This window comes from Gordonia sp. 852002-10350_SCH5691597 (genome assembly GCF_001665715.1).
Lineage (GTDB): Bacteria > Actinomycetota > Actinomycetes > Mycobacteriales > Mycobacteriaceae > Gordonia > Gordonia sputi.
Genome location: NZ_LZMO01000177.1, coordinates 1 through 57,671, shown reverse-complemented (window position 1 = coordinate 57,671; position 57,671 = coordinate 1). Strand labels below are relative to the sequence as shown.

Below are 57,671 nucleotides of genomic sequence, written 5' to 3'. Positions count from 1 at the left end.
AGCGCCTCGGCGAAGACGCGGATCTGCTCGTCGTCGAATGCGCTCGGCAAATACTTCAGGGTGATCGACAGTCCGCCGTCGCTCATGGGCGACGTGACCATGTTCAGCGGGAAGTGAGTGGAGTCACTGACCACCACCTCGGCGATATCGAGCCCTGTGCTCGACGGGTCGGTCGTCGAAATCGACTCGGTGTCAACGGGATAGGACTCGTGGACGGTCAGCGTGTCGAACAGGGCACCGTCGACACCGGCGAGCGCGATCAGCTCCGGCAGCCCGAGGTGTTGGTGATCGAGCACCGCGACCTTGGACTCCTGCAGTGCTGCCACCACCTCGGCGATCGGCTTCGACGGGTCGACGTCGACGACCGCGGGCAACGTGTTGATGAAGAGGCCGACCATCGACGCGGCGTCGTCGAGGTCGGCGGGTCGTCCGGACACCGTCTCGCCGAAGGTGACGACGCGTTCCCCCGTCACCCGGGACAACAACACCGCCCATGCGAACTGCAGAACTGTCGCCAGCGTCGAACCCTGCGCCCGCGCCACGGATTCGAGCCCCGCGACGAGTTGTGCGTCGACGATCGTCGCATAGTTGCGCGGCAGCGCGTCGGCGGTCGCCACCGCGCCGGGCGCGACGAGTGTCGGCCCGTCGACCGGTGCGAGCACCTCACCCCAGGCCGCCAGCCCCGCAGCGTGATCTGCGCCGGCGACGCGACGCGCGAAGTCGCCGAAATCGCTTGCCCCGGTGAGCTGTCCACCGGTGTAGGTCGTCCCGGTGGCGTAGAGCGACAACAGGTCGGCCAAGACGAGCGGGCCCGACCAACCGTCGAACAGGATGTGATGGTTGGTGATCACAACCGTGACGCCACCGGAGTCACGGATCGCCACGACCCGTAACAGCGGGGGCGTTGCGAGGTCGAATGGTGTGACACGCTCGGCGGCGACGACCTCGTCGACCGCCGCGTGCCGCTGCGTGTCGTCGACGTCGCCCAGATCGAGTGTGCGCCACGGAACGTCGACCGACGGATGCACGACGGACACCACCGCGCCGCCCGCAGTCTGCAGATAGCTCGACCGCAGGGCGGGGTGATGGGAGAACAGCCCTTCGACCGCGCGGCGGAGTCGGATGTCGTCGACGGGCGCCGCCAGGCGCAGAACGGCTTGTCCCACATACACATCCACGGCATCCTCGCCGCCTGCGTCGGCGAGCGCCGACTGCAGGAAGAAGCCGTGCTGCAGCGGAGTCAGCGGCCATATCGCAGCACCGGGATATGCCCTGGCCACGGTATCGATGTCGGCCTGCGTGATGCCGGTGCCGGGCAGATCCGACGGTGAAAGACCCGGATCGCCGAGTGCCGCAACCTCGGCCGCGATCCCCTCGAGTTCGCGGAGCCATGCAGCCGCGAGGGCTGAGACGTCGTGCGTGGTCAACACATCCTGCGCGTACAGGAAGTCCGCGGACAGAACACGTCCGTGCTCGCCCGGACGAGACGCGATGTTGACCGTGAGCACGTTCGTCGCAGGCATCAGGCCGGACACCGTCGACGCCAGCGCTGGCGCGTGGGTGTCGACCGCGAACGGAATCCCGGTGTCGGCCTCGGTGACGCCCTGGCCTACTGCACCGAGATAGTTGACGCCGATGGCCGGAAGATCGCAGCGCCACAACGGACTTCGCTGATCGGCACGCAGTAATCCGAAACCGATGCCGTTGGTGGGGCGGGTCAGCCGCTCCTCTTTCGCTGCCTTGACGGCGTGAATCCCGTCAGAACCCGGATCGACGACGAAGGGCGCGATGGTCGTGAACCAGCCCACCGTGCGTGACAAATCGGCCCTACGGGGTTCCGCGGCGTCGAGGAGAACCTCCTCGTAGCGTCCGTGCCCCTCAGTCACCATCGCAACCGGGCCATCCGCTGCCAGCCAGCGATCGTTCTGCCACGAGCGCACCGCCCGCGCGAGCGCCGCGATCAACACGTCGGCGGTGGTCGCGCCGAACGCCTTCGGCAGGTCTGCGAGTACGGCCTCGGTCAGTTCCGGATCGAGTTCGACGGTCACGGGTGCGGGCGCAGTCTGCCCGACCGGCGCGTCGACGTCGAACCCGGGCGTGCGAAGTCCGGTGCGTGGCATCCAGTAGTCGAGTTCGTCGTCGACCCGCACCGTTGCTGCCAGTGCGTCGTGCCAGGCTCGGGCAGAGGTCACCTCTGGCCGCAATGCCATCTGGGCGCCGGAGCTCAGCGCACCCCAAGCGGTGATGACGTCCTCGATGATGACTGGCCACGAGACCGCGTCGACGGACAGGTGGTGGATGGCGAGAATGACACGGGCGCCGTCGTTTCCGGACACGAGCACCGCAGCGATCACACGCCCCGCAACGGGGTCGAGACGGCCGAGGGCTGCAGCGTGCTCGGCACGGATCAGCGTCTCGAACTCTGCTGAACGAGTGCTGGTGTCGGCATGGACGGCGCGCACCTCTGCGCGCGCATCGGGTGCGCCTGCGAGCAGACCCCACCCGTCGTCGGTATGTCGGAGGCGCAGCGCAAGCATCGGGTGGGCAGCCACGACGGCGTCGAGAACGGCCGCGAGCATGGCAGGACTCAGATCTGCGGGGGCGATCGTCACCACGGACTGCGAGAAGTCGCTGAACCGCGCGGGTTCGCCGGCGGTCTCGAGCAGCCATGCGACAACCGGGCTCAGCGGCACCTCGCCGGCACCACCGCCGTCCGGCTCGGACAGGAGGGGCACGCTCGCGCGGCCATCACTGCCTGCGCGGACCATCGCTCGAATCGTCTTGTGTTCGAAGATGTCTCGCGGCGACAGGGCAAGGCCCGCGTCGCGTGCGGCCGACGCGAGTCGGATCGACATGATCGAGTCGCCGCCGAGCGCGAAGAACGAGTCGGTGACGCTGACCCGTTCGATCCCCAGGATGCCCGCGACCACTGCGGCCAACTGGCGTTCGGCGGTCGATGCGGGCGCGACATAGTCGTCGCCGTCGGGGACCTCCGGGGTCGGGAGTGCACGTTTGTCGAGTTTGCCGACGGGCGTCAGCGGAAGTTCGTCGAGGACGGTGATGGTGGCGGGCACCATGTGCGCGGGCAAACGTTGTTCGAGGTGTTCTCGCACCGCCGACACATCGAGCCCGGCATCTGCAACCACATAGCCTGCGAGCGCTGTGGCCACGGAACCACCCACGCCGATCACGACGGACGCGGAGACGTCCGGATGTGACGACAAGGCGGCTTCGACCTCGCCCAGCTCGATACGCAGACCGCGCAACTTCACCTGGTCATCGCTACGTCCTGAGTACTCGAGCTCCAGCTCGCCGCCCTCGGTGCGGCGCCATCGCACCACATCTCCGGTGCGGTAGAGGCGGTCGCCGCCGGCGCCGAAGGGGTCGGCGACATAGCGTGCGGCGGTCAGGTCGGCTCGGTCGAGGTAACCGCGGGCCAGTGCGACACCACGGACGTAGAGCTCGCCGGGAACATTCACCGGAACCGGCTGCAGGGCGTCGTCGAGCACGAGCAGGCCCACACCACCGATGGGTCCGCCGATACGCACCGGGACGCCGACGCTGCGTCGGCTGTTCGCGACGGCGACCGACGTCTCGGTCGGGCCGTAGGCGTTGAAGAAGGCGACCTCGTCGGCCCACCGATCGACGAGTCGCTGCGGCAGCGCCTCACCCCCGGATGCCAGGAGTTGCAATCCCGGGACGGCTGCGGGATCGATTGTCGCGGCGACGGTCGGCGTCATGAACGCATGCGTGACCGCAGCCTCGCGCATGAACTCTTCGAGCAGTTCTCCACCGATCGCACCCTCGGGCCGGTAGGCGAGCGTCGCTCCCCCGGTTGACGCGATCAGCCACTCGAGGATCGACGCGTCGAAGCTCGGAGATGCATATCCCATCACGACCGACCCGGCGCCCGCCCCGTACCGGCTCAGGTCTGCCGCGTAGTTGTCGATACCTCGGTAGGTGACAGCGACGCCCTTGGGCCGACCGGTCGACCCGGACGTGTAGATCACGTAGGCGAGAGCGTCGAGGTGACGCGGGCGCACCAGTTCGTCCGACCGTAGCGGCTCAGACGCGTGCCCAGTGGAATCCTGATCGGTGATGACGTCGGAGACCACCGACCACTGCACCGAGGAGGGCAACTGTTCGCGCAACGCCGACGTCGTGAGACCGAGGGACACACCCGAATCGGACAGCATGTAGGCAATGCGCTCGGCCGGATAGTCGGGATCGATCGGGACATACCCGGCACCGACCTTCGTCACCGCCCACACCGCGGTGAGCAGGTCAACGGAGCGTCGAATCGCCAGTGCCACCAGCGATTCGGTGCCGACACCCTGTGAGATCAGCCAGCGGGCGCAGGCATCCGACCGTGCGTCGAGTTCGGCGTAGGTCGCCGCGGCGCCAGACGCGTCGGTGACCGCGACGACGTCGGCATGCTGTGCCGCCACATCGCTGAGAACGTCCGCCAGCAGGCGCGGTGTTGCCGCCGCACCGCCGCAGACCGACGACAATTCGTCGTACTCGCTGTCGTCGAGTAGACGTGAGCGGCCCACCGGCAGCGCCGGCTGTTCGGTCAGTTCGGTGAGCTGGCGAACGAATCGGTGGGCAATCGACTCGGCGGTGTCGGCATCGAAAATGTCTGTGGCGTAGACGAGTTCGCCAGACCAGCCGTCACCGGTCTCCCTCAGACCGAAGGTCAGGTCGACCTTGGCCGGAATCTCGTCGACGTCGACGGGCTCCACGGTGAGGCCGGGCAACTGAGCGGCGGCGATACCGCGTGCGGCGAGCTCGGGCATCGCGGATTGATCGAACGTGAGCATGACCTGGCTCAGCGGCGCAAAGGATTCCGACCGTGGCGGGTCGAGCGCCTCGACGACGGACTCGAACGGAAGGTCGGCATGCGCGAAGCCTTCGAGGTCGACGCCGCGCACGCGGTCGAGGAGTTGGGTGAAGGTCAGTGTGGGGTCGACGCCCACGCGCAGGACGAGAGTGTTGACGAACATTCCGACCAGTGGGTCGAGGACGCGCTGCCCACGGCCCGCGATCGGGGTCGAGACCGCGATGTCATCGGTCCCCGACAGTCGGGCGAGCAATGCGCTCAACGCCGCGTGCACGACCATGAACGGGGTCACTCCGGACACACGTGCCAACTCGGCCACGCTCTCGGCCACCGATGCCGGGATGTCGAATGACGCACGCGCACCACGCATCGACGCCACGGTCGGCCGCGGCCGGTCCGTGGGCAGGTCCAGCACGTCCGGCAGTCCACGCAACTGTCGTGACCAGTAGCCGAGCTGGCGACCGATGATGGAATCCGTGTCGTCCGCGGAACCGAGAACGTCGTGCTGCCAGATGGCGTAATCGGCGAACTGGATTTCCAGCGGCGCGAATTCCGGTGCGGCACCGGCAGTTCTGGCCATGTAGGCGGTGACGAGATCTGTGACGAGCGGTCGCAACGACTCGCCGTCGGAGGCGATGTGGTGCATCACCAACGCGAACACCCACTGCCCCGGCGCCTGCTCCCACAGGGCGGCACGGACCGGCCAGCCCGTGGTCACGTCGAAACCCGTCATCGCGACGGTCTGCAGTTGCGACCAGGAGTCGACGTCACGCCAGTCGAGTCGCTGCTCGATCTCGTCGACACCGCCGATCACCTGAACCGGATCGTCGTCGACGGCGGGGAAGGTGGTCCGCAGCACCTCGTGGCGCTCGATCACGTCGCTCAGAGCCGCGCGCAGGGCCTGCACATCGAGGTCGCCGACCAACCGCAGCAGCGCCGGAATGTTGTAGGTCGGCAACGAGGTGTCGAACTGATTGATGAACCACATGCGACTCTGCGCAAACGACAACGGGATTCGCTCCGGGCGTGGCAGTGCCACCACCGCGGGTAGACCGGCGGCACGCTGAGCCGACAGTTCGGCGAGACCGCGAACCGTCGGGGCGTCGAACACGTCGCGCACCGAGAGGTCGACCCCGAGTGCGTCGGGCGCGCGTCCGACGATGCGTGCGGCGGCCAGCGAGTTGCCGCCGAGATCGAACAACGAGTCGGCGACGCTGACCCGTTCGAGATCGAGCACGTCCGCGACTATCTCGGCGAGCATCTTCTCGGTCTCCGTGCCCGGCGCCACGTACTCGGACTCGACCACGATCTCAGGGTCGGGAAGCGCGCGACGATCCAACTTGCCGTTCACCGTGAGCGGCAGATCGTCGAGCAGCATGACCACGTCGGGAACCATGTAGTCAGGAAGTAGCGCAGCAGCATTCGACCTGATCACCGTCGGAGACACCTCGGCGCCCTCGCCGAGGACGGCATAACCGACGAGTTGTTCGATTCCGTTCTCCCGCGTCATGACCGCAACCGCGACAGCATCCACCCCTGGCGTGGACAGCAGTGCCGCTTCGACCTCACCGAGCTCGATCCGGAAGCCGCGCAACTTGATCTGGGCGTCAGATCGGCCGAGATACTCGAGGGTGTCACCGTGGCGGATCGCGACGTCGCCACTGCGGTACATCCGTTGTCCGTCACCGGCGAACGGGTCGGCGACGAAGCGCACACCCGTCAGTTCGGGTCGGCCAAGATACCCCCGCGTCACCTGCTTTCCACTGACATAGATCTCGCCCGGAGTTCCGTCCGGCACCGGCCTCAAACGCTCGTCGAGCACGTGGATCTCAAGCCCCGGCAGCCCGTCGCCGACATCCGATCCCTTTGCCGTCGTGACGAATTCGGGATCGAGCGCACGGAACGTCGAGTGCACCGTCGTCTCGGTGATGCCGTACATATTCACCAGCACGGGCCCAGGACGTCCGGCTCCCGCCATGCGATCGGCGTACCACCGTGTCACCTGGGCGAAGTCGAGCGCCTCACCGGCGAAGACCATATAGCGCACCGATGGCGACAACTCGTCGGAAACAGACGCCTCGCCACGCGGGCGCACGGCGGCGGCAAGCTGATAGAACGCCGACGGCGTCTGCGACACCACGGTCACCGACTGTTCCGCGAGCAGTGCCGCGAACTCCGCGGGGCTGCGCGTCGTCAGGTAATCCACGACGAGCAGACGGCCGCCGAACAGCAGCGGTCCCCACATCTCGAACACCGAGACGTCGAACGCGTAGGAGTGGAACATCGTCCACACGTCGTATTCGGTGAAGCCGTAATGCTGTTGTGCTGCGGCCAACAGCGCAACCACCGACCGATGTTCGACGACGACACCCTTCGGCCTGCCGGTGGAGCCGGAGGTGAAGATGGCGTAGGCGGCCAGTCGCGGGTCGAGTGCGGCAGGCAATTCCCCCGACGCGTGACGTGCACGGTCGGCGAGTTCGGCCGTCGTGGTCAGGGCGACACCGAGGAGGTCGAGTGTGGCGTGGCCGCCCTCGCCCGAGATCACCACGACGGGGGCCGCGTCGTCGACGACCATCTGCAGGCGATCCGCGGGGTGAGAGGTGTCGAGTGGGAGGTAGGTCGCGCCGACCTTCAGGATGCCGAGGATCGCCACCATGACGTCGATGCTGCGGGCAGTCGCGAGTCCGACGACCGAGCCCTGTTCCACGCCTGATGCGACGAGCCCCACACCGACGGCGTCGGAGAGCTCGTCGAGCTCCCGATAGGTGAGCTCGGCCCCGGAGGTGTCGGTGACCGCGAGCCGACCGCCGAAGCGCCGCACCGCGAGTCGAAAGAGGCCGGGCAACGACTGCCAGTCGTCCCCGCCGAGCGTGTCGACGGCCGCCGCGCGTATCTGTCCGAGATGCTCCTGCGTGAGGGCGGCCGATGCCGCGGGGTCGGCGCCGGGTGTGGTCACCAGGGGCGCGATGGTGGCTGCGACAGCGGCGTCGGCGTCGATACCACGTGCGGCGAACACCGTGGCCATCGGCGCAACCCGGGCTTCGAGTTCACCGAACGTGAGCGTGGTCGGGGTGGACAGCGCGAGGGCGTCGGGATCGGTCCGTGCGGTCACCCCGATCAGATCCCGTGTACCGGGACGGCGACCCCACCCCGAGCATGTTTCTACTGCGTTCGCGTCGATACCCGTCACGGCTGTGTCGAGACCTTCCGGCTAGATGGGATCTACAGGGGTGGATTTGTCGCGCACCGCGACACTAAGAGCGCGGGAGTGCAGTGCACTCAGGACGTCGTCGAGCTCGTCGGGACCCGCGGTGGCGAGTCCGGGAACCAATGTCATGAGAGCCATCGTGAGTGCCGAATCAGGATCGGGCACAACAGCACCCAGCGCCGACACATGCGCCGACAGTTCACCGAAACTGACCGCACACGCATCGGGCAGGATCGCCGCATCCGGATCGAACGTCGCCGCGTCCGCGATCAGCTCGAACAGCGACGCCTGCTCATCGCCATCAGCGGGATCGTCGACCTGATCGGAGTCGATGACCATGCTGGCGTCGCCCACGGCGCGCTCGGGATCGTCGAGCAGTTCGGCCAGCAGCCGGACGTATCGGTCGGCCATTCGGCTCACCGTCTCCTCGTCGAAAAGAGCAGTGGCGTAGATGAACTGGGCACGCAGCGCACCGCCTCGCGCCTCCCGTTCCGGATCGTTCGGGAAGAAGGTGAGCGCCAGGTCGACCTTCGCGGACGTCAGTTCCTCGCGCACGGGCTCCACGGTGAGTCCGTCGAGGCGGAGCACCGGGAACTCGACGTTCTGGAACGCCAGCATCACCTGGAAGACCGGGTTGTGCGCGGTCGGAGGTCGCGACATGATTCGCGCGACGATCTCGTCGAATGGGATTGCGGCATGCGACATGTCGGCGAGGTCGTCGCCGCGGACACGATCGAGCAACTCGAGGAACCGCTCGCCTCCGTCAACCCGCGTGCGCAGCGCAAGGGTGTTGACGAACATCCCGACGACGTCCTCGAGCAACGGCTCTCCGCGACCCGCGAACGGCGTGCCGATCACGATGTCGTCCCGACCCGAGAGCCGCGCGAGCAGCACCGCGAACACCGCGTGCGTGACCATGAACTGGGTGGTGTGGTGCTTGCGGGAGATCTCTTCGAGCTTCGCGACAACGTCGGACGGAATCTCGAAATCGACTGCGGCACCCTCGAAGTCGGGAGTCCTCGGACGTGGTTTGCTCGCAGGCAGCTCGAGGATCTCCGGCAGGCCGGACAGCCTCTCCTGCCAGTAGGCGAGTTGCCGCTCCTGCTCGGACACGCCGTCGTCGACCACAGCGAGGCGCTCGGAGAGCCACATGCTGAAGTCCGCGTACTGCACGGCCAGTGGCTTCCAGGCGGGTTCGGCCCCACCGTGCCGCGCGGCGTAGGCGGCCATGAGATCACGCGCGAGTGGCATCATCGATGCACCGTCTGCGCTGATGTGATGGACCACGAAGACGAGGACGTGCTCGTCTGCGGACACCCTGAGCAGCACCGCCCTGACCGGTGGCCGCACGGTGATGTCGAAGCCTGCACCGGTGATCTCGGCGATCTCAGCGCTCAGGGAACCCGCCACGTCGCGCACCTCGAGCAGCACATCGTTGTCGAGCGCGTCGGCGGGCATGATCACCTGCACCGGTTCACCATTGATCATCGGGTAGACGGTGCGCAGAGCCTCATGCCGCCGGCCGAGGTCGATCGTGGCACGGGTGAGTGCCGGAACGTCGAGGTCGCCGGACAACCGCAGAGCCATCGCCACGTTGTACGCGGCCGACTCGGGTTCGGCCCGGTTGATCAGCCAGAGACCCCGCTGCATGCCCGACACGTGCACGAGTTCTGTCCGGCTGCGCGCGTGGAGCGCGGGCATGCCCTGACCGGTTGGCCCCGACGTCAACGCCGCCGCGAGCGCGGAGACCGTCGGACGCTCGAAGAGCAGTTTCACCGGAACCTGACGGTCGAGCAGCGCCGACAAGCGTGCCGTGACCTTGGTGGCCGAGAGTGAACTGCCGCCGAGATGGAAGAAGTCGGCATCGGCGGAGACACGTTCGAGTCCGAGCACCTGGCCGAAAACGCCTGCGACCACCATCTCCAGCTGCGACCCCGGCTGCCGGTACGGGGCGGCGGTGCCGAAGTCGACCGCGGGCAACGACTTTCGATCGATCTTGCCCGATGTGGTGAGCCGGAATTCGTCCACCACGACGAGTGTGTGCGGCACCATGTAACCCGCAAGTCGCGTGGCGGCGTGCTCGAGCACGTGCGCAGGATCTGCGGACGCGCCCGCGGCCAGCGTCGCATACGCCACCAACACGTCGTCACCATTGGGCGCGGGCACGCCGAGGCATACCGCGTCGGTGACGAGAGGATGGTCGACGATCGCGGCCTCCACCTCCCCCGGTTCGATACGCAGGCCACGGATCTTGAGCTGGAAGTCGGTGCGTCCGATGTAGCGCAAATCGCCACGCACGGTACGGATCACGCGATCGCCGGTGCGATACATGCGCTCGCCGGGAGCGTATGGGTCGGCGACGAACCTCGACGCCGTCAGGTCGCTGCGGCGATGGTAGCCGCGAGCGAGTTGGACGCCACGCAGATACAACTCGCCGGGTACGCCCGTGGGGACCGGCCGCAGCGCGCGGTCGAGCACGATCGCACCGACACCGGGGATCGACAAACCGATCGACACCTCGTCGTGCTCGGTCATCGGTCCGGCGGCGGTGGCCCAGATGCTGACCTCCGTTGGCCCGTACAGGTTGTGGAATCGACGCCCGGCCCTCGCCCAGCGTCGCATCAGGTCGGGTGGGCATGCCTCCCCGACGCTGATGACCCGACGCAGCTTCGGCACGGCCGCCGGCTCGATGGTGCTCAGCGCCGATGGGGTCATCACCGCGTGCGTCACGCCCTCGTCCCTCATCAGGGTGGCGAGCTCGTCGCCGCCGAACACCCCGGCCGGGCTGATGACGAGTCGGGCGCCCTGTCCGAGCGCCATCAGGATCTCGAAGATCGACGCGTCGAAACTCGGTGACGCGACGTGTAATACGCGTGACTCGGTGTTCAGCCGCAGTATCGACTGCTGGTTTGCGACTACATTCGACAGTCCGCGATGGCTCAGCGCCGCAGCCTTGGGGCGCCCGGTCGACCCGGACGTGTAGATCAGGTAGGCGAGGTCGTCCAGTCGCGGTGTGCGAATCAGTTCCGCATCACGCAGCGGCGCGCCACTGTGGCCCGCCAGCCGGAACTCGGTGTCCTCGTGACCGATGACGAGCCAGTCCATCGCGTCCGGGAGACGCGACGCGCTCTCCTCGACGCTCAGTCCGACCGCCGCTCCGCTATCGGCGAGGATCTCGGAGATGCGCGTCGCGGGCAGACCCGGGTCGATACTGACGAATGCCGCACCCGACGCGGCAACCGCGAGCATCGAGAGCACCGATCGATGCGAACGCGGAATGCAGATCGCGACGATGTCGCCGGGACCGACACCCATCGAGACGAGTTCGCGCGCAAGCTGATTGGATCGAGCAACGAGCATCGACCAGGTGATCTCCGACGTGCCGACGATGGCCAGCGAATGCGGGTCGGCCTTCTCTGCGCCGACCAGGAAGAGGTCTCGCAGCAGCGCGGGTGCCGCGAGTGCCTCGCCACCGGAGATCAGCTCTGCCCGATCCTCATCGGCGACGATGTCGATGGTCCCGACCGAACGGACGGGCGCGGCGACCATGGCGCGCAACACCAGATCAAGTTGTGCAGCAACACGTTCCGCGGTGCGATGTTCGAAAATGTCAGCGGCATAGGAGAGTTCGAGATCGTAGCCGCCCGCGTCGGACTGATCCGTCACCGTGATCGACAGGTCGAACTTCGCGGCGGGCACGCGCGCGTCGATGAGTCGGGCCGATTCGTCGAAGTGGTGCAGGGTGGTCGCGTGTCCCGGATGCATCGTCAGTGCGACCTGGAAGAGCGGGGTGTGCGAGGCGGAGCGTTCCGGACTCACCGCGTCGACGATCCACTCGAAGGGGATGTCGGCGTGCTGTACCGCGCGGGTTTTGGTCTCGTGGGCGCGCTCGAGCAGATCTGCGACGGTGTCGACCGACGACACCGCGGTACGCAGCACCACCGTGTTCACGAACATTCCGACCAGTTCCGCGGTGGCAGGCTCGTCTCGGCCTGCCACGGCCGTACCGATCGAGACCTCGTCGACCTCCGCCCATCGCGACAACACGATTGCCAGCGCAGCGTGCACCACCGTGAACGGTGTGACGCCGCGGTCTCTCGCAAGACCCCTGATACCCGTCGCGAGGTCGGCATCGATATCCGCGTCGATGTAACCGCCGGCCCCGGTCGCGACGTGCGGTCGGGGACGATCGGTGGGAAGCATCAGCAAGTCGGCCACGTCCGCGAGCTCGGTTCGCCAGAACGACAGGCCCTCGGCGGCACGTTCGGTTGGCGACTCCAGCTCGCCGAGGAGTGTGCGCTGCCAGATGGCGAAGTCGGCGTACTGAACCTCCAACGGCTCGAGGTCGGGGTTCTTGCCGTCACGAAGGTTCGTGTAGGCGACCATGAGATCACGGATCAACGGCTGAAGTGAGAACCCGTCTCCCGCGATGTGGTGCAACACGGTGACGACGACGTATCCCTCACGATCACGCAGGATGCGGATCCGGAATGGGATCTCGCGTACGAGATCGAAGCCGCGTGCCGCCTCTGCGGCGATCAACTCGTCGAGTCGATCCACCGCGTCGAACACCTCGGTGTCGAGGAACTCCATCGCCTCGGCGGTCGTGAGGATCTCCTGCACGGGCTCACCGAGGTGGGACCCGAATCGTGTACGCAGCGTCTCATGACGCTCCACGAGGAACTCGATCGACGCGTGCAACGCGTCGACATCGACCTCGTGGCCGAGTCGAACGGCGCCGGGCATGTTGTATGTCGCGGCGCCGGGATCCATGCGATTGACGAACCACAGCCGAGTCTGCGCGTGCGACAACGGGATCATGGCTTCCCGTTCGACGCGACGCAACGCCACATACTCCTGCTCGCCGCCGAACTCGGTCAGATCGGCGATACCACCGATGTCCAGAGCCGAGAACACGGTGGTCAGATCGACCTGGAGATTTCGTTCGCTACGCGCTCGCGAGACGAGTCGCGCGGCGAGCAGCGAATCGCCACCCAGCGCGAAGATGTTGTCGCGCAATCCGATCCGCTCAACACCGAGGAGTTCGGTGAGCAGCGAGGTGAGTGCGAGCTCGACTCGCGTTCGCGGCGCGACGTACTCGACGGAGCGGTTCAGTTCGGGCGTGGGAAGCCGCTTCCGATCGAGCTTGCCCGACGGGTTCAACGGGAACTCGTCGAGTCGCATCGCGGCAACCGGGACCATGTGCGAGGGCAGATTCCCGCGGCACCATGCCAGTGCCGCGCTCTCGGTGACGTCGGCGCTCTCGGACCGGACGTACGCGACGAGCACGGGTCCCGCCGCGAGGTCCGTTCGAGGCACCACGGCACTCGCGTCGACTCCGGGCATGGCGTCGAGGACGGCCTCGATCTCGCCCGGCTCGACGCGTTGTCCGCGGATCTTGATCTGGAAGTCGGTCCGTCCCAGGTAGTGCAGAGTCCCATCGTCGGCCCACCTGACCAGATCGCCGGTCCGGTACATCCGGGTGCCCTCGGGCCCGAACGGGTCGGCGACGAATCGTTCGGAGGTCAGCCCTGGACGACCGACGTAACCGTCGGCCAGCTGGACACCGGCGAGGTAGAGCTCACCCGCAACACCGACCGGCACCTGGGCCAGGGCGCCGTCGAGGACATGCACCCGGGTGTTGGCCACCGGCTTGCCGATCGGGACCGGACCGTCGTCGCTGCCCACCGTGCATTCGGTGACGTCGACCGCCGCCTCGGTGGGGCCGTAGAGATTGACCAGGTCGGCGTGTGATCCGGCGATCACCCGCTCGGCGAGATGCCGCGGAAGCGCTTCCCCGGAGGTGAACACGCACCGGACCGTCGACGGCAGAAGCGTCGAGTGCCCCTCGTTCGCCAGTACCTCGGTGTACACGTCGAGCATCGATGGCACGAAGTGCAAGACGGTGATGCCACTCGAGATGATCAACTCGCGCAGGTACGCGGGATCGCGATGCCCGCCCGGCTTGGCGATCACCAGTCGAGCACCCTGTCCGAGCGCCCAGAGCAGCTCCCACACCGATACGTCGAAGGTGAACGGTGTCTTGTAGAGCACGACGTCGTCGGTGGCGAGGCTGTAGTTGTCCTGCATCCACCCGAGCCGGTTGATGACGGCCTCGTGGCTGACCTGGACGCCCTTGGGCACACCGGTCGAGCCGGAGGTGAAGATGACATAGGCGGCAGTTGCCCCGCCGCCCACAGACTCTTGTACCAACTCCCCGGTATCGGGAAGCCCGCTGTCGTCGAACCCGTCTTCTTTGAACCCCTCGTCAGTGAACGCGCACTCGACGAGATAGTCGTCGTCGATCACCAGTCGCGCGCCGACGGTGTCGGCGATGAGCGCGCGGCGCTGGTCGGGCTGCGTCGGGTCGACGGGAACATACGCCGCGCCCAGGGTGAGCACCGCATAGATCGCTACCAGCTGGGCAGGCCCGCGGTCGAGCGAGACGACGACGTGATCGCCCCGGCAGACGCCCGCCGAACGCAGCATGGCCGCGAAGCGCCTCCGCAACTCATCGAACTCCCGGTATGTCCACTGAAGGTCGCCGAACTCGATCGCCGTGGCCGTCGGTGTCTCACCGACCGCTGCCTCGAAACCGTCGAGGAGGTGGGCGGACGGCGCCGGGAGCGGCCGCAGTGGACCGACGCCGAGGTCGAGGAGGCCCGCACGTTCGCCGGAAAGCAGCAGATCGATGTCGCCGATGGGAGTGTCGAGCTGCGCGAAGACGCGATCGAGGAACGCGAGGAAGCGCTCGAGGTGGCCGCGCAGGTCGGCCTCGTCGTAGAGATTGGGGTTGCCGTGCAGGTCGACGCCGATCCGTGCGCCAGGACTCGCCTGGTACAGATTGAGCCGCAGATCTTCGAGGATGCCCGACGACAGGATGTGGTAGTCCACGCTCGCACCGACCAACTCGATGGGCTTGTCGAAGAACATGATGTTCACGATCGGCCCGAACGACGCGGTGTTGGCGTCCTGCAAACCCGCGTCGAGGCGGATGTCCTCGAACCGGTAGCGCTGATGTCGGAGCACACCGGTGAACTCGAGCTGCGCCTGCTCCACGAGGCCGCGCATCGACAGGCGCGTCACGTCGCGAAACCGCACGGGCAGCATATTCGAGAGCATGCCCGCCGCACGCTTGATCTTTGCCGTGGCACGTCCGGTCACCGGAAGGCTGAGAACGACATCGTCGGTTCCCGCCATCCGGGCGAGAAACGCCGAGAATCCGGCGCTCAGCAGCACCGCAGGCGAACTGTTCAGCGACGCTGCAAGACGCTCGATGGTCTGCTGGCGAGCGGCATCGATCTCGGCTGCGGCGACCGCATTGCAGGGCGAAAGTGGAACCGCTGCCGATTGCTGAGCCAGCGTCACTCGCTCTGGTAGGTCGTGGACGCGATCGGCCCAGTATTCGCGGTCGGCCTGGCGGCGGGTTCCTGTCAGATACTTCTGGTCGTCGGCAACCAATTCATCGAGCTTGGCGCCAGGCTTCGAGACGTATTCCGCCCCCGTGACCTCAGCGTTGTAGCGGTTGAGAATCTCGTACACCACGGTCAGTGCCGCGTATCCATCGAGCGCTATGTGATGTGCGCGCACGTACCAGAAAACACGGTCGTCGGCGACGCGGAGAAGTGCGCAAACGACGAGAAGGTCTGACTGCAGATCCATGCTGCCGCGATAATCCGAGTTCATCCAGTCGTGGGCGCTCGCGACCGGATCCAATTCGCCACGAAGGTCGACATAATGAACACCGTTGTCGACCGACTGATCGACAAACTGCATCGGCACACCGTCGACCTCGACGATCCGGGTGAAGGCCATCTCGGTCTCCCTGCCGACCTCCGTGATCACCCGACGGAGCAGTTCGACGTCGAGCGGCCGATCGCCATCGCGGATGTCGATGTACTGCGCGACGGTGACCGAGTAATCAGGAGAGAGGCTTTCCGCGAACCACATGCCGCGCTGAGCGGCCGTCAGCTCGAGTAGCGGACCAGCGAGTCCCGCTTCACGACGATCGTCCGCCGCGTGCTGTTGGCTCATATCCTCACTCCCGGGTTGTCCCGACTCGCCCGATCCCCGCTGGCTACGTCGGCTGGCTGCGGCCGGCCTGCCCTGGAAACCGATCCCGCCATTTACCCGACCTAGTCTCACCCAAGGTGTATTTCCGCGGAAGCAAACGCTCGATAATTCAATCGAAGGAAGTAGTTCAGAAATTATTACCAGGCCGGATAAGGTGACAAAAATACTTTCTCGACATTGATCGCTCGTGCCGACCGCGTCGTTACACATGTCCCCCGAACGGGCTAACTTCCTCGCACATCGAAATCGATTTGAGCAAAACTGGATCAGGTCGACATTCGACATGTAGTCTGCGCTCAATGCGGAATCCGGATCATTTTGGCTGATCCGGCATTCGGTGGTGCACAGGTCACGCCACCACTACAAGATGAGCCGCCACAGGGGAGAGGAGTGCCGAATGGCACACCCGTTCCGCAGACACCTTGCCTCGCCCAGCACAGGGTCGGGCGCTCGGCATCGTGCGGCCCCCGAGGTCGCCATCACCGCCAATGGCCTGCGTAAACGCTTCGGAGACCACACCGCCGTCGAAGGTGACATCTTCGACGTCGAGAAGGGGTCGATCCTGGCGCTCCTCGGGCCGAACGGTGCAGGAAAGACCACCACGGTCAACATGCTGTGCACCCTGCTCAAGCCGGACGACGGGTCGGCGACCGTTGCCGGTCACGACGTCGTGGCCGACGCCGCGGCGGTCAGACGATCCATCATGCTGACGGGCCAGTTCGCCGCACTCGACGAGTCGCTCAGCGGGCGCGCCAACCTTGTCCTCTTCGGCAGGTTGATGGGACTGACGAAGCAGGCCGCGCGAGAGAGAGCCGACGAACTACTCGTCGAATTCGGCCTGACCGACGCCGCCGAGCGCCGCGTCGGAAAGTACTCGGGCGGTATGCGACGTCGAATCGATATCGCTTGCGGCCTGGTCACCCGCCCTGAGGTGGTCTTCCTCGACGAACCGACAACAGGTCTCGACCCGCGCAGCAGGCAGGACGTCTGGCGGCTCGTCTCCGCACTTCGGGATCAGGGCGTCACGATCTTGTTGACCACCCAGTACCTCGAAGAAGCCGATTCCCTCTCTGACCACATCGTGGTGATCGACAAGGGTCGGGTGATTGCTTCTGGAACCGCGGCGGAGCTCAAGGCCGCGACCGGCGCCTCGCACTATCAGGTGACGCCAACCGTTGCGGAGGAACTCGAACCCCTGCTCGCCTGCCTCGGCGATCTCGGCACGACGCGAGCGAGCGCTCAGTCGGACGACACGGCAGGAAGCGACATCGACACGATCGCCGTGTCCGTGCCGGCGCCAGAGGGTGCCGACACCTTGGTCGAGATCGTTCGTCGAACGACGCTCGCGGGAATTCGGTTGTCCGACATAACATTACGACGTCCCAGCCTCGACGAGGTCTTCCTCACGCTCACCGGTCCCGACGCCGTATCCGATGACGATCTACACGAGGAGCACCCGTCCGACCGGAGCGCCAGCGCATGACGCAGGCAGCCCCGAAGAATCTCACCGCGCTCGTCGCTGCGCCCGAGTCGGGAGCCGAGCCGCGCGCCCGTGCACTGACACAACTCTGGGTGCTCGTCGGACGAGGAGTCGCCGGCATCGTCCGCAACGGCGAGTTCATCTTCGCGTTCGTCGCCCCGGTGCTGCTCGCGGTCTGCTTCTATCTGCCACTGCGTTCGATCATGGACGCCGACCCCGGGATGGACTACGCGCAGTTCCTCATGCCGATCATCGCACTCCAGTCGGTGGGCTTCGTCGCGTCCGCCGCCGCCATGCGCGCCGCGAACGACGCGACGAAAGGGGTGCACACCCGCTTCCGTACCCTCCCCATGCGCTCGTGGGTTCCGGTGACCGCACGTCTGGGCACCAACGGGCTGCTGTTGGCCCTCTCGGTCATGTGCGCCACCGCGACCAGTCTCGTCATGGGTTGGCGCCCCCACGGCTCCGCTGCCGACACGATCGGACTCTTCGCCGTTGCACTCGTGGTCGGCATACTCATCGCGGCTGTCGCCGACGCCATCGGTCTGTTGTCCGACAGTCCGGAAGCGACGAGCCAGGCGCTCTCACTCCCGATACTGATTCTGGGCATGATGTCCACCGGCTTCGTTCCCGAGAGCCAGTTCCCCGAGTGGATCGCCCCCTTCGTGCGCAATCAACCGATCTCGCAGTTCGCCACGTCGATGCGCGCGCTCAGCGACGGCAGTGCGACACGGGAGATACTCATGCCGACGGTGTGGTGGTGCATCGGCCTGGCGGTCGCTGCAGTCGTGCTCGGCGCCCTCGGAGCCAGGAAGGCCGCTCGATGACCACCGAGATGCCGGTTGCAACCCCGCGGTCCGAACGGTCGCTGCGCGCATGGGCAACGCAGAGCGGCGCGCTGACATGGCGTCAGGTGTCGGTGATGGTCGGCGACAAGGGGATGCTCGTCCAACTCGTCGTGGTCCCCGTACTCACACTGCTCATGTTCAAGGTGGTGCTCGGCGACGCGCTCGGCGGTGCAACCGGACAGGACAGCTCCTACTCGACGGTGCCGCTGGTCATTCTCGTGAGCGCCATGTTCGGGTCCGTTGCGGCAGGCGTGCGTCTGAACTCCGAACGTGACACAGGATTGTTGACGAGGTTGTACGTTCTGCCGATCCATCGCGCCGCCGACCTCACCTCACGGCTCGGCAGCGAGGTGGTGCGCATCGTCGTCGTGACCGCGCTGCTCCTCGCGATCGGCACCGCCACGGGCTTTCGGATCACCGGCGGTGCGGCCTCGGTCATCGGGATCATTGCTGTCACGCTGATGTTCGGCATCGCCTACGCAACCCTCGTACTCGCGCTCGCGGTGAGCGCAGGACCTGCCGCTCCGCTCGTCCCCCTGCTGTCGTTGATCTCGAGCGTGTTGATGTTCTTCAACTCCGGCTTCTCCCCCATCGACGCCTACCCGGGATGGCTGCAGCCGATCGTCGCGAACCAACCCATGACACCGACGATCGAGGTGATGCGATCACTGGCAAATGGCGAACCGGTGGCGCACAACTTCGTCAAGGTCGCGATCTGGTCGGTCGCGATCATCGCCGTCTGCCTGATTCCGGCGCTGCGCGGCTATCGGCGCGCGGCCACCGCGCACTGACGCACCCGACCCCACAGCACGCTGCCTCGCGCTACCGTCGGATTCATGACAACCGACAAAACCGGAGCCGAAACGAACGTCACCCACCTCGCCGACGAGAACCGCTACCAGATCAGCGTCGACGGTAGGGTCGCAGGCCTCACCGCCTACCGGGACCGCGATCATGACGGCAGCGCCGAGCGCGTTTTCTACCACACCGAAGTCGGCCCCGACTTCGGCGGACGCGGCCTGGCCACGATCCTCGTCCAGGAAGCCCTCGACGACTCGATCGCCGCGGGCAAGCTGATCGTTCCCGTCTGCCCGATGGTCCGACACTTCTTGTCCGAGCATGCCGACTACGCGGAGAAATCCCGAAAGGTCACGCCCGACGACATCAACTGGATTCAGTCAGTGACCACGTAGCCGCAATCGGGTCGAAAGTCCCTGGTCCAGCGCGCGTCGTCGTCCCTATTCTTATTGTGTGAGCGGGGGTGGACGACCGCTCACCGCGACGGTCGAGCTGCTCACCGGCCACCTCTCCGGGTGAGTAGCGGCGCACCGATCACCGACCCGCCTGACCATGTCGTCAGGCGGGTCGAGTCGTTTCTGCGGCACACACACGGCCTCGTCCCACCGCACTCAGAAGAACCGCACAACACACGACCGCACAACACGACAACCGCACAACACGACAACCGCACAACACACAACAATGGCCCGCCCCCGGAAAGGGACGGGCCATTGCCGACTGTGAAGTTGTATGGAGCCGGCTCTTACTTGGCCTTCTCCAGCACCTCGACGAGACGCCAGTGCTTGGTCGCGGACAGCGGGCGGGTCTCCATGATCCGCACGCGGTCGCCGACGCCGGCATCGCCCTTCTCGTCGTGGGCCTTGACCTTGCTCGTGGTGCGGATGATCTTGCCGTACAGCGGGTGGCGCGTACGATCTTCCAGCTCGACCACGATGGTCTTCTGCATCTTGTCGCTGACGACGTAACCGATGCGCTCCTTGCGGCGGTTACGCTCCTGCGTCTGGGTTTCGGTCACCTTCTGGTCCTCACTCATGCGTCATCACCATCCGGTCCCGACGCCAGACCCAGCTCACGCTCGCGCATCACGGTGTAGATACGCGCGATCTCGCGACGCACGGTCCGCAGACGACGGTTGTTGTCGAGCTGGCCGGTGGCCATCTGGAACCGAAGGTTGAACAGCTCTTCCTTCGACTCTTTGAGCCGGTCGACCAGGTCGGTGTCGGTGAGCTCACGAAGCTCAGCCGCTGCAACTCCGAGTGCCATCAGAACTGCTCCTCTCTGGTCACGATCCGGGTCTTGATGGGCAGCTTGTGCTGCGCGCGGCGCAGGGCCTCGCGAGCGGTCTGCTCATCGGGGTAGGTCATTTCGAACAGCACGCGACCCGGCTTGACCGGGGCAACCCACCACTCGGGCGAACCCTTACCGGAACCCATGCGGGTCTCGGCAGGCTTCTTGGTCAGCGGGCGGTCGGGGAAGATGTTGATCCACACCTTGCCGCCACGCTTGATGTGCCGGTTGATGGCGATACGAGCGGACTCGATCTGACGGTTGGTGATGTAGGCGCTCTCCAGAGCCTGGATGCCGAAGTCACCGAACGTCACCTTGGTTCCGCCCTTGGCCTGGCCCTTGAGGCTCGGGTGATGCTGCTTGCGGTGCTTGACCCGACGAGGGATCAACATGCCTCAGCCCTCCTGCTTTTCTGCTCCGGCGCCGGCGCCAGCAGTTGCCTCGGCAGGAGCCTCCGCTGCCCGACCTGCGTCGGTGCTGGTGGCGGTGGTGCCAGAGGCACCGCTGCGGCGAGGACGGCTGGGACGACGCGGACGACGATCCTCGGCTGCCGGCGCGGCTGCGGACAGCTCACGCTTGCCACCGACGATGTCACCCTTGTAGATCCAGACCTTCACACCGATGCGGCCGAAGGTCGTCTTGGCTTCGTAGAGTCCGTAGTCGATGTCGGCGCGCAGCGTATGCAGCGGCACGCGACCTTCGCGGTAGAACTCACTGCGGCTCATTTCTGCACCGCCGAGGCGACCCGAGCACTGGACTCGGATGCCCTTCACGTTCGGCTGACGCATCGCCGACTGGATCGCCTTGCGCATCGCACGACGGAACGCCACGCGGTTGCTCAGCTGCTCCGCAACGCCCTGCGCCACGAGCTGGGCCTCCGACTCCGGGTTCTTGACCTCGAGGATGTTCAGCTGGACCTGCTTACCGGTCAGCTTCTCCAGGTCGCCACGGATGCGGTCGGCCTCGGCGCCACGGCGGCCGATGACGATGCCGGGACGAGCGGTGTGGATGTCGACGCGGACGCGGTCACGCGTGCGCTCGATCTCCACCTTGGCGATGCCTGCGCGCTCGAGCCCCGTCGAGAGGAGCTTGCGGATGGCGACATCTTCCTTCACGTACTCCGCGTACTGCTTGTCGGCGTACCACCGTGAACTCCAGTCGGTGGTGATGCCCAGACGGAAGCCGTGCGGGTTGATTTTCTGGCCCACTGTCAGGCTCCCTTCTTCTTCGGCTGACGCGACCGGCCGCGTGCGGACGATGCCTTCTCGGGAAGACTCTCGACCACAACAGTGATGTGGCTGGTGCGCTTGCGGATACGGAACGCGCGGCCCTGTGCGCGCGGCTGGAACCGCTTGAGCGTGGGGCCCTCGTCGGCGAATGCGGTGGCGACAACGAGCGTCCGGCGATCCAGATCCAGGTTGTTCTCCGCGTTCGCGACAGCGCTGGCGAGAACCTTGTAGACGGGCTCCGACGCCGACTGCGGTGCGAACCGCAGGATGTCGAGCGCCTCGTCGACGTTCTTGCCGCGGACCAGGTCGAGTACACGACGGGCCTTCATCGGCGTCACGCGAACGAACTTGGCCGTGGCCTTCGCGGTGGGATTATCGGTCTGCGTAGTCATTACCGGCGCTTCGCTTTCCGGTCATCCTTGATGTGACCCTTGAAGGTACGGGTGGGGGCGAACTCGCCCAGCTTGTGCCCGACCATGTTGTCCGAGACGAACACCGGGACGTGCTTGCGACCGTCGTGGACGGCGAAGGTGTGACCGATGAAGTCGGGGATGATGGTCGAACGACGCGACCAGGTCTTGATGACCTGCTTGGTGCCTTTTTCGTTCTGCGTGTCCACCTTGGCAAGCAGGTGGTCGTCGACGAACGGGCCCTTCTTGAGGCTGCGTGGCATTCTCTAACTCCCTCCTGTGCTTATCGCTTGTTCTTGCCGGTGCGACGGCGCCGGACGATCAGCTTGTCGCTGGCCTTGTTCTTACGGGTACGGCCCTCAGGCTGTCCCCACGGGCTGACCGGGTGGCGACCACCGGAGGTCTTGCCCTCGCCGCCACCGTGCGGGTGGTCGACCGGGTTCATCACGACACCACGGACGGTCGGGCGCTTGCCCTTCCACCGCATACGGCCGGCCTTACCCCAGTTGATGTTCGACTGCTCGGCGTTGCCGACCTCGCCGACGGTTGCGCGGCAGCGCACGTCGACGCGACGGATCTCGCCCGACGGCATACGGAGGGTCGCGTACGCGCCTTCCTTACCGAGGAGCTGGATCGAAGCGCCCGCGCTGCGAGCCATCTTCGCTCCGCCACCCGGACGCAGCTCAACAGCGTGCACCTGGGTACCGGTCGGGATGTTGCGCAGCGGCAGGTTGTTGCCGGGCTTGATGTCGGCGGCGGGACCGCTCTCCACCACGTCGCCCTGGGACAGACCCTTGGGCGCGATGATGTAGCGCTTCTCGCCGTCCACGAAGTGGAGCAGCGCGATGCGGGCGGTGCGGTTCGGGTCGTACTCGATGTGAGCGACCTTGGCGTTGACGCCGTCCTTGTCGTTACGACGGAAGTCGATCAAGCGGTATGCGCGCTTGTGACCGCCGCCCTTGTGCCGGGTGGTGATCCGGCCGTGTGCGTTACGTCCACCGCGACCGTGCAGCGGACGAACCAGCGACTTCTCGGGGTGGTCGCGAGTGATCTCGGCGAAATCAGCGCCGGACGATCCGCGACGACCCGGGGTCGTCGGCTTGTACTTACGAATAGCCATGAGTTCTCAGTCCTTCTCTGAAGTCCCGGTCAGCCGACCGGTCCTCCGAAGATCTCGATGGGCTTGCTGTCTGCGGTCAACGTGACGATCGCGCGCTTGGTGGACTTGCGCTGGCCGTAGCCTGCGCGGGTGCGCTTGCGCTTGCCCTGGCGGTTCGCGGTGTTGACGCTTGTGACGGTCACATCGAAGATCTGCTCGACGGCGATCTTGATCTGCGTCTTGTTCGAGTCCGGGTGAACCAGGAAGGTGTAGACGTTGTCCTCGATGAGTCCGTACGACTTCTCCGAGATCACCGGCGCCAGGATGATGTCACGCGGGTCAGCCTGCGTAGCCATGCTCAGGCCTCCTCTGTCTCATTGGCGACGGACTTGGCCGTCGACATGTTCTGTGCGATGAACGCGTTGAGCGTCTCGACGCTGAACACCAATTCGTCCGACTCGAGGACGTCGTAGGTGTTGAGCTGATCGGGAGCGATCGGCAGCACGTTCTTCAGGTTCGCAACGCTCTTCCACGCGGTCAGGTCTTCGCGGCCGAGCACGACGAGGAACTTACGTCGGGTGCTCAGTGCCTCCAAGAACTGCCGAGCGCTCTTGGTCGACGGCGCCTGGCCTGCGACGAGCTCGGTGATGACGTGGATGCGCTCGTTGCGAGCACGGTCACTCAGCGCGCCGCGCAGGGCGGCTGCCTTCATCTTCTTGGGGGTGCGCTGGCTGTAGTCGCGCGGCTGCGGGCCGTGCACGGTGCCACCACCGGTGAACTGCGGTGCGCGGGTCGAACCCTGGCGGGCGCGACCGGTGCCCTTCTGGCGGTACGGCTTGGCGCCGCCACCGCTGACCTGTCCACGGGTCTTGGTTGCGTGTGTGCCCTGGCGAGCGGCGGCCTGCTGGGCCACCACGACCTGGTGCATCAGTGCGATGTTCGCGGGTGCGTCGAAGATCTCGGCGGGCAGATCAACGGTTCCGTTGGTCTTGCCGTCGGCGGTCTTGACGTCCAGCGTCAGTTTCGTTGTGGTTTCGGTGCTCACTTGTTCGCACCACCCTTCACAGCGTCACGGACGACCACGATTCCGCCCTTACGGCCGGGGATGGCGCCCTTGATCAACAGCAGACCGGCCTCGGCGTCCACCTTGTGGACGGTGAGGTTCTGCGTGGTCACGGTGTCGTTACCCATGCGACCGGCCATCCGCATGCCCTTGAAGACACGACCCGGGGTGGCGCAGCCACCGATCGAGCCAGGGGCACGGTGCACGCGGTGCGCGCCGTGGCTGGCACCAAGGCCGGAGAAGCCGTGGCGCTTCATCGCGCCGGCAAATCCCTTGCCCTTGGAGGTGCCGGTGACATCCACCAGCGCACCGTCGGCGAAGATCTCGGCGGTCAGTTCCTGACCGACCTCGAACTCGCTGGTGTCGGCGACGCGGATCTCGGCCAGGTGGCGACGCGGCGTGACGCCTGCCTTCGCGAACTGGCCTGCGACCGGCTTGGTCACCTTGCGGGGATCGATCGCACCGTAGGCAAGCTGCACGGCGGTGTAGCCGTCACGCTCGGCGTTACGGAGCTGGGTGATGACGTTCGGGCCTGCCTGAATGACAGTGACCGGAACGACACGGTTGTTCTCGTCGAAAACCTGGGTCATGCCGAGCTTGGTGCCCAGAATGCCCTTGGTCGCGCTCTGATTACTCATGATTTCTCTTCGCCCCCGCCCTACTGGATGTTGACGTCGACACTGGCCGGAAGGTCGATGCGCATGAGCGCGTCGACGGTCTTCGGCGTCGGGTCGAGGATGTCGATGAGTCGCTTGTGAGTACGCATCTCGAAGTGCTCGCGGCTGTCCTTGTACTTATGCGGCGAGCGGATGACGCAGTACACGTTCTTTTCGGTGGGCAACGGCACCGGGCCGACGACGCGTGCACCCGTACGGGTCACGGTCTCCACGATCTTGCGCGCCGAAGCGTCGATCGCCTCGTGGTCGTAGGCCTTGAGCCTGATGCGGATCTTTTGTCCCGCCACGCTGTGTCCTCTTCCGTCAGTTGTTCTCGACAGACAAACACCGCGCACCTGGGGCCGACACCGGCCGGCGGGCACATAGATCTCCGCGTGAGTCGGGGATCGACGCTGTTCATCTGTCGTTGTACGTTGGCTCGTCGCTGGTACGAGCCGGTGTGCTCCGGCACCCGCGGTCGGGCGTGTCGTGTCCGTGAACCGGATTCGGCGCACGCGTTACACGCCCTTGGTCCCGAACTCGGGGGCCTTGGGAGTCATTCACCCGATCGGGGCCGCGGTGAAACCACGTCCGCCGGTCAAGGCAACCCGACAAGTATGCACCAGGTCGGGGCCTCGATTCAAATCCAGGTCGGGGCCAGCGGATTGTCTCACTGAGAACATGCGACGATACCCATCTACTTCCCTACTTCTCACCGACCGATTGGGAAACCGTGGACATCAGGCTCGACGACCCGACCGCCCCCTACGTCGCCGACCTTCTCGAGCATCATCTCCGTGAGCTGCGGTCGGTGATGTCGGAGTACGCCTTCGCCCTCGACGCCTCCGGCCTGTCGGCTCCTGGCGTCAGCTTCTGGACAACATGGACCGGCGAACCGGACGACCGACAACTCGCAGGATTCGTCGCCCTCAAAGAGCTGGACTCGACGCACGGCGAGGTGAAATCGATGCGCGCCGCTCCAACGGCACGCGGTACCGGCGTCGGCCGCGCGCTGCTGACTCATGTCATCGACGAGGCCCGTCGACGCGGGTACCGGCGGGTGAGTCTGGAAACCGGCACAGCGGAGCTGCACATTCCGGCGATCTCGCTGTACCGCAGTGCCGGGTTCGTGTCGTGCCCGCCGTTCGCCGACTACCAGGAGAGTCCGCACAACCAGTTCATGACGCTCTTGCTATAGCCAGTCCGTGCTCACCCAGCTCGATCCGCCGGCGGTGTGACATTTCCGAATCAATCGAGTCGGAATGTCGCCACGGGCGGTCCGAATCCGCGACACATGATTAGCGTGGACGCAGGGACATCCACATCCGGCCCGCCCAGCCCTCGGGTCGATGACAGGTCCGCACATGAGTACGGTCATCCCCCCGCGCGCCGACAAACCCCCACACTCTGGCAAAGCCGTCGGAACGCCACGCGCCGTCACGCCCATGCCGACGTCGAAACGTCCGCGTCCGAGCAACGTCACCCTCAAGGTGACCATGGCGCTGACCGGCACGGTGTTCGCACTGTTCGTGCTGGTTCACATGATCGGCAATCTGAAGGTCTACACCGGCCCCGGCCACTTCGACGACTACGCGCACTGGCTGCGCACCCTGCTCGAACCCCTTCTCCCCTACGAGGGGATGTTGTGGATCTTCCGCGCGGTCCTCGCGCTCTGCCTGGTACTGCACGTCGGAGCGTCGTTCATTCTGATCGGGCGCTCCCACAAGGCCAAGGGCCGCTTCCGGCGGAAGGGCATGAGCATCAAACGACTCCCCGCGACACTGATGCCCTACACGGGGCTGGTCCTACTGATCTTCATCGTCTTCCACATCCTCGACCTGACGACCGGGACCCGACCTGCGGCCAGCGACCACTTCGTGTCGACCACCGAGACCAGCTCGCACGCCTATCACAATCTCGTCGAGAGTCTGCAGCGCTGGCCGGTGGCCGCGTTTTACATCCTGGTGATGGTGCTCCTCGGCACGCATCTCGTGCACGGCCTGTGGAGCGTCGTCAACGACCTCGGCGCAACCGGGCACCGCACTCGACGCCTCGGCGCTCTCGTCGCGCTCGTCGTCGCGGCCGCGGTGATGATCGGCAACATCTCGATTCCCATCGCCGTTCTGGCGGGATTGGTGAGCTGACGATGACGCACACCGCACCCGACGCCGCGACGTCTGATCTCAGGGCCGACCGCGACGACCGTCGCCTGATCGGCACCGACGACCGTCGCGTGATCGGCACCGACGACCGTCGCCGCATCGGCACCGACCTGACCGGCGGAGTCCCCGACGGCGACCCGGCAACCGCGTGGCAGCGTCGACGCGACGCCTACAAGCTCGTCGGCCCGCTCAATCGGCGCAAGTTCACCGTGATCGTGGTGGGTACCGGCCTGGCCGGAGCCGGATGTGCCGCCGCTCTGGGCGAACTCGGCTACAACGTGTCGTCGTTCACCTTCCACGACGCCCCGCGGCGAGCCCACAGCGTTGCCGCGCAGGGCGGCATCAATGCCGCACGCGCACGCAAGGTCGACAACGACTCAGTGCACCGATTCGTCGTCGATACCGTCAAGGGTGGCGATTTCCGCGGCCGTGAGGCCGATGCCTTCCGCCTCGCGGAGGAGTCGGTGCGGGTCATCGATCACCTCAACGCCATCGGCGCACCCTTCGCCCGCGAGTACGGCGGATCGTTGGCCACCCGCAGCTTCGGCGGGGTGCAGGTGTCGCGCACCTACTACACGCGCGGCCAGACCGGCCAGCAGTTGCAGGTCGCGGCGTCGCAGGCGTTGCTCCGCCAGGTCGCGGCGGGCACCGTCACCCTTCACACCCGCCAGGAGATGCTCGATCTGATCGTGGCAGACGGCCGCGCACAGGGCATCGTCGTCCGCGACCTGGTGACCGGCGAGATCACCGCGCAGACCGCGCACGCCGTCGTGCTCGCGACCGGCGGGTACGGCACCGTCTACTTCCAGTCGACGCTGGCGCGCAACTGCAACGCGACGGCGTCGTGGCGGGCCCATCGTCGCGGTGCGCTGCTGGCATCGCCGTCGTTCATCCAGTTCCACCCGACCGCGCTGCCGGTCAGTGCCGAGTGGCAGTCCAAGACGACGCTCATGAGCGAGTCGCTACGCAACGACGGCCGCATCTGGGTTCCGAAGAAGGAGCACGACGACCGCGCTCCCGGTGACATTCCCGACGCCGAGCGCGACTACTACCTCGAACGCCGCTACCCCGCCTACGGCAACCTCACCCCGCGCGACGTCGCGTCGCGGGCGGCCGTGACCGAGATCAACAGCGGGCACGGGGTGGGGCCGCTGCACAACAGCGTCTACCTCGACTTCGCCGACGCCCTTGCGCGCCTTGGCAAATCGACCATCTCCGAGCGCTACGGCAATCTCTTCTCGATGTACCGCGACGCCACCGGCGAAGACCCCTACGAAGTCCCGATGCGTATCGCGCCCGCGGCTCACTTCACCATGGGCGGACTCTGGTCGGACTTCGACCAGATGTCGTCGATCCCAGGCCTTTTCGTCGGCGGAGAGGTGGGATGGGGCTATCACGGCGCCAACCGCCTCGGCGCCAACTCGCTGCTGTCGGCATGCGTCGACGGCTGGTTCACTCTCCCCTACTCCGTGCCGAATTACCTTGCGCCACTGCTCGGACAGGAACCGCTGCCACTCGATCACGAGGCTGTGCAGCACGCGGTCACATCGGTGCGTGATCGGATATCCCGGCTGATCGCGGTCGACGGAACCACCGGCCCGGATCGCTTCCACCGCAGGCTCGGCGAGATCCTCTATCGCGGCTGCGGCGTCATGCGCAGCGCCGACTCGTTGACGACGGCCATCGCCGAGATCCGCGAGCTGCGCGACGAATTCTGGTCCGACGTACGGGTTGTCGGCAGCGGCGCGCAGTTCAATCAGGAACTCGAACGGGCGGGCCGCGTCGCCGATTTCATGGAACTCGCCGAACTGATGTGCCTCGACGCGCTCGATCGCGACGAGTCGTGCGGCGCGCACTTCCGCGTCGAACACCAGACCGCGCAGGGTGAGGCGCTACGCGACGACGAGCATTGGACCTTCGCCTCCGCGTGGGAGACCACGCCAACCGGGGAGCAGATCCGCCACCGCGAACCACTCGAGTTCAGCGCGGTGCCATTGCAGACACGAAACTACAAGTGAGACTTGATCAGTGAGGATGCCGGCATGAGAATCACCATCGAAGCCTGGCGGCAGGCCGACGCCGACGACGACGGACGCTTCGAGAGCTACGTGGTCGACGACGCGACGGCCGAGATGTCGCTGCTCGACGTCCTCGACCGCCTCAACGATCATCTCGTCGACGCGGGCGAGCAACCCATCGCCTTCGACTCCGACTGCCGCGAGGGTGTGTGCGGCGCATGCGGAATGATGGTGAACGGCCGCCCACATGGCCCGACACCCAACACGCCGTCGTGTCGGCAACACCTCCGACACTTCGACGGCGCGACGCACCTGCGCCTGGAACCGTTGCGCGCGAGCAGTTTTCCGGTCATCCGCGACCTCGTCGTCGACCGGTCCGCACTCGACAGGGTGATCGAGGCGGGCGGGCACGTCGCGGTTGCGGCGGGTCAGGCCCCCGATGCCGACGCCGAACTCGTCGACCACAACACCAGCGAGAAGGCCCTCGACTACGCGGCCTGCATCGGCTGCGGCGCATGTGTTGCCGCCTGCCCCAACGGTGCCGCACATCTGTTCGCGGGCGCCAAACTGCTCCATCTGGCCGCACTGACCCAGAGCAAACAGGAGCGTGGCAGGCGGGCGCACGCGATCACCGGGCAGATGGAACAGGACTTCGGCCCGTGCTCCACCTACGGGGAGTGTGCCGACGTCTGCCCGGCCGGGATTCCGCTCGACGCCGTCGCCGGGGTCAACCGCGAGGCGTTGCGATTCGGATTGCGCCGCAAGGCGAATTGAGTGTCACCAGATCCCGATGAGCTTCACCAGATGCCGACGAGCTTCATCCAGGGCGCACCGATCGCGGTCCAGATGATGATGTTGACCACCGACATCAGGAAGCCGACGCGGAACCACTCACTGGTCTTGATGTAGCCCGACCCGTACATGACACCTGCCGGACCGGACGAGTAGTGCGCCAATCCGCCGAACAGGCTGCCGATGAAACCGAAGACCAGCGCACTGAACAGCGGCGGCGCTCCGGTGGCGACCGCCGCACCGAGGAACACGGCGTACATCGCGACGATCTGCGCGGTGTTCGACGCGAACAGATAGTGCACGTAGAAGTAGACGAGCGTGAGGACGGCGAACGCCACCAACCACGGCAGGCCGTCGACGCTGGACGCCACCTTGTCGCCGACCCAGTCGATCACCTTGAGCTTGCGGAGTTCGTCGGCCATCGCGACGAGCACACCGAAGAAGATCAGCGTCTGCCACGCTCCGGTGTCGGTGACGATGTCCTTCCACGTCAGCACGCCGGTGACGAGAAGAATCGCGATGCCCGCGAAGGCCGTCGTCGTCGCGTCGACGTTCAGTTGTTTGCCAAGACACCACAGGACGAGCAGCAGCACGAACGTGGCAGCGAGAATCCACTCGTTGCGCGACATCGAGCCGCTCTTCTTCAATTCGTCGCGCGCGAGGGCGGGGGCCTCCGGTGTCTTCTTGAGCGTCGGCGCGTAGATCTTCGACATCACCCACGGCGTCGCGACGAGGCTGACGAGACCGGGAACGATCGCGGCGAGGGCCCAGTTGCCCCAGGTGATCTCGATCTTCATCTTCTCCGCGGCCTCCTGGGCCAGCGGATTTCCCGCCATCGCGGTGAGGAACATGGCGGAGGTGACCACGTTGACCTGCAGCGCCGTCAGCATCAGGTAGGCGCCGAGTTTGCGCCGCGAGGCATCGGTCTTCGGCGTCGAGTCGACGAGTTCGGCGAGCGATCGCACGATCGGGTAGATCACTCCGCCCGCGCGTGCGGTGTTCGACGGCGTCGCGGGGGCAAGGATGAGATCGGCGATCCCCATCCCGTACGCCAACCCGAGACTCGACTTGCCTATTGCGCGCACGAAGATCAGCGCGACACGACGCCCGAGACCCGTGACGATGAACGCTTCGGCGATGAAGAACGACGCGACGATGAGCCAGATCGTCGCGTTCGAGAAGCCCGCGAGCGCTTCTTTGGGCGTCATCGTCTTGGTGACCATTGCCAGCGCGAGTCCGATGATCGCCACCGAACCCGTCGGCAGCGGCTGCAGGATCAGTCCCAGGATCGTCGCGACGAAGATCCCGAGCATGTGCATGCCGTTGGCGTCGACGCCTGCCGGAGCCGGGATGAAGTAGATGATCACGCCGACGATCAGCGGAATACCGCCGCGCCCCCACGTCGGGCTGAGATGGAAATGGTGCGGGTGGTCAGCGTGGTCGGCGCTCGACGTCGGGCTGTCCGAATCGCCGTGGTCGGTCGCATCGGACTGCTCGGTCGAACTGGGCTGGTCGGTCGACTCCGGGTGATCTGAGGGCGGTGGGTCCTTCTCGGAAGGAGGCGTCACCCCATCAAGGTTCCTCGCCCGAGTAGCATCCGGGCAATGTCCGACGCCAAATCGTCATCAACGCCAACGTCCGTGACCCGCGCTGCTCTCTCGCCCACCTACGCACTGCGCCAAAAACTTCCCGACAACGCGCTCGGAAAAGCGCTCTTCTCCCTCGGGATGTCGGTGCGCGTGCCGTACTTCGGCACAATCCTGCCGTTCGTCGACGAGATGCGGCCCGGATACTGCAAGGTCACCGCACCCAAGTGGTTCGGCGTCTACAACCACATCCACACCTTCCACGCCATCGCGGCATGTAACCTCGCCGAGGTTGCGATGGGCATGCTGATGGAGGCGACGACACCGACGACGCATCGGTGGATTCCGAAGGGAATGACCGCCGACTACCTGACCAAGGCGACCACCCGCCTGTCGGCCGTCGCCACGCTCGCCGAACCCGTCGACTTCGCCGCCATCGACTCCGGACGTGATGTGGTGGTGTCGATCTCGATCACCGACACGCAGGGCGTCGAGGTCGTCCACTGCGAGATCACCACCTGGGTCACGCCGACCACGTGACCTGGCGCGCCGCACTCGCCCTGCCGGGCCCTGGCGAAACTCCTAGGCTGAACAAGTCAAGCAACCGAGAGGACTGACTACATGTGTGGCATCTGCGGTGAAATCCGGTTCGACGGCTCGGCGCCCGACGCCTCCGCCGTCGACACCATGACCTGCTCGATGACCCGTCGCGGTCCCGACGGTTCAGGACTGTTCGTGAAGGGGTCGGTGGCCCTCGGGCATCGACGGCTCAAGATCATCGACCTGTCCGAACGCGGCGCGCAGCCGATGGTCGACTCCGAACTCGGCCTCGCGATGGTGTTCAACGGTTGCATCTACAACTACAAGGAACTGCGCGCAGAACTCGAGGACAAGGGCTACCGCTTCTTCTCCCACGCCGACAGTGAAGTGATCATCAAGGCGTTTCACGCCTGGGGCACCGACTGCGTCGATCACCTCATCGGGATGTTCGCGTTCGCCGTCGTCGACACCGACTCCGGTGTGGTGACCCTCGCGCGCGACCGGCTGGGAATCAAACCGCTCTATCTCTCGGAGACTCCCGGACGGCTGCGATTCGCGTCGTCGTTGCAGGCACTCCTGCGCGCGGGCGATGTCGACACGACGCTCGATCGTGTTGCGCTGCATCACTATTTCAGCTTCCACGCCGTGGTTCCCGCACCCCACACCATCTACAACGGTGTGCGCAAGTTGCCGCCAGCCACCGTGCGCGTCATCCAGCCCGACGGGCGCAGCACCGAACGCCGTTACTGGGAACCGGTTTTCGCGCCCGATCCCAGCCGTGCCGACTGGGACGCGGTGCGCTGGCAGGACGAATTGATGGATTCGCTGCGCACCTCGGTTCGACGTCGCATGGTCGCCGACGTCCCCGTCGGTGTGCTGCTCTCCGGCGGAATCGATTCGTCGTTGGTCGTGGCGCTGCTCGCCGAGCAGGGGCAGAAGGATCTCGCGACATTCAGCATCGGATTCGATTCCGCGGGAGGCGAATCCGGCGACGAGTACGCCTACTCCGACCTCATCGCCGACACCTTCGGCACCGATCACCACAAGATCCACATCGGCACCGATCGCCTCCTGCCCGCCGTGCCCGACACCATCGCGGCCATGAGCGAGCCCATGATCAGCCACGACTGCGTCGCCTTCTATCTCCTGTCGCAGGAGGTCAGTAAGTCGATCAAGGTGGTGCAGTCGGGGCAGGGCGCCGACGAGATCCTCGGCGGCTACTCGTGGTATCCCCCGCTGCAGGGAATCGCACGCGAAGAGACAACCAAGGCCTACCGCGAGGTCTTCTTCGACCGCTCGCACGCCGATATCCTGGCACTGCTCAACGATCAGTACCTGCTCGGCGACAGCAACTACGACCCCAGTTGGGAGTTCGCACTCGCGCACCAATCGGCCCCCGGCGCCGATTCAGCCGTCGACGCAGCGTTGCGTCTCGACACCACCGTCATGCTGGTCGACGACCCGGTGAAACGAGTCGACACGATGACGATGGCGTGGGGTCTCGAAGCACGTGTGCCGTTCCTCGACCATCAATTCGTCGAGCTCGCCGCGACATGCCCGCCCGACCTCAAGCTGAATCCGAGTGGCAAAGGGGTGCTCAAGGAGGCATCTCGAAAGTTGTTGCCCGCAGCGGTGATCGACCGCACCAAGGGCTACTTCCCCGTCCCCGGCATCCGCCACCTCGAGGGCGGCGTACTCGATCTCGTCACCGACACCCTGCGCGCGCAGTCGGCGAAAGACCGTGCCCTGTATCGGCCCGAGACCCTAGACCGGTTGTTTGCCGATCCCAACGGCACGCGCACCACGCTCGATTCCAACGAGTTGTGGCAGCTTGCCGTACTCGAAATGTGGCTGCAGACCATGGAAGACATCACCCCAAGGTGAGCGCGGACGACATCACGGACACCGGAATCGTCGACGAACAGGTCGCCGAGACCACTCTCGTCAACTTCGATGATCGCGGGTGGCACACCTACGGGCCGTCGGTCTCGCCGGACGGCCGGGCGTTCGCCTACATCGTCGACGACGGCGCAGGGTATCCGCGTGCGGCACAGCGTGTGTTGTCGCCCGAGGGTGTCGGCGAGCTGCGCTGGGTCAGCGTTCCCGCAACCGGCCCCGTCCGCAAGCTCGTGCACTCGATGGACGGCGAATGGCTCGCCGTCGAGTTGGCGCCGAGTGGCGGTGAGCACCACCAGGTCTGGGTCGTCACCACTGATCCCGACGACAACAGGTCGCATCGCATCGGGAGCAACCGCCAGGAGACCGAATCCGACTGGTCGAACAGGGCGACCCTCGGTTCGCGACGTTCGTTCGGAACGGTCTCGCTCGTCGGCTGGGACACCGATTGGGTTCTGATCACCGCGACGACCCCCGATGGCACGGCGTATTCGGTTCGCGCACATCCGGGAACGGGCGCGACCGAGATACTCGATGTCCGCGTCGGCGGCGAGTTGATCGACTCCTGGAAGGGTGCTGCGCTCCTTCGCGTCGGCCCGCGCGGATACCGCGATATGCTGCTGCTGCGCCGCAACGACGCAGAGGACAACACCGGCTCGGACGAGATGTCGATGTCGACCATCCTGCCCAACGATCCCGGCTCGGTGACCGATCAGGGCTACATCCTCGACCAGGGATTCGACCACCCGTCGCTCGTGTTCGTCGGCCCCCCACAGGATTCCAGCCGCGATCTCGACAGCGTGCAGGCCTTGGTGACGAGCGATTTCGACGCCAAGTTCCCCCGCCTGCTCGGCGTCGAGGTCTCCAAGACCGGAAAGCGTTTCCGTGTCCTCGCCCAGCGCGCAGGCGCGGGACTCGACGAGTTCGCGGTCAGTAACGACCAGTCGACGGTCGCGATGCTCTGGAACGTGGGCGGCCGAAGCGAACTGCAGATCCTCACACTGCCGGATCAGACTCTGCACGAACCGATCCCACTGCCCGGCGACGTCGCGTCGGATCTGTCGATCAGTGCCGCCGGAACCATTGTCGCGCTGACCATTTCGTGCCCACAGCACTCACCGCTCGTCCATCTCGTGCACACGCCGACATCCACCGTGACCCCGATCCGCGACGACGTCGTCACCGGCACCGGACCGTCGTCGGCGCTGCGTCCGGAGTACCGCGAGTTCTCCGCGCGCGACGGGATGCCCTTGTCCGGCTGGCTGTACCGCGCCAAGAGTACCGACGTCGGCCCGCCGCCGTGTCTGCTGTACTTCCACGGCGGCCCCGAGGCCGAAACCCGTCCCGACTACCAGTTCCTGTTCGGACCACTCGTCGACGCCGGGATCTCGGTGTTCGCACCCAATGTGCGCGGGTCCTCGGGTTACGGTCGTCTCTTCTCGCACGCCGACGACCGGTACGGACGGTACGCGGGCATCGACGACGCGGCCGACTGTGCGGCGCATGTGTGTTCGTCCGGCGTTGCCGATCCCGACCGCCTCTACGTCTCGGGACGCTCCTACGGCGGTTACCTCACGTTGGCGGCGTTGACTTTTCATCCAGAAGTGTTCGCCGCGGGCATCGCGATCTGCGGCATGAGCGACCTCGAGTCGTTCTTCCGGAACACCGAACCGTGGATCGCCGTCGCGGCGTACACCAAGTACGGGCACCCCGAATCCGATCGCGAACTACTCCGCGATCTCTCCCCGATCCATCGCATCGACGACATCACCGCGCCGCTGCTGGTGGTCCACGGCGCACACGACACCAACGTGCCGGTCAGCGAGTCCCAACAGATGGTCGACGAGTTGCGTGCCCGCGGCGGGATCGCCGAACTTCTGATGTTCGACGACGAGGGCCACGAGATCGTCAAGCGCCACAATCAGCAGCGACTCACCGAAGCTGTGGCGCAATGGATCACACGTCACCCCTCTGCGGCGTCAGCACATCGGGAAGTTCGAGACCGCAAGCAGGGGCACGTGCACCATGAGTAGCAAGATGACCAACCGCCTGCTCGTCCAGCTCGCCGAGACCCGGTCGGGTAACGATCGCGCCAACGTGCTCGAGGAACTGCGTCGACTCATTCTCTCCGGCGGCGCTCCCCCCGGAACTCAGATCATGCTCGCCGACATCGCCGACGCGTTCGGGGTCAGCGCGATCCCCGTCCGTGAAGCACTGAAAACCCTTGTCGGCGAAGGCCTCGTCGACCACCAGCGCAATTCGGGATACCACGTCAGCCAACTGTCCCTTGCCGAACTCAAGGAGATCTACTTCGTTCGCGGCGTACTCGAGCAGGCCGCTCTCGCCCGATCCGTCTCGAACATCACGGATGCCCAGATCGCTGCGGCCACCGAGTTTCACCAGGAACTCCTGACCGCAACGAAGTTCAATGACGGCAAGGCCTTTCACGACGTGTCGCGGCGGTTCCACACCACTCTGACCGCCCCGTGCGCGATGCCGCGTCTACTCAACATGTTCGACGCGACGTGGAACCTCACCGAACCGTTCCAGGTGATGCGGTCCGTCGACTCCCCGACCCAGGCGAAGCTGAATTCCGACCACGCCGACCTTCTCGCCGCCTTCACCGCCCGGGATACATCGGCCGTCCTCGCCGCCGCGGGTGTTCATCACGCCCGGCTCGAAGAAGCGATCATCGAGACCAGCGAATCACTCCGCGTGCGCCCGGATCTCGGCTGACGGAGCGTTCCGCGATGTCGACTCGGCATCCGGGTTCGCCTCATGATCGGATGCCGCGACGGAGATGTCGGAGGTGGCCGACGCGGCGTCGTGAGTAGAGGCCGCGCGCGGAAAGGCAAGGCGTACCGACAGATACGCGAACACCGGTCCCAGGAAGTTCATCGCGACCACCGACACCCACGCGGCCCAGGGATTTCCCGCGTCGAACCCGAACCCGCCGAAGAAGGTCGCAAAGTACGACGCGAACCCGAGGAACATGCCCGGGATCAACGCGAGCGCCGCGATCCTTCCGGAGAACATCAATGCCGAATTGACCACGAAGATGATGACAGCCAGCACGAGGTTCTGCGCAAACCGTCCCTCCCCGGCGATCGTGCCGATGTGCGTATCGATGAGCACGATGACGAGCGCGAACGTCGACCCCACCGGCATCGTCAGCCACAATCGTTTTGCATTCGCCCAGGATGGGCCGCCGAGCAGGAACGTTCCGGCCCAACCGATGAAGATCGCCCACGGCGGTAAGTTGAGCGCGGTCCCGCCGATGAACGCGGTCAGACCCGCGAGGATGGACGCGACGATCTCGTGGGGAATGCGGTCACGCATGGACAACCTCCAGTAGTTCGGTGGATCGGGTGGTACGGGCGACGACGCGTCCGTCTTTGATGACAAAACAGCGGTCCGGACGATCAAGTAGCGCGTCGGCGACACTGTGTGTCGACAGCACAACGAGATCCGCTCGCCGGCCAGGCGCGATCCCGTACCGGTCGGCGATACCGACGATGTCGGCGGCGGAGTAGGTGGCCATGTTCAGCACCCTGGCGAGATCGTCGGGACCGGACAGATGCGAGATCTGCGCGAGAAACAGTCCGATGTCGAGCAGATCGGCATTTCCGTAGGGCGTGAAGGCGTTGCGCACGTTGTTCGACGAGAAGGCGCATTGCACACCCGCTTCCCACAGATCGCGCACCGGAACCACACCTCGTCGAATGTTGTGGGTGTCGGTGCGCCCGCCGAGGTGAATGTCGGTGGCCGGCAGGGGAACCACCGCGACGCCCGACGCCGCGAGGTCGGCGAGCACGGCGCGACGCTCACTGACGGGCAGGCCCGCCAACGACGTCATGTGCCCCACCGCGACCCGCCCCGCCATACCGCGGTCTGCGGTGACCGCGGCGATCCGTGCGGCCAGACCGAAACGCGGATCGGACGCGTCGTCGGCGAAGTCGGCGTGCATGTCGACTCTTACCCCGAACTCCTCGGCGAGGTCGAAGACCATGTCGATGTGGCGGTGGCAGTCGGCGACGTCGGCTTCGTTGTAGGTACACCCGCCCACCACATCGGCGCCGCGGCGCAGCGCTTCACGCATCAGGTCGATGGTGCCGGGCGCCTTGAGAATTCCCTCCTGTGGAAAGGCGACGATCTGCAGATCGATGCGCCCGCGATACTCGTCGCGCAGCTCGAGCAGGACCTCGACGCCAAGCAGTCCGATGATCGGGTCCACATCGGGATGAGCCCGAATCAGGCTGGTGCCGTTGATGATCGCCTGATCGATCACCTGCCGTGCACGGTCGGCGACAGCATCCGGGGTGAAGCGACGTTTGAGCGCGCCGGTCACCGAGATCGCACCCGCGAGCGTGCCGTCCCGGTTGGGTTCCTCCTTGTCGAGGAGCGCCTTGTCGAGGTGCATGTGCGATTCGATCAGGCCCGGAATCACCACGCGGCCCGCACATTCGATTGTCTCGACTGCCACGGCCGTGCTCTGCGAACAGATCTCGCGAATGTGCCCGTCGTCGATCTCGATGTCGACGAGTGGGCCATCGTCAGACAACCGTGCGTCGCGCAGAACCAGGTCCATGTGGTCGCTCCTTCGGTGGTTCGACGCCGCGTCCCACGGCGTCGAGATCTGTCTTCACCTTCGGTCGGAGTTGTTTCCTCGCACTGCACGAGCCGTAACGCATCGGTTAAAGTTGGTCATACCAAGAGACCAAGATCCGCCGAAAACGAGGAGAGAGCATGCTGCGTCGCGGACACACACTCAGTGCCAGCACTGCCGCCTACCTGGAGAAAATGGTGGTCGACGACCTCTCCCCCGGCGACAAGCTGCCGCCCGAGCGCGTACTGGCCGAAAACCTCGAAGTCTCGCGCACCACGATCCGCGAAGCACTCAGCGACCTCGAGCAACGCAGACTCGTCACCCGCACACCCGGACGCGGCACGGTCGTCGCGCCCCGCTCGGCCAACGCCACAGCACTGTTGGAGACGATGAGCGCCGACGCGGAGGAAGATCACGTCGCCGAACTACGCATGCTGATCGAACCGCAGGTCGCCGGCCTCGCAGCCGACCGGGCAACGGCGTCGGATCTCGTTGCGCTCGAATCCATCCTGGCGTCGACCCACACCGGCCTCAATCCCACCGAATCGCTGGCTCAGGATGTCGCCTTCCACATGCAACTCGCACGCGCCGCACGCAACCCGCTGCTGGTGTCGCTGTGCCAACTCAGTGCGGGGTGGGTTCAGACGGTTCGCGCGCGCTCGCACGCCACCCGCGAAGGTCGACGCAACTCCTACAACGGCCACCGGGACATCCTCGAGGCCGTACGCGCCAACGACCATCATCAAGCCGTCGCCGCCATGACCGCACACCTCGAAGAAGTCGTCCGACTCGTCGAACGGAGCAATCAGTGACCATTCACAATGCCGGGACCATTCAAAACTCCGGGACCACCCGCACCGCAAGTGACAACGTCATTCTCCCAGCGGGTTCCGGTCCGATCATCGGCGATGACTACCTGGCCTGCCGGCACGACGACGTGTTCTGGGGCGATCTGCCCTGTGCTACCGACACCGCCATCATGTCGATCGACCCGGGAACCAGCGTCACGATCGACACCCTCAGCCACGAAGGCATTCTCGCCGACCAGGGGCGCGATCCCCGTGGCTTCTTCGGCGCACACGGCGTCGATCCCGACATGGTGCTCGACGAGGCAGTCGCCCTGTGCGCCTCCGACCGCACGCATGTCCAGGGCGTCGACGGACCGCATGTCGTGACCGGACCCATCGAGGTGCGTGGCGCTCAGCCCGGTGATCTTCTCGCGATGACCGTCGTGGAGACCAGGCGTCGGGTCCCCTACGGCGTCGTGTCGAATCGTCACGGTCGCGGTTCGCTGCCGGGTGAGTATCCGCTCGGCGGTGCGACGTACAGCGCATTCGTCTCGGTGGAAGGCGAGGGCAATGAGGCCCGCGGAGTCCTTCCCCTATCGGCCTCGAATCCGCAACTGGCCGCACGCTTTCCGCTTGCCCCGTTCCTGGGCATCATGGGCGTTGCCACGGCAGGCACCGTGCGGCCCAACTCGATTCAGCCAGGCCCGCACGGCGGCAACCTCGACATCACGCTCCTGACCGAGGGTGCGACCCTCTATCTGCCGGTGCAGGTTCCCGGAGCGCTCGCGTATGTCGGTGACCCCCACTTCGCGCAGGGCGACGGCGAGGTCGCCCTGACCGCGCTGGAAGCGTCGCTACGGGCAACCATCCGATTCGACGTCATCGGCGCCTCCGAGGTCGCCGCACGCTTTGGCGACCTCGTGGCCCCGGTCGCCGAAACCCGTGAGTTCTTGATCCCGACCGGCCTCGACCCCGACCTCGATGTCGCCGTGCAGAATTGCGTCCGGTCCGCGATCTCGCTGCTGGGAGTGCGATACGGCATGGACCCGGCGCAGGCTCTCGCCTATCTCAGCGCCGCAACGGATTTCAACATCTCCCAGGTCGTCGACCTCGTGAAGGGCGTGCACGCGCGGATTCGACGATCGGATTTCGCGCAGTGACCGCACCCGACGACCTCGGCGCCGTCGTACGTCGTTTCTGGGCAGCGGCGGCAGGAGACGACCGCACTGCACTGCACCGGTTCCTGTGTGCCGACGTCACCTGTGTCGCAGGGCCGGGGGTGCTTCACGGCGTCGCCGACACGCTGCGTTCGGGCGCGCTCACACACGCCATCGACAGCTTGCGTGATGTTCAGATCCACACTCGTGCAACCGATCTCGGAGAAGCGCTCGTCGTCTACGACGTACCCGACGGGGGCAGGGCCGTGCAGTCACAGCTGTGGCGACGCGACGACACGACCTGGCGGCTCGCCTCGGTCCACGCGAGCACGCCGCGTCGCGGGTTCGATTCGACGGTGTGGCGAGTCGTCGGCGATCCCCTCGTCGCGTCGAGCGCACCGGGACCGTTGGCCGGGACGACGGTCGCCGTCAAAGACGTTTTCGCGGTGGCCGGTTTCCCCACCGGCGGCGGGGTACCCGCCTATGAACGATCGGCCCCGATCGCCACCGAGCACGCCACAGCCGTTGCACGGCTGCTGAACTCGGGTGCACACCTTCGCGGCATCGCCCGCACCGACCAGTTCGCCTACTCGATGGCGGGCGACAACCCGCACCACGGCACACCTCCCAACGCCGCGGTCCCGGCAGCGCTTCCCGGTGGCTCGTCGAGCGGCCCCGCAAGCGCCGTCGCACACGGCGACGCCGACCTCGGGCTCGCGACCGACACCGCCGGGTCGATCCGCACCCCCGCGTCGTATCAGGGTCTGTGGGGCCTGCGCTCGACGCACGGGTCCGTCTCCACGCGCGGGTTGTTGCCGCTGGCACCGGATTTCGACACGATCGGACTCCTGAGTCGCGACCCCGACCTCCTGGCACTGGCGACCACGACACTGCTTGACGCCCCCTCCACGACCGACATCGGATGCGGTATGGCAACACTCGACGACATCGACGACATCGGACTCGTGCGCCTCGCTGAGGCATTCCGGGTACACCAGGCGTTCCAGGCATGGTCTGTCCACGGCGACTGGATCACCGCGCATCCCGGTGCACTCGAGGGATCAGCAGCCGCGCGGTTCGCCGCGGCGGCAGCCATCGATGCCGATGACGACGCCCGAGCATGTGACGACCTGGCGGCTCTCGCGGCGAAGCTCGACGAGCGACTCGGCGATGACCTCCTCGACATCCCCGCGGCCGCAACGGCCGCACCCCGCCGGTGGGCATCCGGCGCAGAGGTGGAGAAGACTCGAACGGCCACACTGCAACTGACGGCGATCGCGGCCGCGACCGGTCGACCCGCGGTGACGTTCCCGCATCGCGAGACGTCGGATGGCCCGATCGGTCGTAGCCTCGTCGGCCCGCGCGGCAGCGACACCGCACTCATCGCCCGGGCGATCGAGTTCGCGTCCGCGCGTCCGGTTGCCACCCCAGAATCAGGAGGATTCCCGCGTTGCTGACCCGCATCTACGCGATTCCCACCGAACGTATGCACCTGGCACTGATGCTGGCTTTGACGTTCACCACCGGCATCAACGACGCCGTCGGCTACCTCGGTCTCGACAAGGTCTTCACCGGCAACATGACCGGCAACGTCGTGATCCTCGGCATGGCACTCGCGGGCGGTTCCGGTCTGCCGATCCTCGGACCCGCAATGGCACTCGCGGGCTTCATGGTGGGTGCCGCGATCGGCGGTCGCACACTACGGCGCGCCGACCGGCGATGGACGCTGGGCACCACGATCCTGTTCGCAGCCGTCTCGGCAACGATGGTCGCGCTGGCCATCACCCTGTTCATCTCGGGCGACGACCCGGAGCATGCGGTGATGATCACGGTGACGACGATCGCGGCCACCGCGATGGGCACTCAAGCCGCCGCGGCGCGCGCTGTGGCCGTCAAAGACGTGACGACCGTCGTCGTGACCTCGACCATCACCGGCCTCGCCGCCGACTCCTTCTTCGGGTCGGGTCGCGGCGGTGGAACAGGTCGACGCACCGCCGCGGTCGTCTCGCTGATCGCGGGTGCGGCACTCGGTGTGGTTCTGATGCGCATCCACATGGGCACAGCCCTACTGGTCGCGGGTGTGGTGATCGCGGGGGTCGCCGTCGTCGGCGCCGTCCACGATTCGCGCACCGGTCGGAGGTACCGATCCGCGACGCACTCCGGGGCGATCGCGGACTGACCCGCGAATATATTCGGTGTGACGCGGAATATATCTGCGCGTTAATTGTCGGGTAACAAATCGTTCTTAGTTTCGACTCAGGCACTTCGGAGACCACTCCGATGTCACCAATGCCCCGAGGAGAATCATGAGCGCTTCATCCGACGCGCAGATCGCCACCGAGCACCATAGTGCGGCGGGCGAGAGCATCATCAAGGTCGGCTACGACCAGCAATTGACGAACGAGGATCTGGCTCCGCTGAAAGAGCAGAGCTGGACCTGGTACAACATCTTCGCGTTCTGGATGTCGGACGTGCACAGCGTCGGCGGCTACGTGTTCGCCGGAAGCCTTTTCGCACTGGGCATCTCGTCGTGGCAGGTGCTCGTGGCACTGTTGGTGGGCATCGTCGCCGTCAACCTGTTGTGCAACCTGGTGGCAAAGCCCTCCCAGCAGGCCGGTGTGCCCTATCCCGTCACCACGCGTATCTGCTTCGGCGTCAAGGGCGCCAACATCCCGGCGATCATCCGCGGCTCCATTGCCGTTGTCTGGTACGGAATTCAGACATACCTGGCATCGACGGCATTCGGTTTGCTGGCACTGAAGTTCTGGCCGGCACTCGAGCCGTATGGCGAGAGCGGTTCTCACTCCTTCCTCGGCCTGTCACTGCTCGGCTGGGCCGGTTTCGTCCTGATGTGGGTGCTGCAGGCGCTCGTCTTCTGGAACGGCATGGACACCATCCGCAAATTCATCGACTTCTGCGGACCCGCCGTCTACGTCGTCATGATCGCGCTTGCGGCATACCTGATCGCCAAGGCCGGGTGGAGCAATGTGCACTTCGACCTGTCGGAGGGCTCCGGCATCAGCGGAACGTGGCCGACCATCACCATGATGATCAGCGCCTTCGCCCTCGTGGTCTCCTACTTCTCGGGTCCGATGCTCAACTTCGGAGATTTCTCGCGCTACGGCAAGACCTTCGGCGAGGTCAAGAAGGGCAACTTCTGGGGCCTCCCGGTCAACTTCCTCTTCTTCTCGATCCTCGCCGTGTGCACCGTCTCGGCCGGCGTCACCGTCATCGGCCGCGATGCTGACGGCAAGATCGTCACCGACCCCGTGCACATCGTCGACAAGATCGACAACACCACCGCTGCTGTCCTCGGCGTGCTGACGTTCGCGATCGCCACGATCGGCATCAACATCGTCGCCAACTTCGTCTCCCCAGCATTCGACTTCTCGAATGTCGCGCCCACCAAGATCTCCTGGCGCATGGGCGGCATGATCGCAGCGATCGGGTCGGTCATCATCACGCCGTGGAATCTGTTCAACAACCCGAGCGCAATTCACTACACAATGGACACCCTCGGAGCCGTGATCGGACCGCTGTTCGGCATCCTCATCGCTGACTTCTACCTCGTGAAGAAGCAGAAGATCGTCGTCGACGACCTGTTCACCATGAGCCCGGAGGGCGCCTACCACTATCGCGGCGGCTGGAACCCGGTTGCGGTCATCGCCGTGGTGCTCGCGTCGATCATCCCGATCTGCTTCGTCATCTGGGGCACGTCCTACGAGGCCAGCTTCACCTGGTTCATGGGCGCCGCAGCAGGCCTCATCTTCTACTACGCCGGAATGAAGTTGGCCACACCGTACTTCCTCCACGGCATGCACGTCCCCGCGGCAACCATCACCACCGACATGGAGGTCGCCGCCGACGGCACCATGCTTCCCGGTTCGCCGACGGCAAGCCCTGCCGCCGACGCCAAGGCTGACGCACAGGGCGCAACGGATTCGACATCGAGTCCCGAGGCCGAGCCCGCATCCTGACACCCGCCTCGTGGCGGCACCGCGTCCGACGCAACTGCGTGGATCGCGATGTCGCCACGAGGCCGTGGTCGACACCACACGACGCAAACACGCGAACACGCGAACACGCGAGAAGACTGCTACACGAGAAGGCAAGGGAGACAACCACACCGATGAAGTTGTGCGTCATCAACCCCAACACCACCGCGGCGATGACCGCGGTGATCGCCGCGGCAGCACGGTCGGTGGCACGCCCCGACGCCGAGATCGTCGCGATCACCTCCGAGGCCGGACCCGCGTCGATCGAGAGCCACGTCGACGAGGCGCTGTCCGTTCCGGGACTACTCCGCGCGATCAGCGCCAACCCCGACGCCGACGGATATCTGGTCGCGTGTTTCGGCGACCCGGGCCTCGACGCCGCTCGTGAACTCGCGGTGGCACCCGTCCTCGGGATCGCCGAGGCCGCAATGCATCTCGCCGCTCCGCTCGGCCGAGGGTTCTCGGTGGTCACCACATTGCACCGGACGATCGGACGAGCCGCAGATCTGGTGTCGCACTACGGATTCAGCACGCAGTGCCGCGGCATCCACGCATGCGAGATCGCTGTGCTCGACCTCGAGACCAACCCCGACACCACCGAGATCCTCGCGAAGGCGTGTCGTGAAGCGCTCGCGACGGACGGTTCCGACGCGATCGTGCTCGGGTGCGCGGGCATGGCCGACCTCGCAGCCGAACTCTCCGCAGACCTCGGAGTCCCCGTCATCGACGGCGTCGCGGCCGGTGTCGGGATGCTCTCGGCGATGGCAGCGATGGGCCTGCACACGGGTACCGCGTCGGGTGAGTTCGCCTCGCCACCGGCCAAGGAGTACCGCGGGCTACCGCCCGAGCTCGATCCACGATGACCCCGCAGGTTAGGGTTGATCCCCATGACCGCCCCCGCCGACCGCGCGGCGTCCGACCACGACGCTGAAGTCACCGAACTGGCCTTCGCGGCCGCTCGTGGCGACCGTCGTGCGCTCGAGCAGTTCGTGCGGGAGACGCAGCGTGACGTCTGGCGATTCGTCGCACATCTCGCCGACCCCCGCGTCGCCGACGACCTGACGCAGGAGACCTACCTCAGGGCGATCCGTTCACTCCCCCGCTTCGCAGGCAATTCGACGGCCCGCACCTGGTTGCTCGCCATCGCGCGACGCGTCTGCGCCGACGACGTACGACGTGCGATGTCGCGACCGCGCATCGCGGGAGGCGTCGACTGGATCGACGCCGCCGACACCCGGCAGCCACGCTCAACCGGCTGGGAAGACGTCGTCGACGTCAATCTCCTGCTCGACGATCTACCTCCGGAACGACGTGAGGCCCTGGTATTGACGCAGGTCCTCGGGCTGTCGTATCAGGAGGCGGCCGAGGTGACGGGCTGCCCGGTCGGCACGGTGCGCTCGCGTGTCGCCCGCGCCCGCGAAGCGCTGATCGGAGCGGCCAACGCTCCCCGTCGGGGTGAACGCACCAGCTGACCTGCCTGCGACGCAGGTGGGGACCTAAGCCTTATGACTTTTCTCAGGCAGGCTTGCGTACCCTTGAGACGGCGATGGACCGGTATCCCGCCGTGTCGGCACATTCGTGTCGACGACGATGTGGTCGGTCCTCACCCCAGATGACGAGCGAAAGAGATGTGAGGGACCTGTGGCCGACAAGCGTCGCAAGCCGATCGTTGACCCGCGAGCGGCGGAGAAGCGCCGTTCCCTGCTGATAAAGATCGGTGCAGCCGTCGTGCTGGTCGCCCTGGCGGTCGGAATCGGCGTCTGGGTGCTGGTCTCCCACGAGTCGGCCACCGGATCGTCGAGCAACGTCACCGTCGCCACCGACAACGCCTATCGGATCACCACGGCACCCAAGGGCACCACCCCGCCCGTCACGGTGACGGTCGTCGAGGACTTCCAGTGCCCCGCCTGCCGCGCGTTCGAAACCCAGTTCGCCGGTGCCATGGATCAGATCCGCAACAACCCGAAGGTTGCCGTCGACTACATGCCGATCGCGTTCCTCGACCGCATGTCGACCACCAATTACTCCTCCCGCTCGGCCAATGCCTCGGCGTGCGTCGCGCAGTCGACCGCCGGCGACGGCAACTTCGACACCTGGCTCAAGTTCCACAACGCGCTCTACGCGCAGCAGCCCGAGGAGGGCGGCCCCGGCCTCACCAACGATGAGCTCAACTCGATCGCCAAGCAGGTGGGGGCGACGAACCTCAAGCAGTGCATCGGCGATGGACAGTTCAGCGGCTTCGTGAAGGACACCACCCAGAAGGCGCTCAACTCCGGTGTCAATGCGACCCCGACAATCAAGATCAACGGACAGCCGGTCCAGCTCAGCACGCCCGACGCATTGATCGCAGCGGTCAACGAGGCAGCGAACAAGTAGCAGCCGACCGACACCATCGCACCCGATACGCGAGGCAACAACCATGAGCACGACACACGCCGACGACAACGCGCACGCTCCCGTCGATACCGAGAATGAATCAACCGCGGCCGTCGACGACCCTGACGTCGCCGAGACCGCTGAGCAGTCGGGTTCACGAGGTCTCACAGGCCTCGTGCACGTGAGCCGGCCCACCGCGCTGGTGTTCCTGATCCTCGGGGTGATCGGTTTCGTCGCGGCGTCGACGCTCGCGATCGAAAAGATCCATCTCCTCCAGAACCCCGACTACGTGCCGAGTTGCTCGATCAACCCGGTCATCTCCTGCGGCTCGGTCATGAAGAGTTGGCAGGCGGGGCTGTTCGGGTTCCCCAACCCGTTGATCGGCATCGCGGCGTTCGCGGTGGTCATCGTCACAGGTGTGCTCGCGGTGGCCGGGATCTCCCTCCCCCGCTGGTACTGGCTCGGCATGGCAGTCGGCAGCTTCGCGGGCTTCGTCTTCGTCAACTTTCTCGCCTACTCAGCGCTGTACAAGATCCACGCGCTGTGCCCATACTGCCTGGTCGTCTGGGTCGTCGTGCCCATCATCCTGGTGCTGAGCATCAACCGCGTGATCGGAGACAGCAAGCTTGGCCGCGAGATTCGCGGCTGGCTGTGGGTGCTGCTGCCCGTCTGGTACGCGATCGTCATCGTCGCCATCCTCGTCGAGTTCTGGGACTACTGGCAGACGCTGATCTGACGCGGTAGGCGCCGTCGGGAAAATCCCCGGGAACTGTCCGGCACCCCCGCGCGACATACTTGTAGGAGTACGTGCGCGGCCAATGCCTGCGGATCGTCGTAGATCTCTTGTCGAGGTTCGATCTGCTCGTGATCGGGGCATTCCCGAACGCTGCGGCGCGCGCATACGGACGACGAGATCGAGGACGATGTGACCACGCTGGAATCCCGCACGAGCGCGACCGGAGAACCCCAGTCGACCCACACCGGGGTCGCCGACGCCGGAAACGCCGACGCCGCGAACACACTGCAACGAATCCAGCTCGACGTGACCGGCATGACCTGCGGCGCGTGCGCGGCGCGGGTCGAACGCAAGCTGAACAAGGTCGACGGCGTCAAGGCGTCGGTCAACTACGCGACGCGCGTCGCGACCATCGACGCCGTTGCCGATGTGAACGCAGGCGCGCTCTGCGAAGTCGTCGACGCGAGCGGTTACGGCGCGAGCGTCCGCAGCGACACTCCCACCCCCATTCCCGACACGGACGGCGACGAGGCAAAGCGACTGTTCCGTCGACTCGCCGTCGCACTGATCCTCTTCATCCCCCTCGCAGATCTGTCGATCGTGTTCGCCGTCGTGCCGTCGACGAGGTTCACGGGATGGCAGTGGCTGCTGCTCGCGCTGGCGCTGCCCATCCTGACGTGGTGCGCGTGGCCGTTCTACCGCGTCGCCGCGAAGAATCTCCGTACCGGCAACGCGACCATGGAAACGCTTGTCACGCTTGGTGTTCTCGCGGCGGCGGGCTGGTCGCTCTATTCGATGTTCTTCGCCACGGACACCGCTTCGACGAGTTCGCAGGGCGTGTGGGCTGCCATCTGGAGCGCCGACTCCATCTATCTCGAGGTGGCAACCGGCGTCACCGTCCTCGTCCTGGCCGGCCGCTATTTCGAGGCGCGCGCACGCTCCCGGGCGGGCGGCGCACTGCGGGCATTGGCCGCGCTCGGAGCCAAGGACGTCTCAGTCCTGCTGCGCGACGGCACCGAGATGCGCATCCCGGCAGGCGAACTGTCGGAAGGTCAGCGTTTCGTCGTCCGTCCGGGTGAGACCATCGGCACCGACGGCCTGGTCATCGAGGGATCTGCCGCCGTCGACATGAGCGCGATGACGGGCGAATCGAAGCCGGTCGACGTCGAGCCCGGTGAGCCCGTCATCGGCGGTACCACCGCACTCAACGGACGTCTGATCGTCGAGGCCGCAGCCGTCGGACCCGATACCGCGTTTGCAGGCATGATGCGTCTGGTCGAAGAGGCTCAAACCGGCAAGGCCAATGCCCAGCGCCTCGCCGACCGCGTCGCCGGCGTCTTCGTGCCGGTCGTCGTCGCGATCGCCGTGGTGACGGTCGGTGCGTGGCTACTCGCAGGCGGTCCCGTCGAGCGTGCCGTTGCCGCGGGACTGGCAGTGCTGGTCATCGCATGTCCGTGCGCGCTGGGTCTCGCCACACCGATCGCCGTCATGGTCGCGACCGGCCGCGGTGCCCAGTTGGGCATCTTCCTCAAGGGCTATCAGGCTCTCGATACCTCCCGCTACATCGACACCGTCGTCTTCGACAAGACCGGAACCGTCACCGAGGGCGCGCTGTCGGTGACGCAGGCGTACAGCGACGACGACGCACAACTCTCCGACGAGCGCCTGCTCGTGCTCGCGGGTGCCGTCGAATCCGCGTCCGAGCATGCCGTTGGTTCGGCGATCGTCGCAGCGGTCGACGAGGCGGACCGCCTCGAGGTCACCGACTTCCGCGCCGAACCCGGACGCGGCGTCGTCGGAACTGTCGACGGGCATCGGGTCACCGTCGGGTCACCTCGCTGGGTGTCGCAGTCGGTCGACGACGCGGGTGGCGTGATTCCGGCGGCAACTGCTCGTCGTCGACGAGACGCAGAAGCCAAGGGCGAGACCGTGATCTACGTCGCTGTCGACGGCCGACTGAGCGGACTGATCGCGGTCGCCGACACCGTCAAGTCCAGTGCCGCACCCGCCATCGCCGCCCTACAGGCCGCAGGCATGCGCACCGTTCTACTGACCGGCGACAACTCCGGCGCCGCACACGCGGTCGCCGTGGAGGTCGGTATCACCGACGTCATCGCCGAAGTGCTTCCCGACGCCAAGGTCGATGCGATCCGCGAGCTGCAGGAGGCCGGACACTCGGTGGCCATGGTCGGCGACGGCATCAACGACGGTCCCGCACTGGCCACCGCAGATCTCGGCGTTGCGATCGGTCGCGGTACCGACGTCGCGATCGGCGCCGCCGATGTCGTCCTGGTTCGCGACGACCTGCGCGCCGCCCCCGCCGCGCTGAGCCTCGCGCGTGGCACCCAGCGCACGATCCGGACCAACCTGATCTGGGCGTTCGGCTACAACGTCGCGGCCATCCCGATCGCCGCGGCCGGCGTGCTCAACCCGCTGATCGCGGGCGCCGCGATGGCCCTGTCGTCGTTGTTCGTCGTCTCCAACAGCCTGCGGCTGCAGCACTTCGGCGCACGCAAGTAGCGCCGGTCTACGGGTGGCGAGCGCTATCCCGCTTTGCGCTTCGCGCGCAGCGCGGCAAGGTCGGTGACGTCCGACGCGGCGTCGACCTCACAAGCATCGTCGTCGATACTTGTTGTGGCACTGGGTATCTGACGCGCCGCCCGGCCGCGACGTCGTGATCTGACGCGCGCGGCCACAGCGAGCGCGATGGCCACGACGGCAAACACGATCTGCATCACGGGGTACCAGAGCGGCGCGGAGCCGGTGAGATAACCGACACTCAAGACGACTGCGGCGACAGCACATGCGACGGACGCGGCGTGCAGAGCCACCACCTCGCGACCCACACCGTCGGCGTTGCGATGACGCGTGATGCCGTCGGGTTCGGACGTCCGCGATGCCTCGAGGATCGTCGTGCTGAGGTCTGGCGCCAGGTCGGCCGCTGCGAAGTTCATGCCCTGCGCGGTGCTGTACCAGCGCTGGCATGCGGGGCACTGTGCGACGTGCTCGTCCACGCGCGCAGCAGGCACCGACTCGCGCTCGCCGTCGATACGCGCCGACAGCGACTCCCGTGCCACCTCACATCGCATGGTGCCATTGTCCTCGCGCGGTCAAGCCGTCGAAACTCTCTGCCCGACAGACCAGATGGAGCCTGCTCATCGACGCGACTTCGACAGCTCTTCGAGCATCGCGTTGTAGGAGTCGAGCTCGGTGTCCTCGTAGGTGTCGGCGTGGCGATCACCACGGTTGGCCTCACGCCGATCGACCTTGGCCCACTGGGCGACGATGGCCACGACGACCAGCACGACGGGCACCTCGCTTGCGCCCCAGGCGATCGCACCACCGAGCCACTGGTCGTGGAGGCGGTCGGTCACCCACGGCAACATCAGTTCGCTGTAGAACTTGTCGCCGACCACCGTCGACATCGTCATCAACGCGATGCCGAAGAACGCGTGAAACGGCATGACGGCGAACAACAATCCGATGCGGGCGAGGAACGGGATTCGACGCGGCCCCGGGTCGATGCCGATGATGACCCAGTAGAAGAGGTAGCCGACGATGATGAAGTGCACGGTCAGCAGCACGTGGCCCCAGTGATACCGGGTGAGCGTGCCGAAGATGCCGGTGAAGTAGACGACGTAGAGCGACAGCACGAACACCACCAGCGCCACGATCGGATTCGACAGCACCGCCGTCACCTTCGAATGCAGTACGCGCAGCAGCCATTCACGCGGGCCGGGAGGCCCGTCGCCGTGAGCCGCGGGAAGCGCACGCAATGCAAGGGTCGCGGGCGCACCGAGCACCAGGAGCACCGGCGCGAACATGTTGAGCGCCATGTGTTCTGCCATGTGCACGCTGAACATCGCCGAGCCGTAGGCGCGTACGCCCGACCCCGTGACCACGACGACGACAAGGCAGCCGAGCACCCACGAGATGGTGCGGCCGACGGGCCACTCATCGCCACGACACCGCAGACGGCGCACACCGAACAGGTACAGGATGGCTGCGACCACGGCCGCGACACCGATCAACAGGTCGGGGCGCCAGAAGGTCGCCAACGTCCATGTCGTCGGCGGGCCGGGCAGTTCGTACCCGAGGAAGACGTCCCATCCGGTGAACTTGTGCGCCAGCAGTCCGGGGGCGACGCGGGTGTCCATGACGGTCCAGCACGCGACCGCCGCCAGCATGAGCACCGCACCCGCGGTCACCATCCGACGCCCCGCGTCATCCGCACCAGCGTCAGCTGTATCGGTGCCGTCTGCAGCAGCTTCGTCTGTATCGGCGTCGTCTGTATCGGCGTCGTCTGTATCGGCGTCGTCTGTATCGGCGTCGTCTGTATCGGCGTCGTCTGTATCGGTGCCGGCCTGCCGGCATGCGCGGTAGGAGGAGATACTCGTCGCAAGCGCCACGGCCACCAGCACGATCATGACGATCGCGGCGAGACCGAACGCGGTGTCGAAGGCGTATCGCACCGGCAGCAGGAAGAGGGTCAGCGCCAGGCCGTATACGAGCGCAACGGCGTCGCTGATGACGAGGATGAGCGCGCTGCGCCGCGACACCACAGTGCGCGCGACGTCGGAGGTGATGCGCGGCGCGCCGGCCCAGGCCACTCGGAACCCGAGTGACACTCCGACGGCAAGCGCGAACCCGATCCCGAGACTCGTGTTGTAGTCGTGGTTCGGCCCCTGCCCCGCGTTGCTCGCGAGTGGCAGCGCGACCATCGCGATCACGGCGGGTATGAGGAGAACGACGTGCATCATCCACGCGAGCGAGAACCTGATGAGCACCGCGATCACGGTGGCGCACACCGCCATCACGATCCAGGCGACGGCGGCCTCGCTGACCCCGATCCCCTGTCCGAGGAAGCCTTCACCGACCAGTCGCCACGGCGTCGTTCCGGAAGCGTCGGCAGCGGCGACGGCAACCATCAGCCACGACAGCACTGCCCAGCCGATCGAGAGTCTGCCGAGCATCAGGTGCGCGCGGTATCCCGTCACGTCGATGCTGCCCTGATCATCCGGATTCGACGCGGTGATGATGAACACGAGGCCGCCGAGTGTCAGTGCGGCAGCGAGAAAACCGAGGAAGTAGCCGACGACGTCCGCGGCCGCGGTGAACGTACCGGGGAACGGGTCGCCGCTTTCGAGGTGGCGGGCGTCTCCACTGGAGAGCGCATAGATCGCGACACCCACCAGAGCCACGGCGAAGGCCGCGCCGAGAACCATGGTCGGCCGGATGCGTGCCGCGTGGGCCCGCGTTGCAGCTTCGGCCTGCGTTGCACTGTCGGCGGCGGTCATCACTTCCTCCTTGCCCGCCGAGCACCAGCGAGTACGACGTTTCGCTGGTCTGACGTCGTCGCCAGTCTACGGCCCCGCGTCGCGGGTCCCGCTGCCCGGGCGAGCGCGGGAGGTCCGGGTCACACGCAGGTCAACCGAGGACTCTCGCACTGTCGGGCTGGTTGGTCACTCGAGATGAGAAGGCATACGCACGTTCTTGGCGGCCAGTAGTGTAGCGAGCCCCTGCGGGATGACGGCCAGCGCGAGCACGCCGAAGGCGATCGACCACGACCCCGTCACGTCGTGAATCCATCCGATGGCGATCGGACCCACCGCGGCGAGGATGTAGCCGACGGACTGCGACATCCCCGACACCTGGCCGGTCTGCGTGGCAGACGAACTGCGCAGCACCATGAACAGCAGCGCGAGGCTGATGGCCGCACCCGGACCCGCCATCACCATGCAGACCCAGAGCACCGTCGCATGATCGGTGAAGACCAGCCCGATGAAGCCCGCCGTACAGACCGCGAGAAAGCCGAGGGTCACCAGACGTTGATCGGCGAACCGCCCAGCGATGATCGGAGCCACCAGCGACATGATCAGCGCGACCACCTGCCCGATCGCCAACACATTGCCCGCACTCGACGGCGTGCTCCCGTGGTCGATCAGGTACTGCGGCAACCACGCGCTGAACGTGTAGAAGATGAACGACTGCGCCGCCATGTAGCCCGTGATGGCCCATGCGATCGGATTGGTCCAGAGGCCCGGCGCGCGCGGACCCACCGCGACCGTGTGCACCCGACGCAGTTGCGGCACCCACACGACCATCGCGACGATGGCCAGCAGAGCCCACATCGCCAACGACGCCCGCCAATTCTCGTCGAGTGCGGAGTCCATCGGCACCATGACCGCTGCGGTCACCGCCGCCCCACCCGACAGGGTCATCGAGTACAAGCCGGTCATCAGACCGGAGCGATGCGCGAAATCACGCTTGATCAGGGCGGGCAACACGACGTTGCACACGCCTATCGCCGCGCCGAGGATGGCCGATCCCAGAAATAGGGTCGCCACAGAGGGTATGAGACGCAACAGGATTCCGACGATCAGCAATGCGAGCGACGCGAAGATGGTCCGTTCGATTCCGAAGCGGGCTGCGATCCGCGGCGCGATGGGCGCGGTCAGTCCGAAGAACAGCACCGGCAGCGTGGTGAGCAGACCTGCTGTGGCACTGGAGAATCCGAGGTCGTCGCGGATCACATCGATCAGCGGCGCCACCGACACGACGGGCGGCCGCAGATTGGCCGCAACAAGCATGATCGCCACGGCTGCGAGAATCGCTGCGCCGCCACGCAATTCACCGGGATTAAGTCTGACGGAATGCTCCGAGGGCGTCTCGGACGCCGCCCTGGTCGGCGAGGTGGACGTCCGACTCATCGGCGCACACCGCCTTCCGCCTCGGCCAGGTAATCGAGAACGGCCGCCCGCGCGGCCAGCTCGTCGCCCGCGTCGATCGCGGCGACCACGTCACGATGTCCTCCCGGGTGTGCGTTCGCCACCACCGACAACCCTGCGATGTCGGCGTGTGCGCGATGCATCACTTCCAGGACACCCGAATAGATCTCAATGAGCAGCGGATTACCCGACGCCGCAACGAGTTTGGTGTGGAAGTCGATGTCGGCGCGCGCGTACGCGTCGATGTCGCCCGTCGCGAGGATGCCCTCCGCTGTATCGAGCGCCTCGCGCAGTTCGCGCTTGGCATCTGCCGTGGCGTCGCGCGCAGCGCCTGCGGCTGCCTCCGACTCCAGCGCACGACGCACCTGTAGCAGGTCGAGCATCTCCGAAGTCGCCGTGCGGGTCATCGCAGCGGCGAATGTGTTGGCACTGCGGACATAGGTACCATCGCCACGACGCGGCACGAGCATGCCCGAATGCTCCAACGCACGCACAGCCTCGCGAATCGTGTTGCGCCCCACTCCGAAATCGCGTACCAGCTCCGGCTCTGCCGGAATACACGTGCCCACCGGCCAGACGCCATCGCGGATGAGCCGCTCCATCCGCTCCACAACCAGTTCGCTGGTGCGCTTGGGACGCTCGATGACCTCAGACATGAGCACATCCTAACATCCCATGTTTGTGGCTCACTAGGCCGAGAGCACGTCCCCGATCACCGCCGCGACCATCATCGTCGTGGCATGCGGTCCGCTACGACCCGCGGACGGGAGGATGGAACCGTCGACGACCCGCAAGTGCCCCACGCCGCGCACTCCCCCGAGCCAGTCGGTGCGCCCACCCATAGGCATCGATCCCCAGGCGTGTTGCGACGTCCGCAACACAGGGTCGATGGCGATCGAGTCGGCGACGACGAGTTCGCCGAACGACGACGACCTCAACATCTCGACCACCTCCCGCGCGGTTCGCGAGAGATGGCGCAGCACTCGAGCGTCTGGCTGGTCGAGCCGAACGCCGACGCCCCCGCCGTCGAGATACACCTCTCCCGAGGCACCCGGCGTCATCGCCGCCACTCCGACGGCGGGCCCGGTCACCGCGAGACCTCCGATGTATCGCGCGAAATCGTCTCGGTAACAGCGGATCTCGAGACCGTCGTCGGTGTGCACGACCGTCGGCAGCAACGGGCCTGGCGTGAGTTGCTCGCGGAGGCGATATCCGACGAGTACCTCGCGGTGCTCGTGTACTCGCATACGCTCGCCTGTGACGCCCGACCTCAGCAACAGCGCGGCGCTGCCGAGGGTTCCGGCGCACAGGATCACCTCCCGTGCGCGGATGTCCTGACCGTCGCACACCACGCCGACAGCGTTCCCCTCCGCGAGGAGAATTCTCTCGACCGTCGCTCCCGTGCGGACTCGCAGATTCGGCCGGTCGCGGTGCGGACGCAGGTAGGCGTCCGCGGCGGTCCGTCGAATCCCATCCATGCTGTTCGAGCGCACCCGATTGACCCCGACCAGCGGCCACGGGTCGTCGAGCGGTCGAGTCGGAAATGTTCCTCCCCAATACTTCTCGAACGCGAGCGCCGTGGGGGCGAGATCGGCGTCGGCAAACGGATGCGCACCCATCTTCTCGTCGACCTCGGCGTACGCCCCGTCGATGACGTCGGGTGTCCACGGACGCTGCCAGGAGTCGAAATCGCCGCGATGAAAGCGCATGAAGTAGCCGCCGTTCACCGTCGACGATCCGCCGAGCCCACGTCCACGGACCACCGGCAACCCGGACGACTCACGATGGTGGGTGACGTAGCGCTCGCCGTCGGAGATCGGCAACCTGCGTAGGGCGAGGACGTCGGCATCCGGCCACTCCGACGGCCCCTGCTCCAGCACGAGTACCGATCGCTTCTCGTGACGCGACAGTCGCTCGGCGAGCACACACCCGGCGCTGCCCGCGCCGACGATCACGACGTCGACGCTGTGTGAGTCTGCGGTCGATGTGGGCACAGCACAGTCGAATTCGACGCCGCTACGGTGTCAGTACCGGACGCAACGCCGCGAAGTCGCGGTGCGAGAGAACCCCTTGCCAGAGCCCGGTGCCGTACGCGAGATCGTCGAGACGTCGGCACAGCAGATAGCCGAACGGCCCCATGGTTGGCGCCACCGCGGGTTCCGCGGCGACGGAGCGAATCCACTCCACGACGCCTTCGGCGATCGCGATCTCGATCACGATCCGTCGGAATCTCGGTGAGATCAGCGCCAGCAGCAATGCGACGGGCCAATAGTGGCGACACACCGCGCCCGCTGCCTGCAGTAGTCCGAAGAAGGTTGCCCGCGAGGTCATCTGTGCGGATACCCGCGTGGCCTCCGGCAGTTCGCCCAATCGTGTGCGGAGCCGATGCCCCACGCGGAGCAGAATGACCATCGCCACCGCGAGACCGATTCTGGTGTGCGTCAGCAACGCCGCGACCGCTGCGGCCATCGACATCGACATCACGACCGGAGCCACCGACTCCCCATGCCGTTCGGCGAGGAACGCCGCGCCGGTGCCGTAGAACCGTCGGCGTCCGAGCACGGTGCGCATGCTGGTGCGGTGATCGTGTGCGACCGTCGCGATCGGGTCGTAGCGAATACGCCAGCCGTTCTCGTGCGTCCGCCAGCACAGGTCGACGTCCTCGGCGACGCGCAGAGACTCGTCGAATCCGTCGAATGCGCTCGCGCGCACTAACATTGCCGCACTCGGCACGTACGCGATCGGAGTTCCGGGGACGACGCCCGCCTCGCTGGGCCCCATGTCGAGGGATGAATGGCCGTTCTCGTAGCGCTCGGCGAGTGACCGCTTGTGGTGGTCGCCTCGCTCGTCGTCGCGGTCGAGCCCGACGATGCGCGGCGCCGCGATTGCCACTGCCGGATCGGAGAAGTGGCCGAGCAGCATCATCAGCCAATCGCTGTTCGGCACCACGTCGGAGTCGACGAAGGCGATGAACTCGGTGTCGGCAGCTGCGGCGCCCGCATTTCGCGCGGCCGCCGGTCCCCGGTTCTCGTCGAAACGCAACACGCGAACCTGCGGACCCTGCGCAACGATGGGAGTGCGCGAACCGTCGTCGACGACGATCACCTTGACGCCGCGAGCGGCGTTGAGGAGACGGTCGACGCCGGATTGGTTGTCGCGCACCGGAACAACGATCGTGACGTCGTCGGTCGACGGTCGGATCGAAGTGTGCGACGGACCGACGCGAACACTGGCCCGCCGCCTCCTCGACGCGGGAATGGCCAATCCCCGCCCCATGCACGGACCTGTCTCTTGACG

At 66.1% G+C, this 57,671-nt stretch carries 43 protein-coding genes and 1 pseudogene (1 of these 44 running past the window's edge); 22 read left to right on the top strand and 22 right to left on the bottom strand.

Going from position 1 to position 57,671, the window contains the following annotated elements; translation table 11 throughout:
• Together A5777_RS12425 and A5777_RS12420 are read right to left on the bottom strand one after the other, a co-directional pair.
• The coding region annotated (locus tag A5777_RS12425) for a non-ribosomal peptide synthetase (RefSeq protein ID WP_156529367.1) crosses the window boundary (this coding region is incomplete at its 3' end): on the bottom strand, positions 1 to 7,952 show 7,952 of its 8,207 nt. The annotated region extends 255 nt beyond the left edge of the window.
• A gap of 99 nt (positions 7,953 to 8,051) precedes the next feature.
• Complete coding sequence (locus A5777_RS12420) at positions 8,052 to 16,082, bottom strand: non-ribosomal peptide synthetase (RefSeq protein ID WP_064862862.1); 8,031 nt, start codon at positions 16,080 to 16,082, stop codon at positions 8,052 to 8,054.
• Positions 16,083 to 16,596: 514 nt separating this feature from the next.
• Between A5777_RS12420 and A5777_RS12415 the strand changes: the two are divergent.
• The 4 genes and pseudogenes from A5777_RS12415 to A5777_RS12400 all read left to right on the top strand — a co-directional run.
• A pseudogene (locus tag A5777_RS12415) lies at positions 16,597 to 17,604 on the top strand (ATP-binding cassette domain-containing protein); the annotation flags it as partial.
• Positions 17,601 to 18,428, top strand: a complete 828-nt coding sequence (locus A5777_RS12410) for an ABC transporter permease (protein WP_005203968.1) — start codon at positions 17,601 to 17,603, stop codon at positions 18,426 to 18,428. The pseudogene A5777_RS12415 and the gene A5777_RS12410, both read left to right, overlap by 4 nt.
• A complete protein-coding gene (locus A5777_RS12405) occupies positions 18,425 to 19,240 on the top strand; it encodes an ABC transporter permease (RefSeq protein WP_005203966.1) in 816 nt (271 codons plus the stop codon). The genes A5777_RS12410 and A5777_RS12405 overlap by 4 nt, the downstream gene beginning before the upstream one ends.
• Before the next feature lie 45 nt (positions 19,241 to 19,285).
• Positions 19,286 to 19,642, top strand: coding sequence for a GNAT family N-acetyltransferase (locus A5777_RS12400; protein WP_064862860.1), 357 nt, complete (start codon positions 19,286 to 19,288; stop codon positions 19,640 to 19,642).
• Positions 19,643 to 19,992: 350 nt separating this feature from the next.
• On the opposite strand, the gene rpsQ is transcribed toward A5777_RS12400, so the two are convergent.
• From rpsQ to rpsJ, 11 genes are read right to left on the bottom strand one after another with little or no spacing between them, the layout of a single operon-like run.
• Positions 19,993 to 20,283, bottom strand: a complete 291-nt coding sequence (gene rpsQ / locus A5777_RS12395) for a 30S ribosomal protein S17 (RefSeq protein WP_005170322.1) — start codon at positions 20,281 to 20,283, stop codon at positions 19,993 to 19,995.
• A complete protein-coding gene (gene rpmC, locus A5777_RS12390) occupies positions 20,280 to 20,513 on the bottom strand; it encodes a 50S ribosomal protein L29 (RefSeq protein WP_005170321.1) in 234 nt (77 codons plus the stop codon). The genes rpsQ and rpmC overlap by 4 nt, the downstream gene beginning before the upstream one ends.
• Positions 20,513 to 20,929 carry a 50S ribosomal protein L16 gene (gene rplP / locus A5777_RS12385; RefSeq protein ID WP_005203950.1) on the bottom strand — a complete coding sequence of 139 codons (417 nt, stop codon included), beginning with the start codon at positions 20,927 to 20,929 and terminating at the stop codon, positions 20,513 to 20,515. The genes rpmC and rplP overlap by 1 nt, the downstream gene beginning before the upstream one ends.
• A gap of 3 nt (positions 20,930 to 20,932) precedes the next feature.
• The gene (gene rpsC / locus A5777_RS12380) at positions 20,933 to 21,745 is read right to left on the bottom strand and encodes a 30S ribosomal protein S3 (RefSeq protein ID WP_005170317.1); all 813 of its coding nucleotides are present in this window, start codon (positions 21,743 to 21,745) and stop codon (positions 20,933 to 20,935) included.
• 2 nt (positions 21,746 to 21,747) lie between these two features.
• Positions 21,748 to 22,158 (bottom strand): 50S ribosomal protein L22, encoded by a 411-nt coding sequence (rplV, locus tag A5777_RS12375; protein WP_005170314.1) that lies wholly within the window; start codon positions 22,156 to 22,158, stop codon positions 21,748 to 21,750.
• Entirely contained in the window at positions 22,158 to 22,439 is a 282-nt protein-coding gene (gene rpsS, locus A5777_RS12370) for a 30S ribosomal protein S19 (RefSeq protein ID WP_005203946.1), read from the bottom strand. The genes rplV and rpsS overlap by 1 nt, the downstream gene beginning before the upstream one ends.
• 20 nt (positions 22,440 to 22,459) lie before the next feature.
• Positions 22,460 to 23,296 carry a 50S ribosomal protein L2 gene (rplB, locus tag A5777_RS12365; protein WP_005203943.1) on the bottom strand — a complete coding sequence of 279 codons (837 nt, stop codon included), beginning with the start codon at positions 23,294 to 23,296 and terminating at the stop codon, positions 22,460 to 22,462.
• A gap of 29 nt (positions 23,297 to 23,325) precedes the next feature.
• A complete protein-coding gene (gene rplW, locus A5777_RS12360; protein WP_005203935.1) occupies positions 23,326 to 23,631 on the bottom strand; it encodes a 50S ribosomal protein L23 in 306 nt (101 codons plus the stop codon).
• 2 nt (positions 23,632 to 23,633) lie between these two features.
• Positions 23,634 to 24,320, bottom strand: a complete 687-nt coding sequence (gene rplD, locus A5777_RS12355) for a 50S ribosomal protein L4 (RefSeq protein ID WP_064862859.1) — start codon at positions 24,318 to 24,320, stop codon at positions 23,634 to 23,636.
• A complete protein-coding gene (gene rplC / locus A5777_RS12350) occupies positions 24,317 to 24,976 on the bottom strand; it encodes a 50S ribosomal protein L3 (RefSeq protein WP_064862858.1) in 660 nt (219 codons plus the stop codon). Before rplC ends, rplD begins: the two co-directional genes overlap by 4 nt.
• A gap of 20 nt (positions 24,977 to 24,996) precedes the next feature.
• Entirely contained in the window at positions 24,997 to 25,302 is a 306-nt protein-coding gene (gene rpsJ / locus A5777_RS12345; protein ID WP_003938093.1) for a 30S ribosomal protein S10, read from the bottom strand.
• 425 nt (positions 25,303 to 25,727) lie between these two features.
• On the opposite strand from rpsJ, the gene A5777_RS12340 reads away from it, so the two are divergent.
• The 4 genes from A5777_RS12340 to A5777_RS12325 all read left to right on the top strand — a co-directional run bounded on the left by A5777_RS12340 (position 25,728) and on the right by A5777_RS12325 (position 29,948).
• A complete protein-coding gene (locus tag A5777_RS12340) occupies positions 25,728 to 26,192 on the top strand; it encodes a GNAT family N-acetyltransferase (protein WP_064862857.1) in 465 nt (154 codons plus the stop codon).
• 166 nt (positions 26,193 to 26,358) lie between these two features.
• The gene (locus A5777_RS12335; RefSeq protein WP_064862856.1) at positions 26,359 to 27,138 is read left to right on the top strand and encodes a succinate dehydrogenase cytochrome b subunit; all 780 of its coding nucleotides are present in this window, start codon (positions 26,359 to 26,361) and stop codon (positions 27,136 to 27,138) included.
• A 2-nt stretch (positions 27,139 to 27,140) separates the two neighbouring features.
• Positions 27,141 to 29,174: a fumarate reductase/succinate dehydrogenase flavoprotein subunit gene (locus tag A5777_RS12330; protein WP_197501265.1), complete on the top strand. Its 2,034-nt coding sequence runs from the start codon at positions 27,141 to 27,143 to the stop codon at positions 29,172 to 29,174.
• 24 nt (positions 29,175 to 29,198) lie between these two features.
• The gene (locus A5777_RS12325; RefSeq protein WP_064862855.1) at positions 29,199 to 29,948 is read left to right on the top strand and encodes a succinate dehydrogenase/fumarate reductase iron-sulfur subunit; all 750 of its coding nucleotides are present in this window, start codon (positions 29,199 to 29,201) and stop codon (positions 29,946 to 29,948) included.
• Between the two features lie 23 nt (positions 29,949 to 29,971).
• Here A5777_RS12325 and A5777_RS12320 read toward each other — a convergent pair whose 3' ends face one another.
• A complete protein-coding gene (locus A5777_RS12320; RefSeq protein WP_064862854.1) occupies positions 29,972 to 31,534 on the bottom strand; it encodes an anion permease in 1,563 nt (520 codons plus the stop codon).
• Between the two features lie 36 nt (positions 31,535 to 31,570).
• Between A5777_RS12320 and A5777_RS12315 the strand changes: the two genes are divergently transcribed.
• The 4 genes from A5777_RS12315 to A5777_RS12300 all read left to right on the top strand — a co-directional run bounded on the left by A5777_RS12315 (position 31,571) and on the right by A5777_RS12300 (position 36,724).
• Positions 31,571 to 32,092 carry a hotdog fold domain-containing protein gene (locus tag A5777_RS12315; RefSeq protein WP_064862853.1) on the top strand — a complete coding sequence of 174 codons (522 nt, stop codon included), beginning with the start codon at positions 31,571 to 31,573 and terminating at the stop codon, positions 32,090 to 32,092.
• An 81-nt stretch (positions 32,093 to 32,173) separates the two neighbouring features.
• Positions 32,174 to 33,976: an N-acetylglutaminylglutamine amidotransferase gene (locus A5777_RS12310; RefSeq protein WP_064862852.1), complete on the top strand. Its 1,803-nt coding sequence runs from the start codon at positions 32,174 to 32,176 to the stop codon at positions 33,974 to 33,976.
• On the top strand, positions 33,973 to 36,021 hold the full coding sequence (locus A5777_RS12305) for a S9 family peptidase (RefSeq protein WP_156527331.1): 2,049 nt from the start codon (positions 33,973 to 33,975) through the stop codon (positions 36,019 to 36,021). The genes A5777_RS12310 and A5777_RS12305 overlap by 4 nt, the downstream gene beginning before the upstream one ends.
• On the top strand, positions 36,014 to 36,724 hold the full coding sequence (locus tag A5777_RS12300; protein WP_197502370.1) for a GntR family transcriptional regulator: 711 nt from the start codon (positions 36,014 to 36,016) through the stop codon (positions 36,722 to 36,724). The genes A5777_RS12305 and A5777_RS12300 overlap by 8 nt, the downstream gene beginning before the upstream one ends.
• Here A5777_RS12300 and A5777_RS12295 read toward each other — a convergent pair.
• Positions 36,695 to 37,327, bottom strand: a complete 633-nt coding sequence (locus A5777_RS12295; protein WP_064862851.1) for a DUF1097 domain-containing protein — start codon at positions 37,325 to 37,327, stop codon at positions 36,695 to 36,697. The two genes, A5777_RS12300 and A5777_RS12295, sit on opposite strands and share 30 nt — an antisense overlap.
• Positions 37,320 to 38,576 (bottom strand): amidohydrolase family protein, encoded by a 1,257-nt coding sequence (locus A5777_RS12290; RefSeq protein ID WP_064862850.1) that lies wholly within the window; start codon positions 38,574 to 38,576, stop codon positions 37,320 to 37,322. Before A5777_RS12290 ends, A5777_RS12295 begins: the two co-directional genes overlap by 8 nt.
• A gap of 158 nt (positions 38,577 to 38,734) precedes the next feature.
• Here A5777_RS12290 and A5777_RS12285 point away from each other — a divergent pair, with 158 nt between their 5' ends.
• The 10 genes from A5777_RS12285 to A5777_RS12240 all read left to right on the top strand — a co-directional run bounded on the left by A5777_RS12285 (position 38,735) and on the right by A5777_RS12240 (position 50,166).
• Positions 38,735 to 39,406 carry a FadR/GntR family transcriptional regulator gene (locus A5777_RS12285; protein WP_064862849.1) on the top strand — a complete coding sequence of 224 codons (672 nt, stop codon included), beginning with the start codon at positions 38,735 to 38,737 and terminating at the stop codon, positions 39,404 to 39,406.
• Positions 39,403 to 40,542, top strand: coding sequence for an acetamidase/formamidase family protein (locus A5777_RS12280; RefSeq protein WP_082933648.1), 1,140 nt, complete (start codon positions 39,403 to 39,405; stop codon positions 40,540 to 40,542). Before A5777_RS12285 ends, A5777_RS12280 begins: the two co-directional genes overlap by 4 nt.
• Positions 40,539 to 41,996, top strand: a complete 1,458-nt coding sequence (locus A5777_RS12275; protein WP_064862848.1) for an amidase family protein — start codon at positions 40,539 to 40,541, stop codon at positions 41,994 to 41,996. Before A5777_RS12280 ends, A5777_RS12275 begins: the two co-directional genes overlap by 4 nt.
• A complete protein-coding gene (locus A5777_RS12270) occupies positions 41,990 to 42,718 on the top strand; it encodes a DUF1275 family protein (RefSeq protein ID WP_064862847.1) in 729 nt (242 codons plus the stop codon). Before A5777_RS12275 ends, A5777_RS12270 begins: the two co-directional genes overlap by 7 nt.
• A 127-nt stretch (positions 42,719 to 42,845) precedes the next feature.
• A complete protein-coding gene (locus tag A5777_RS12265) occupies positions 42,846 to 44,516 on the top strand; it encodes an NCS1 family nucleobase:cation symporter-1 (RefSeq protein ID WP_064862846.1) in 1,671 nt (556 codons plus the stop codon).
• Between the two features lie 152 nt (positions 44,517 to 44,668).
• On the top strand, positions 44,669 to 45,397 hold the full coding sequence (locus tag A5777_RS12260; protein ID WP_064862845.1) for an aspartate/glutamate racemase family protein: 729 nt from the start codon (positions 44,669 to 44,671) through the stop codon (positions 45,395 to 45,397).
• Between the two features lie 24 nt (positions 45,398 to 45,421).
• Positions 45,422 to 46,006, top strand: coding sequence for an RNA polymerase sigma factor SigC (gene sigC / locus A5777_RS12255; RefSeq protein WP_064862844.1), 585 nt, complete (start codon positions 45,422 to 45,424; stop codon positions 46,004 to 46,006).
• A 169-nt stretch (positions 46,007 to 46,175) separates the two neighbouring features.
• Positions 46,176 to 46,910 (top strand): DsbA family protein, encoded by a 735-nt coding sequence (locus A5777_RS12250; RefSeq protein WP_005203903.1) that lies wholly within the window; start codon positions 46,176 to 46,178, stop codon positions 46,908 to 46,910.
• Between the two features lie 43 nt (positions 46,911 to 46,953).
• Positions 46,954 to 47,646: a vitamin K epoxide reductase family protein gene (locus A5777_RS12245; protein WP_082933647.1), complete on the top strand. Its 693-nt coding sequence runs from the start codon at positions 46,954 to 46,956 to the stop codon at positions 47,644 to 47,646.
• Positions 47,647 to 47,835: 189 nt separating this feature from the next.
• Positions 47,836 to 50,166 (top strand): heavy metal translocating P-type ATPase, encoded by a 2,331-nt coding sequence (locus A5777_RS12240; RefSeq protein ID WP_064862843.1) that lies wholly within the window; start codon positions 47,836 to 47,838, stop codon positions 50,164 to 50,166.
• A 23-nt stretch (positions 50,167 to 50,189) separates the two neighbouring features.
• Here the strand turns inward: A5777_RS12240 and A5777_RS12235 are convergent, their stop codons facing one another.
• The 6 genes from A5777_RS12235 to mftF all read right to left on the bottom strand — a co-directional run.
• Complete coding sequence (locus A5777_RS12235; RefSeq protein WP_064862842.1) at positions 50,190 to 50,735, bottom strand: zf-HC2 domain-containing protein; 546 nt, start codon at positions 50,733 to 50,735, stop codon at positions 50,190 to 50,192.
• A 66-nt stretch (positions 50,736 to 50,801) separates the two neighbouring features.
• Positions 50,802 to 52,943 (bottom strand): cytochrome c oxidase assembly protein, encoded by a 2,142-nt coding sequence (locus A5777_RS12230; protein WP_064862841.1) that lies wholly within the window; start codon positions 52,941 to 52,943, stop codon positions 50,802 to 50,804.
• A gap of 165 nt (positions 52,944 to 53,108) precedes the next feature.
• Positions 53,109 to 54,356, bottom strand: coding sequence for a CynX/NimT family MFS transporter (locus A5777_RS12225; protein WP_082933646.1), 1,248 nt, complete (start codon positions 54,354 to 54,356; stop codon positions 53,109 to 53,111).
• On the bottom strand, positions 54,353 to 55,030 hold the full coding sequence (locus A5777_RS12220) for a FadR/GntR family transcriptional regulator (protein WP_064862865.1): 678 nt from the start codon (positions 55,028 to 55,030) through the stop codon (positions 54,353 to 54,355). Before A5777_RS12220 ends, A5777_RS12225 begins: the two co-directional genes overlap by 4 nt.
• A 33-nt stretch (positions 55,031 to 55,063) precedes the next feature.
• Complete coding sequence (gene mftG / locus A5777_RS12215) at positions 55,064 to 56,368, bottom strand: mycofactocin system GMC family oxidoreductase MftG (RefSeq protein ID WP_231895041.1); 1,305 nt, start codon at positions 56,366 to 56,368, stop codon at positions 55,064 to 55,066.
• A 22-nt stretch (positions 56,369 to 56,390) separates the two neighbouring features.
• On the bottom strand, positions 56,391 to 57,671 hold a 1,281-nt coding region (gene mftF / locus A5777_RS12210), incomplete at its 5' end, for a mycofactocin biosynthesis glycosyltransferase MftF (RefSeq protein WP_231895040.1).

Excerpts from the sequence above, each read along its gene's own strand:
- A5777_RS12420 (WP_064862862.1), bottom strand. The coding sequence starts at position 16,082 with ATGAGCCAACAGCACGCGGCGGACGATCGTCGTGAAGCGGGACTCGCT.
- rplB (WP_005203943.1), bottom strand. The coding sequence starts at position 23,296 with ATGGCTATTCGTAAGTACAAGCCGACGACCCCGGGTCGTCGCGGATCG.
- A5777_RS12225 (WP_082933646.1), bottom strand. The coding sequence starts at position 54,356 with ATGAGTCGGACGTCCACCTCGCCGACCAGGGCGGCGTCCGAGACGCCC.
- rpmC (WP_005170321.1), bottom strand. The coding sequence starts at position 20,513 with ATGGCACTCGGAGTTGCAGCGGCTGAGCTTCGTGAGCTCACCGACACC.
- A5777_RS12260 (WP_064862845.1), top strand. The coding sequence starts at position 44,669 with ATGAAGTTGTGCGTCATCAACCCCAACACCACCGCGGCGATGACCGCG.
- A5777_RS12330 (WP_197501265.1), top strand. The coding sequence starts at position 27,141 with ATGACGCACACCGCACCCGACGCCGCGACGTCTGATCTCAGGGCCGAC.
- rplV (WP_005170314.1), bottom strand. The coding sequence starts at position 22,158 with ATGACTACGCAGACCGATAATCCCACCGCGAAGGCCACGGCCAAGTTC.
- A5777_RS12295 (WP_064862851.1), bottom strand. The coding sequence starts at position 37,327 with ATGCGTGACCGCATTCCCCACGAGATCGTCGCGTCCATCCTCGCGGGT.
- sigC (WP_064862844.1), top strand. The coding sequence starts at position 45,422 with ATGACCGCCCCCGCCGACCGCGCGGCGTCCGACCACGACGCTGAAGTC.
- A5777_RS12265 (WP_064862846.1), top strand. The coding sequence starts at position 42,846 with ATGAGCGCTTCATCCGACGCGCAGATCGCCACCGAGCACCATAGTGCG.
- A5777_RS12285 (WP_064862849.1), top strand. The coding sequence starts at position 38,735 with ATGCTGCGTCGCGGACACACACTCAGTGCCAGCACTGCCGCCTACCTG.
- rplP (WP_005203950.1), bottom strand. The coding sequence starts at position 20,929 with ATGTTGATCCCTCGTCGGGTCAAGCACCGCAAGCAGCATCACCCGAGC.
- A5777_RS12220 (WP_064862865.1), bottom strand. The coding sequence starts at position 55,030 with ATGTCTGAGGTCATCGAGCGTCCCAAGCGCACCAGCGAACTGGTTGTG.
- A5777_RS12325 (WP_064862855.1), top strand. The coding sequence starts at position 29,199 with ATGAGAATCACCATCGAAGCCTGGCGGCAGGCCGACGCCGACGACGAC.
- A5777_RS12315 (WP_064862853.1), top strand. The coding sequence starts at position 31,571 with ATGTCCGACGCCAAATCGTCATCAACGCCAACGTCCGTGACCCGCGCT.
- rplW (WP_005203935.1), bottom strand. The coding sequence starts at position 23,631 with ATGGCTACGCAGGCTGACCCGCGTGACATCATCCTGGCGCCGGTGATC.
- A5777_RS12235 (WP_064862842.1), bottom strand. The coding sequence starts at position 50,735 with ATGCGATGTGAGGTGGCACGGGAGTCGCTGTCGGCGCGTATCGACGGC.
- A5777_RS12400 (WP_064862860.1), top strand. The coding sequence starts at position 19,286 with ATGACAACCGACAAAACCGGAGCCGAAACGAACGTCACCCACCTCGCC.
- A5777_RS12290 (WP_064862850.1), bottom strand. The coding sequence starts at position 38,576 with ATGGACCTGGTTCTGCGCGACGCACGGTTGTCTGACGATGGCCCACTC.
- A5777_RS12410 (WP_005203968.1), top strand. The coding sequence starts at position 17,601 with ATGACGCAGGCAGCCCCGAAGAATCTCACCGCGCTCGTCGCTGCGCCC.
- A5777_RS12230 (WP_064862841.1), bottom strand. The coding sequence starts at position 52,943 with ATGACCGCCGCCGACAGTGCAACGCAGGCCGAAGCTGCAACGCGGGCC.
- rpsS (WP_005203946.1), bottom strand. The coding sequence starts at position 22,439 with ATGCCACGCAGCCTCAAGAAGGGCCCGTTCGTCGACGACCACCTGCTT.
- A5777_RS12405 (WP_005203966.1), top strand. The coding sequence starts at position 18,425 with ATGACCACCGAGATGCCGGTTGCAACCCCGCGGTCCGAACGGTCGCTG.
- A5777_RS12245 (WP_082933647.1), top strand. The coding sequence starts at position 46,954 with ATGAGCACGACACACGCCGACGACAACGCGCACGCTCCCGTCGATACC.
- rpsQ (WP_005170322.1), bottom strand. The coding sequence starts at position 20,283 with ATGAGTGAGGACCAGAAGGTGACCGAAACCCAGACGCAGGAGCGTAAC.
- A5777_RS12335 (WP_064862856.1), top strand. The coding sequence starts at position 26,359 with ATGAGTACGGTCATCCCCCCGCGCGCCGACAAACCCCCACACTCTGGC.
- A5777_RS12310 (WP_064862852.1), top strand. The coding sequence starts at position 32,174 with ATGTGTGGCATCTGCGGTGAAATCCGGTTCGACGGCTCGGCGCCCGAC.
- A5777_RS12300 (WP_197502370.1), top strand. The coding sequence starts at position 36,014 with ATGAGTAGCAAGATGACCAACCGCCTGCTCGTCCAGCTCGCCGAGACC.
- rplC (WP_064862858.1), bottom strand. The coding sequence starts at position 24,976 with ATGAGTAATCAGAGCGCGACCAAGGGCATTCTGGGCACCAAGCTCGGC.